Below are 53,748 nucleotides of genomic sequence, written 5' to 3' on the forward strand. Positions count from 1 at the left end.
CATTAGGGCGAAAGTCTCCCTCGACTGACTTGAAGGTAACACCGCAGTTCTCAAGCCTGACAACTGGGGCTGGACGGTGGGGATAGCCGACCGATTGTGTAACGTTTTATCACGACGCTACCCCCTACGTCGCTCTATGGTGACGTTCCTCTCCGGTGGCACGGGGACCCCCAAGCTACTCGCCGGCGCCGCCCCGGTCTTCCCGCCCGCCGAGACGACGGTCGTCGGCAACACCGGTGACGACGTCGAACTCGCGGGCCACCTCGTCTGTCCGGACCTCGACACCGTCCTCTTTCTCGACGGTGAGGTCATCGACCGGAACCGCTGGTGGGGCATCGCGGACGACACGGCTGCCACGCACGACGAACTCCACCGGCTGGCCGAAACAGCCGGCCTCGACGCCGGACCGCGATACCTCCCGGAGGACGCCCAGACCGCCGGACGCCCTCTCTCGCGATGGCGCCGATTCTCCGGCGTGGCGGAGTTCATGCACATCGGCGACCGCGACCGTGCGGTCCACCTCACCCGGACCGGACTCGTCGACGAAGGCCACTCGCTCACCGAAGCGACGGGGTCGCTCGCCGACGCGTTCGGCCTCGAACGGACGCTCCTGCCGATGGCCGACGACGCCGTCGCGACTATCGTCCACACGCCAGACGGCCCTCAGCACTTCCAGGAGTGGTGGGTCGCCCGCGGCGGCGACCCCGCCGTCGAGCGCGTCGAGTTCCGCGGCGCCGACGAGGCCCGGCCGACCGACGCCGTGCTGACCGCACTCGACGATCCAGTCGTCGTCGGTCCGTCGAACCCCGTCACGAGCATCGGGCCGATGCTCGCGCTGCCGGGGTTCGAGGAGCGTCTTCAGCAAACGCCCGTCGTCGCCGTCTCCCCGTTCGTCGAGGACGAGGTGTTCTCCGGCCCGGCCGCGGACCTGATGGCCGCGACGGGACGCGAACCCAGCACGGCCGGCGTCGCGGAGGCGTACCCCTTTGCGGACGCGTTCGTCCTCGACGACGATGACGGGACTGACCTCGACCGGCCCGTCGTCAGGTCCGACACGACGATGGACGACGCTGCCGACGCCGAGCGCGTCGCGCGAGCGGCCGCCGACGCGCTGGAGGTGGCTTCGTGAACTCCCGGCCCCTGTTCGAGCCCCGCGTCGCCGCGGCCAGTCTCAGCGGGGCCTCCGACGCCGAATGGGCCGAGGCAGCCGCCGACTACGTCGGCTGTGCGTTCCTCGGTGGCGTCGCCCTCGACGAGCCGACTCGTCGGGCGGCCAGGCAGCTGGTCGACCGCGACCGCGAGGAGTTCCTCCCGGCCGACCCGCACCACTTCGTCAACTCACAGCTCCGGGCCCTCGACGACGTCCCGATCCGGCCGGCGGTGAACGTGCGCAGTTCGACGCTGGTTCCGCTGGAGGACGCGGCCGACCTCTGTCGCGACCACGATGCGATCCTTGAGATAAACGCCCACTGTCGCCAGGAGGAGATGTGCGACGCACGCGCGGGCGAAGCGTTGCTCCACCAGCCGGGTCGGCTGTGCAAGCAGGTCGAGGCCGCCACGGCGACCGGCGCCACGGTCGGCGTCAAGGTACGCGCCGAGGTCGACGGTGTCGATCTGCCGGCGCTGGCTGCGGACCTCGACGCGGTTGGCGCCGACCTGATTCACGTCGACGCGATGGACTCCGAGCCAGTCGTGGCCGACGTCGCCGATGCCGTGGACGCCTTCGTCGTCGCAAACAACGAGGTCCGGGACGAGGCGTCGGTGCGGGAGTACCTGGAATACGGTGCCGACGCCGTCAGCGTCGGCCGACCGAGCGACGATCCACGGGTTCTCCGGCGCGTCCGCGAGGCGACCGACGCGTGGTTCCGAGAGGAGGCACCGCCGTGAGGTCCCTCGCCCAGAACGCCGAACTGGCCCTCCTGCTGGAGGTGACGAGCACGCCGAAACCCGGTAACGTCGACCGTCGCCACGAGTACGACGACCTGCGATTCGAGCACTTCGTCGCCGGCGCGGTCGGCGCGCAGTCGGGATTTCGGCTCGCCGCCGACGGTGGCCCAGTTGGCGAGGCCTTCGAACGATCCGTCGAGGGAATGGCCGACCAGGAGGGCGGCAACACCCAGTTCGGAGCGCTGTTGCTGGTGACGCCGCTCGTCGCGACCGGGGCGTCCGGTGAACTAACTCCCGAGCGGGCCAGCGACGTCGTCTCGGGAACGACCGTCGAAGACGCGGCGAACTTCTACCGGGCGTTCGAACACGTCGACGTCGCGGTCGACGAACCGCCAGACGACCTCGACGGGCTGGACGTCCGTCGCGGAACCGACGCTATCCCGGAACTCGAAGCCCGACGCCTCACGCTCGAAGACGTGATGGAACTCAGTTCGGACGTCGACGGTGTGGCGGCCGAGTGGGTCGACGGATTCACCCGGAGTTTCGAGGCGGCCGCTGCTATCGAGCGACGCGACGGACCGGTCCCGGACCGCGCGGCACACGTCTTCCTCGAATTGCTCGCCGAGGAGGTCGACACGTTCGTCGTGACCCGGAACGACCGCGAGACGGCCGAGGAAGTGATGCGTCGGGCACGGGCGGTCCTCGACGGCGAGGAAGCTGCTGCCGACCTGGCCGACGAGTTCGTTGAACGCGACGTCAACCCGGGGACGACGGCCGACATAATCGCCGCAGCGTTGTTCATCGCGCTCGAACGGGGGCTCCAGGTGTGACGGAGCTCGATGGCGACGCGGACTGGCCGGTCGAACTGCGTGGCGTCACCGAGTCCGTCGTGACGACGCTCGGGCCGAACGAACGGTGGAACGTCGCCGCGCTGGGTCTCCACGCCCCCGACGGCGGCGCCGGGTCTGTGACGGCGCGGACGTGGGGACGAACGCGGACCTGGCGGAACTTCCGCGAACGTGGTGGGGGGTACGTCCAGTTCGTCGCCGACCCCGTCGACTTCGTCGAGGCAGCGATGACCGTTCGGGAAGAAGACGACCCAGTGCTCGCGAGCGCGGACGCCTGGGCTCGCGTCGCCGTGTCACGTCGGGACGAGGGGACCGACGGAGAGACACAGTGGGTCGAGTGGGAACTCCGACCGATCGAATCCGCCATCGAGCGCGAGACCGTCCCGACGATCAACCGGGGGTTCAACGCCGTAATCGAGGCGACTGTGGCGGCTTCACGGCTGGACGTCCCTACCTACGACACCGCGGCGTTGCTCGAACGACTCGCCCATCTGGAGTCGGTCGTCGAGACCTGCGGCGGCGAGCGTGAGGTGGCAGCGTTCGCGGTGCTCACCGACCACGTCGACGCCGAGTGGTGACGTCAGCGGTGTGACTGTGTATGGGTTTGGGGCGAACAGGCGACGATGTTCGGTACTCCGCAGTGGTGTGTCGCGCTATCGCTGGCCACTGCGGAGCGATTCTCAGCTCACGTCGCGTGCTGGCCCCGTCTTCCGTGATAAACGTCCGCACTCGGCCAGTCCGATTCGAATCCTTTTAGGGGCCAACGAGGAAACTCTCCCGCATGGCAATCAAACCGGCATACGTCAAGAAGACGGCCAAGATCCTGATGGAGCGATACCCCGACGCGTTCGGCGACGACTTCGAGCACAACAAGGACGTCGTCACCGAACTGACCAACATCGAGTCCAAGGGCGTTCGCAACCGCATCGCGGGCTACGTCACCAGCAAGCAGGGCGCGACGGTCGAAGCGTAAGTTCTGTCTTCTCGCAGTTCGCTCGTTCGTGAGAATCTCGGCGAGTGGCGGCTCTCTCGGTCGATCTGACCGCGACTACTGTTCGACTTTAGCGCGGTCGGAGTGTCGCTTGCGATGGACGATTCCCTGGTTGTTCGCCGTCCGGTAGACGAACTGGCGGAAGGCCTCCCCCGTCTCACTGTCCTCGTCGAGGACCATCGGTTTCCCGTCGTCGCCGCCCTCCCTGACCGACGGGTCGAGGGGAATCTCGCCGAGGAACGGCATCTCCGTCTCTTCGGCGAAGTCGTGGCCGCCGCCGCTGCCGAAGATGTCGTGGTCGGAGCCGCAGTCCGGGCAGTGGAAGGTGGACATGTTCTCGACGACGCCGAGGACCGGCGTGTCGTGGCGGCCGAACATCTGGAGCCCCTTCCGGGCGTCGTCGAGCGCGACGTCCTGGGGCGTCGTGACGATGACCGCGCCGGAGACCGGGACGCTCTGGAGGAGCGTGAGTTGCGTGTCGCCGGTGCCCGGTGGGAGGTCGACGATCATGTAGTCGAGGCTGCCCCAGAGGACGTCCTCCCAGAGCTGGGTGAGGACGCTGTGGACCATCGGGCCGCGCCAGATGACCGGGTCGTCCTCGCCGACGAGGAAATCCATGCTCATCAGCTTCATCCCGTACTTCTCGGGCGGGACGATCTCGTCTTCCTCGGTGGCCTTCGGGTGTTCGTCCGCGTCGACCATCCGGGGGACGTTCGGACCGTAGATGTCGCCGTCGAAGAGGCCGACACGGGCGCCCATCTTGGAGAGGCCCGCCGCGAGGTTCACGGCGAGGGTACTCTTGCCGACCCCGCCCTTGCCGGAGGCGACAGCGATGATGTTCTTGACGCCCGGAAGGACCTGGTCTTCGGGGTCGACGCCCCGGTCGACCGTGGCGGTGAGGTTGATCCGCTTGTTGGTGTCGTCGAGCGCCTGCCGCACGTCGGCGGCGATGGCGCTCTCGGTGGGGGAGTAGGGTGCGCCCAGCGCGAGGTCGATGTCGATGCTGTCGTCCCCCATTTCGACCTCGTTGACCAGACCGAGAGAGACGATGTCGTCCCCGAGGTCCGGGTCGTCGACCACGCGCAGGCGCTCGCGTACGTCCGCTTCGTTCATGGAGTAGGGTAGGTAGTCGGCCGGCGAAAAGGATTGTGACGTGCGTACGACGACGTCGGTGGGGCGATGGTGTCGACAGGCCGATGCCCCTCAGGGTCGACGGAAGGTGTAGACGACGGTCTGCGAGTCGGCGTCGAACTCGACGTCGACGGATCCGCCGTCGTGGTCGAAGGCGAGCCTGTCGGCGGGTCCGTCGAAGTCGTGCAGCGGCATTCCGGCGTCGACGCTGCCGTCCGGTTCCACGGCGAAGTGCGCGGTGGCACCGAACTCGGCGACGAGCGTCCCGTCGCCTCGTTCCGTGACGAGGTCGGCGAACTGTTCGAGTGCTTCGGCGAGTGCCGCTCTGTCTGTGGGGTCGACCACGGTGGGTGCCATACCGGAGCATAGTCCCGCCGCGTGCAAGTGGTTCACGCCCGATCCGGCGTTTCGTTGCGTTTAAATATGGGGGGCGTGGAGTCACTGATACAACTCGTGTAGGGGCGTCGGGTCCCGAGTCCGTACGAGCGGGCGCGAGTACAACCGACTGTGTGTCCGTTGGACGCACGCCGAAGTGTCGTGGTAGCCAAGCCTGGCCCAAGGCGCAGGGTTGCTAACTCTGTGGCGTACAGCCTCCGGGGTTCGAATCCCCGCCACGACGCTCACAACACAACAACACATGAGTGCAGAAGAACCCGAGAACACGGAAGAGGAAGCGGATGAGGAGGAGGACATCCGCTACTTCGTCCGTATCGGACAGACGGACCTCGACGGCACGAAGAGTGTCGAGCGAGCCCTCACTGATATGAACGGCATCGGGCGACGCGCCGCGCGGATCATCTCCGACAAGTCGGGGATCGACCGCCAGGCAACGCTCGGCCGGCTCGAGGACGACGAGATCGACACGATCGTCGACCTCGTGCAGGGCTACGCTGACGAGGTCCCGGAATGGCTCGCTAACCACCAGAACGACTTCTACACCGGTGAAACGACCCACGAAGTGGGTAACGACCTGCAGATGCAGCGTCGGCAGGACATCAACCGGATGCAGATGATCGACTCCTACAAGGGCGTTCGCCACCAGCGCGGCCAGAAGGTCCGCGGGCAGCGCACCAAGTCCACCGGTCGTACCGAAGGCACCATCGGCGTCAACGTCGAGGCCATCAAAGAGGACATGGCCGAGGACGAGGCCGCCGGCGAGGAGGGTGACGAATAATGGCGCTCGGTAGCAACACCAAGTTCTACGAGACGCCGAACCACCCCTACCAGGGCGAGCGCATCGCCGACGAGTCCAACCTCGTCGGGCGCTACGGCCTGAAGAACAAGGAAGAGCTCTGGCGCGCCCAGTCCGAGCTTCGTGGCTACCGCCGCGAGGCCCGGAAGCTTCTGGGTCGTGCCGAGGGTGAGGGCGCAGCGGACGAGGCCGCGGAGTTCCTGGCCCGTCTCCAGCGCTACGGCGTCCTCGACGAGCAGGACGCGCTCGACGACGTCCTGTCGCTCGACGTGACCGACGTCCTGGAGCGCCGTCTCCAGACCGTCGCCTACCGCAAGGGGCTGGGCAACACGCCCGACCAGGCGCGACAGTTCATCACGCACGGCCACATCACGGTCGGCGACGCCCGCGTCACGCGACCGGGCAAGACGGTCGAGGTCGACGAAGAAGGCGAACTCGGCTTCGACGAGAACAGCTCGCTCGCGGACGAACTGCACCCCGCGCGAGCGGAGGACCAAGAATGAGCGAATCTGAAGACGACAAGTGGGGCATCGCCCACGTGTACGCATCGTTCAACAACACCATCATCACCATCACGGACCAGACGGGCGCCGAGACGCTGGCCAAGTCCAGCGGCGGGACGGTCGTCAAGCAGAACCGTGACGAGGCATCGCCGTACGCGGCGATGCAGATGGCCGAGGTCGTGGCCGAGGAGGCCAAGGCCCAGAACGTCGAGGGCGTGCACGTTCGCGTGCGCGGACCTGGTGGGAACCAGCAGAAGTCCCCCGGCCCCGGTGCACAGGCGACGATCCGGGCGCTGGCACGTGCCGGCCTCGAGATCGGTCGCATCGAGGACGTGACCCCGATTCCCCACGACGGGACCCGCGGTCCCAAGAACGCAGGATTCTGACCTATGGCTGGAGAATACGAAGTCGAGTTCGTCGAACGCACCGACCGCGAGGCCCGGTTCCTCGTGCGCGGCATCACGCCCGCGTTCGCCAACGGCATCCGCCGGGCGATGGTCGCGGACGTGCCGACGTTCAGCGTCGACCAGGTCCGCGTCATCGAGAACTCGAGCGTCATGTTCGACGAACAGATCGGCCTTCGGCTGGGGCTCGTCCCGCTGACGACCGATCTCGGCGACTTCGAGGTCGGCGACGAGGTCACGCTGTCCATCGACGTCGAGGGGCCGGAGACGGCCTACTCGGGTGACCTGGTCACCAGCGACGACTACGTCCAGCCGGCCGACGAAAACGTCCCGATCATCGACCTGAAAGACGGCCAGCGCCTCGAAGTCGAGGCCGACGCCGTCCTCGACCGCGGCCGTGAACACGCCAAGCATCAGGGCGGCGTCGCGGTCGGCTACCGGCACCTCCAGCAGGTGGAGGTCGTCGGCGACACGGGCGAGTTCGAGGACGAGGAACCCCACATCCTGCGAGGCGTTATCGAGGACGACGGTGAGTTGATCCTCACCGACGAGTTCGGCAACGACCTCACGAACCGCTATCCCGGGAAGGAACTGGAAGTCACCGACGTCGAGAACGCGTTCGTGTTCCACGTCGAGACTGACGGATCCTTCACCGTGGACGAACTGACCCTCCGCGCCGTCGAGTCGATTCGCGACCGCGCGGACGAACTGCGCGAAGCAGTCCAACTGTAAGCGAGAATGACCCCTGCCCCCACCGCACCGATGACCGCGACGCCCCACGGCTCTAGCGTGAGGACCGAAAGCGGTTTTAGGGGGCATCCAGAACGAACTACTACGCGCAGGGATAGCCAAGTCTGGCCAACGGCGCAGCGTTCAGGGCGCTGTCCCGTAGGGGTCCGCAGGTTCAAATCCTGCTCCCTGCACTTTTCCACAGGAGGAACGTCATGAGCAAGACCAATCCGAGACTCAGTAGTCTCATCGCCGACCTGAAGTCGGCCGCCCGCAGTCAGGGCGGCGACGTCTGGGGCGACATCGCACAGCGGCTCGAAAAGCCGCGGCGAACCCACGCGGAAGTCAACCTGGGGCGCATCGAGCGCTACGCCCGGGAGGACGAGACCGTGGTCGTGCCGGGCAAGGTGCTCGGCTCCGGCGTCCTGCAGAAGGACGTCACCGTCGCAGCCGTCGACTTCTCCGGTACCGCCGAGCAGAAGATCGACCAGGTCGGAGATGCCGTATCACTCGAACAGGCAATCGAAAACAACCCCGAAGGCTCACAGGTACGGGTGATCCGATGAGCGTCGCCGAATTCGACGCCGACCTCGTCGTCGACGCCCGCGACTGCATCTTCGGTCGCGTCGCCTCGAACGTCGCCCAGCGCGCCCTCGACGGAGACCGCGTCGCCGTGGTCAACGCCGAGCGGTCCGTCATCACGGGCAACGAGGACGACGTCGTCGCGAAGTTCCAGAAGCGACGGGAAATCGGCTCCGACCGCGGACCGTACTACCCGAAGCGACCGGACGGCATCTTCAAGCGGTCCATCCGCGGCATGGTGCCACACAAGAAACCCCGCGGCCGCGAGGCCTTCGAGAACGTCCGCGTCTACGTCGGCAACCCCTACGAGGGCGACGACGACCACGAGGCGGAGGTCCTCGAAGACACCTCGCTCGACCGACTGTCGAACATCAAGTTCGTCTCGCTGGGAGACGTCAGCGAATCTATCGGAGCGAACGTAACATGGTAACGAACACCTCTGGCAAGAAGAAGACGGCCATCGCCCGCGCGACGATCAGCGACGGCGAGGGCCGCGTACGCGTCGACTCCCGGCCGGTCGAACTGGTCGAGCCGGAGCTGGCACAGCTCAAGATGCTGGAACCGTTCCGCATCGCGGACGACGAGCTCCGCGAGACGGTCGACGTCGACGTCGACGTCGAGGGCGGCGGCGTGATGGGGCAGGCCGACGCGGCCCGCACCGCCATCGCACGTGCGCTCGTCGACCACACGAACGACGCCGAACTCCGCGACGCGTTCATGGAGTTCGACCGTTCGCTGCTGGTCAACGACGTTCGCCAGTCCGAATCCAAGAAGTGGGGCGGCCCCGGCGCGCGGGCCCGCTACCAGAAATCCTACCGCTAAGGTGATATGATATGATGGTACCGGTCCGGTGTTTCACGTGCGGCAACGTCGTCGGCGAGCACTGGGAAGAATTCAAGGCACGGACGCGCGAGGCCGAGGATCCGGAGGACCCCGAGATGGTCCTCGACGAACTCGGCGTCGAACGACACTGCTGTCGCCGGATGCTCGTCTCGCACAAGGATCTGGTCGACATCGTGGCACCGTATCAATGATGGCGCAGGAAAATCGCTACGAGAAGGCGCGGATCATCGGGGCGCGAGCGCTGCAGGTCGCCTACGGTGCGCCCGTCCTCATCGACTCCGATCAGACCCAGCCGATCCTCATCGCGGCCGAGGAGTACGACGCTGGCGTCCTGCCCTTCACCGTCCGACGAGGCGAGAACCAATGACGCTGATTACCGACGTCCGGCTCCGTCGCGTCCTCGACTCACGCGGCAACGCGACCGTCGAGGCCGACGTGCTGACGGAATCGGGCGGCTTCGGACGCGGCAAGGCCCCGAGCGGCGCGAGTACCGGGGAGTACGAAGCCATCGAACTGCCGGCCAGCGAGGCCATCGCCAACGCTCGCGAGGACGCCATCCCGCGACTCGTCGGCGAGGTTCACGCCGGTAACCAGCGCGACGTCGACGCGGCGCTTCACGCCGCCGACGGCACGGACGACTTCTCCGGCATCGGCGCCAACAGCGCCGTCGCCATCTCGATGGCCGCTGCGAAGGCGGGTGCCGACGTACTCGGCGCGCCGCTGTTCCAGCACCTCGGCGGGACCTTCCGGGGCAACGAACTTCCGACCCCGCTAGGCAACGTCGTCGGCGGCGGCGAACACGCCGCGGACGCGACGCACATCCAGGAGTTCCTCTCGGCGCCCATCGGGGCACCGAGCGTCTCCGAGGCCATCTTCGCCAACGCCGCGGTCCACCAGGAAGTCCACGACGTCCTGAACGAGCGCGGCATCGCCGCCGGCAAGGGCGACGAGGGCGCCTGGGCGCCGTCCATCGACGACGCCGAGGCGTTCGAGATCGTCGACGAGGCCGTCGAGACCGTCGCGGACGACGTCGGCTTCGCCATCCAGTTCGGCCTGGACGTCGCCGGCGCCGAACTGTACGACGAGGACGAGGACGGCTACGTCTACGGCGACGAGGTCCGTTCCACCGAGGAGCAGATCGATTACATCGCCGATCTCGTCGAGGAGTACGACCTCGTCTACGTCGAGGACCCGCTCGACGAGAACGACTACGAGGCGTTCGCCGACCTCACGGAACGAGTCGGCGACCAGACGCTGGTCTGCGGGGACGACCTGTTCGTCACGAACGTCGAACGGCTCTCCCAGGGCATCCAGCAGGGTGCGGCCAACAGCATCCTCATCAAGCCCAACCAGATCGGCACGCTGACCGACACGGTCGACGCCATCGAACTCGCCGTGGAGAGCGGGTACGAGCCCGTCGTCTCCCATCGGTCTGGCGAGACGGAGGACACGACCATCGCACACCTCGCCACCGCGACCGCGGCCCCGTTCATCAAGACGGGCGCGGTCGGGGGCGAGCGCACCGCCAAGCTGAACGAACTGATCCGAATCGAGGACAACGCTGTATGAGCGGCAACGAAAACGAGGGTCTCGACGCGTCAGAACCCGACGACGAGGACGAGGTCGTCGAGGAGACGCCGGACGCCGAGGAGACCCCAGACACCGAGGAAACGCCCGCCGACGCCGACGCCGACGAGGCCGACGCCGAGGCCGAACAAGAGATCGAGGAGCCCGAGTCAGGCCCCAGCCTGGACGAGGACGTCATGCCCGACGAAGAGGCGGACCTCCTCATCCCCGTCGAGGAGTACCTCGGCGCCGGGGTCCACATCGGGACCCAGCAGAAGACCAAGGACATGGAGCGGTTCATCCACCGCGTCCGGACCGACGGTCTCTACGTGCTGGACGTCTCGATGACGGACCAGCGAATCCGCACCGCCGCGGACTTCCTGGCCAACTACCAGCCCGAACAGATCCTGGTCGCCTCCTCGCGCCAGTACGGCCGGTTCCCGGCCGAGAAGTTCGCCGAGTCCGTGGGTGCCCGCGCCCGCACCGGCCGCTTCATCCCGGGCACGCTGACCAACCCCGACTACGACGGCTACATCGAACCGGACGTCGTGGTCGTCACCGACCCCATCGGTGACTCCCAGGCCGTCAAGGAGGCCATCACGGTCGGCATCCCGGTCATCGCGATGTGCGACTCCAACAACACGACGTCGAACGTCGACCTCGTGGTCCCGACGAACAACAAGGGTCGAAAGGCCCTCTCCGTCGTCTACTGGTTGCTCGCCAACGAGACCCTCGACCGCCGCGGTTCCGACACCGTCTACGGCCTCGAGGACTTCGAGAGCGACCTCTAGTTCGCGCGCAACTTCGTCACTTTTCCCGGTACGCGTCCGCCGACCAGCCGGTACGTTCGTCCCGACGGTTCGATGAGTCGTCGCTCCACGACCACTTTTAGCCCCGCCGCTCGCCGACGAGCGCCTGGTACGTCCCTCCCGAACGACTCGCCGGTGCATCGAACGCGAGTGAGGAGCCGCTGGTGAGGGAGGAACGCATTTCTGCCTGCCACGGCAACAGTACGCCATGGAAGAAGGCGCGACGCTCGTCAACGCCGTCGTCGGTGCCGTCGTCTCCGTAGTGGGCAGCACGGTGGTCCCGGTCGCGCCGTTCCTCGGCGGCGCCGTCGCGGGCTACCTCCAGGGCGGGACGCGCTCGGACGGGCTCCGAGTCGGACTCATCTCTGGCCTCATCGCCGTCGTTCCCGGGGCGCTCCTGGGCATGCTCGTCTTCGGAATCTTCGGATCGCTTCTGCTCGGGATGGGTCCCGGAATGGACGGTATCGGCCTGGGACTGTTCAGTTTCACCTTCGTCGCCGTCTTCGTACTCGCCGTCACCGTCGTCATGGTGGGTCTCAGCACGCTCGGCGGCTGGGTCGGTAACTACATCAAGTACGACACGGACGTCGACCTGTGAATGAACCGCGATAGCGCGCTCGTTGCCGTCGGCGTCGGCGCGGCGATCACCGTCGCATTCTCGTTCGTCCCGTTCTCGTCGGTGCTCGGCGGCATCGCGGCCGCTTCGCGTCGCAATGACGGCTATCTGTGGGGACTCGGGATCGGGACCGCCGCCGGCGTCGCCGCGGCGCTTCCGCTGGGGATTCTCTTCGCGGCCGCGTTCGCAGTCGTGGCGTTTCTGGGCTTCGGCGTCCCGCCGTCCTCGCCGGCGTACGACCTCTATCTGGCCATCGTCGCGGTACTGTTCCTCCTGTACACGGTCGGTCTGAGCGCGCTCGGCGGCGTCGTCGGCGTCTGGATACGCGCGAACACGACGTGGGACCTCGACCCGCTCGAACGGATCTGAGAACCGGATCAGTCCGGCCTGCCGTTCATACCTGTACAGCACGAAGGACGTCCGATGCGTCACACTCCGCCGGGACCGAACGGCGAACCGCTCTTCGGGAGCAGCCGGACCTACTCCCGCGATCCGTTTCGCTTCGTGGAGGCAGTGGAGTCGGCCTACGGCGACGTCGCGAGGTTCGACATGGGCCCCCTCGACACGTACATGCTCGCCGATCCAGTCGCCATCGAGCAGGTCCTCGTCTCCGAGGCCGACCGGTTCCGGAAGCCGGACTTCCAGAACGACGCGCTCGGCGACCTGCTCGGCTCTGGCCTGTTGCTCAGCGAGGGTGAGACGTGGGAACGCCAGCGAACGCTGGCGAATCCCGCGTTCAGCATGTCCAGATTGGCGGGCGTGGGCGACCGTATCACCGATCACGCCGAGGATCTCGTCGCGCACTGGGTGCCCGGCGACGAGATGGACGTCGAGCGAGCCATGACCACGGTCACGCTCGACGTCATCCTCGACCTCATGCTGGGGGTCGAACTCCCCGAGGAGCGTGTTCGAACCATCCAGGACCAGCTCGTCCCGCTGGGTCGGCGCTTCGAACCGAATCCGTTCCGCTTCGCGGCCCCGTCGTGGATGCCGCTACCCGGCGACGGTGAGTTTTCCACGGCGATAGCGAACCTCGAGGACGTGCTCGACGATATCATTGCACAGCGCGAGAGGGAGACGGGGACGGAGGACGACGGCCCGATGGACTTCCTGTCGGTCCTGCTCCGGGCTCGCGACCGGGGCGAGCAGTCCCCGGAGCAACTGCGCGACGAACTGATGACGATGCTGCTCGCCGGCCACGACACGACGGCGCTGACCCTGACGTACACGTGGTTCCTCCTCTCCGAGCACCCGGACGTCGAGCGGCGAGTCCACGAGGAAGTCGACGACGTCCTCGCAGGTGAGCGGCCGGCGATGGCGCACGTACGCGAGTTCGAGTACGTGGAGCGGGTGATCAACGAGGCGATGCGGCTCTACCCGCCGGTGTACACGCTCTTCCGGACGCCGACGGAGCCGGTGGAGCTGTCGGGCTATCAGATCCCGGAGGGGGCGTCGATCATGCTACCCCAGTGGGCCGTCCACCGTTCGGACCGCTTCTGGGACGATCCGGAGACGTTCGACCCCGACCGCTGGCGGCCGGAGCGGCAGGCGGATCGACACCGCTTCACCTACTTCCCGTTCGGCGGCGGCCCGCGCCACTGTATCGGGAAACACCTCGCGATGCTCGAAGCGCAACTCATTCTCGCGACCATCGCGAGCGACTACTCCCTGAAGTTTCTCGGGGAGACACCGCTGGAGCTCCAGCCGTCCCTGACTATCCATCCCCGGCAGACGATGCGGATGCGGGTCGAAGAACGCTACTCGTAGGGGTAGTTCGACGTGTTGCCGTTCAATCAAACGTCGCCCCCTCGCTGCGCTCGGCGCCGACCTGCTCGCGTGTCGCTCCCTTCGGTCGCTCTCACGGGTCGTTCCTCCCCGTTCGAGCAACGCGGACGCTTCGCGCACGCTCGGCTCCCGCTCGCACATTTGTCGGCCTCTCACTTCGTTCGCGCCGACCTGCTCACGGCTCTCTGCGTTCGCCGTTCGCTCAAACGTCGGGCCGCTCGCTTCGCTCGCGCCCCGACCTGCACCCGAAAACGCCTAACCCCCTCGCAACACAGCACCGCCCATGGTAACAGCGAGCGCTCCCGCCAAAGTGTATCTGTTCGGGGAGCACGCGGTCGTCTACGGGGAACCGGCGGTGCCCTGCGCGATCGAGCGTCGGGCGCAGGTGACCGTCGAGGAACGCGACGAAGGGGTCCGCGTCAACCTGCAGGACCTCACCATCGACGGCTTCACGGTCGAGTACGACAGTTCGGACGACGACAGACCGGACGTCGACGTCTCGGACTCGCTCGTGGACGCGGGCATGGGGTACGTCAACGAGGCCATCGAACAGGCCCGGGAAGCCGCGGGCGCGCCGGACGCGGGCTTCGACATCACCGTCGAGGGCGACATTCCGCTCGGGGCGGGGCTGGGCTCGTCCGCGGCCGTCGCCGTGGCCGCCATCAGGGCCGCGACGGCTGAACTCGGCATCGAACTGGATGGCCGGGAGGTCGCTGCACGGGCGTATCAGGTCGAACACGCCGTCCAGCAGGGCGAGGCCTCGCGAGCGGACACGTTCTGCTCGGCGATGGGTGGCGCCGTCCGCGTCGAGGGGGACGATTGCCGGACCATCGACGGCGTGGACAACCTCCCGCTCGTCGTGGGATACGACGGCGGTGCCGGCGACACGGGAGCGCTCGTGGCCGGGGTTCGAGACGTCAAAGACCGCTACGACTTCGCGGCGGACACCGTCACCGCCATCGGCGACCTCGTCCGGCAGGGCGAACGCGCACTCGTCGAAGGAGACGTCGAAGAAGTCGGCCGGTTGATGAACTTCAATCACGGGTTGCTCTCCGCGCTGGGGGTCTCCTCGCGCTCGCTCGACAGCATGGTCTGGGCTGCTCGCGACGCCGACGCGCTCGGGGCGAAACTGACGGGCGCGGGCGGCGGTGGCTGCATCGTCGCCCTCGACGAGAGCGAGGACGCCCTGACCGCGCTGAGCTACACGCCGGGCTGCGAGGACGCGTTCAGAGCCGAACTCGATACGGAAGGGGTCCGGATCGAATGACTGGGCCGAACGCCGGCCGGTCCACCGAGAACGAGACGCTCGTCGTCAAACTCGGCGGGAGCGTCGTCACGGAGAAGACGGAACGGGAGACCGTCGACGACGACGCGCTCGCGGACGCGGCGCGGGCGCTCGCCGCCTTCGACGGATCGCTGGTCGTCGTCCACGGCGGTGGGAGCTTCGGGCACCACCACGCGGCGGAACACGGAGTGAGTACGGACGAGGGAACCCGAGACGCGAGCAGTGCACTGGCTATCCACGGCGCGATGGTCGAACTGAACCGCGTCGTCGTGGACGCGCTCCAGGACGAAGGCGTTCCGGCGTTGCCCGTCCACCCGCTCTCGGCCGCGTCCAGGGACAACGACGGCCAACTCTCACTCCCGACGGCGCAGATCACGGGCATGCTCGACGAGGAGTTCGTCCCGGTCCTCCACGGCGACGGCGTCGTCCACGCCGGCGAGGGCGTCACCGTCCTGTCGGGGGACGAACTCGTCGTCGAACTCGCGCCTGCAGTGGGAGCGACCCGCGTCGGCGTCTGTTCGACCGTACCCGGCGTGCTGGACGGTGACGACGCCGTCGTCGACCGGATCGGGGCCTTCGACGAGGTGGCCGATCTCCTCGGTGCGAGTGAGGCGACGGACGTCACCGGCGGGATGGCGGGCAAGGTCCGCGCCCTACTCGACCTGGGGGTCCCGGCCCAGATTTTCGCTCCCGACGCCCTGGACGCCTTCGTCGCGGGCGAGTCGCCGGGAACGACCATCGAGACGCGGTAAGTCGGTCGAGCGGGCGTAACATATTTGACCGACGTTGATGATTGTCACAGACATGGTAGCTGTAGGGCTCCCCGGCGTGTTCAAGTACGGGGCCAAATTTCTGGGATATCTCGTCGCCGTCGTCGTGGTGGCCGGCGTTTTCGTCGTCGCCGGCGTCGCGGTCGCGGCGACCGGCGGCCTGAATCTGGCGGCTCCGTCACTCGCGTCTCTCGCGACGGGAAGCGCCATCGCGGGTGCGCTACTCGCATTGCTCGGTGTCGTCGTCGGCCTGTCGGGGCTGTTCGGCCTCGTGCACAAACTGCTCGCGGACGCGGCGGCCGTCGCCGTCGCGTCGACGACTGGAACGACGGTGACTGACACCTCGATCGAGGGCGAGGACGACGTCGACGCGGACGAAGCGGCGGCGGACGACGAGTCTCCCGACGCCGACCAGCCCGCGGCGGCCCCCGAGGCGGACGAAACGCCGCTCGACGGCGAAGACACCACGGGGACCGTAACCGGGGAACCGGCAACGGATCGCCCGGTAGACGACGCGGCCCACCGGGACCCACCGGAACCACCGACGAGCGAGCCGGCGCCGTCTGCCGGACAGCCCGACGGGGGACCGCCGTCCGGTGCCGAGGGACCGGACCAACAGGCGATGGACGGTGCCGGCCCGTCGCCGTCCCGGACTGACGTCGAGAGCCATCCCTACGCCGACGACTTCGTGGACGAATCCTCGGCCGACGACGACTGGACGGACTCGAAGTACGCCACCGGCACCCAGACCGGAGACGTCGAGGAACCGGCGGCGTCCACTGACTCTGGGAGCCCCGGCGACGATACCGGCGACGCCGTGTCGGAGACGGTGGATCAGGACCGCGCCGAGTGGACGCCGCCGGACCCGGCCGAGTTCGAACAGTCGTCCGAGCCGGCGGAGGACCCGGCTCCCGACAGGAGGGCCGAGACTGCTACGGACGAGCCAGTCGGTGCGGCGGACGCCGACTCTAGCTCCGACGACGCCGTCAGGACGTGGGACGACGTCCAGAGCGCCTCCGACGGAAACGGCATCGAGACGGAACGCGAGACGACGGACGTCGGCCAGACCGAACCCGCCGCCAGCGAGCCGACGGACGCTGTCGACCTGCCTGACGACGACGGCTCGGACGATCTGTTCGCGCAGGACGAACCGAACTTTACCGACCCGGAGCCGGACGAAACGGGCGACGACGACGGCGCCACTCCCGAAGACGACGAAGACGACGAAGACGACGACCTGACCCTCGCCGACGAAGGCGTGTCGTCGTTCGAAGTCGATGGCGACGACGACCCGCTCGGTGACCGCCTCTCATAGTGGTGGTTGTAACTTTTTACCGACGTTCGCCGGCACCGGCCACGTCGAACGCCGATAGACTCACTCCGTTCGTCTATCGAGCCCACGCTCACTCCGTTCCCGTGGACGCCGGGAGACTCGCTGCACTCGTCTCCCGGGCCCCGACTCGCCATGCTCGTCGGGACGCCATCGGATTCGCGCTGCTCATCCGATGAGCCCTGTCTCGCTACGCTCGACAGGACGCCCATAGACTCACTCCGTTCGTCTATCGAGCCCGGCCTCACGCAGTTCGGCTGGACGCCGTTGGACTCGTTCCTCTCGTCCAACGAGCCCACGCTCACTTCGTTCGCGTGGACGCCGGTACGGGCTTACAACCACCACGATCAGGCGGCGACTGAACCCCACGACGGTTCGCTGTTTTCCGAATCTGTCCCGTCGAATACGGCGGCTACTGGCCGGTGGAACTCCCCGTCGCCGGAACCACCAGCGTTTTTATCACCCGGCCACGTAGCCCCTCGTAACCGAGCGCACGGCCGTCCGTGGATGCGGGAGACGGCCGGCGGACGACGGACGCTTCCGTCACGGGGATCACCGGATCCCCGGCCCAAGCGAACGACTCGGGGGCTACGGGTCGACCCGGACGGCCTCCGAGTTCGGTGGACGCGTCGCGTGCAACGCGCACCGACCTGTCCACTGTCGTAGCGTCGGACTCCCCCGCAGGCGGACGGCTTCCCTCGGACCTACAACCATGGAAGTCGAAATCGCAACAATCGGCGGGTACGAAGAGGTCGGCCGACAGATGACGGCAGTCCGTGCCGGAGACGACGTGGTCGTCTTCGACATGGGCCTGAACCTCTCGAAGGTACTGATTCACGACAACGTCGAGACCGAGCGAATGCACTCGCTCGACCTCATCGACATGGGCGCCATCCCGGACGACCGCGTCATGTCCGAACTGGAGGGCGACGTCAAGGCCATCGTGCCGACCCACGGTCACCTGGACCACATCGGCGCCATCTCCAAGCTGGCACACCGCTACGACGCGCCCATCGTCGCGACGCCGTTCACCATCGAACTCGTCAAACAGCAGATCAAGGGCGAGGAGAAGTTCGGCGTCCAGAACGACCTCCAGAAGATGTCCGCCGGCGAGACGATGCAGATCGGCGAGCGGACCGAACTGGAGTTCGTCAACGTCACGCACTCGATCATCGACGCGATCAACCCGGTCCTCCACACGCCCGAAGGCGCCGTCGTCTACGGGCTGGACAAGCGCATGGACCACACGCCGGTCATCGGCGACCCCATCGACATGAAACGCTTCCGCGAGATCGGTCGCGAGGGCGAGGGCGTCCTCTGTTACATCGAGGACTGTACCAACGCCGGCCGGAAGGGCCGCACGCCCTCCGAGTCCGTCGCGCGTCGCCACCTCAAGGACGTCATGACGAGCGTCGAGGACTACGACGGCGGCATCGTCGCCACCACGTTCTCCTCCCACATCGCTCGTGTGAAGTCGCTCGTCGAGTTCGCCGACGACATCGGCCGCCAGCCCGTGCTCCTCGGTCGGTCGATGGAGAAGTACTCCGGTACCGCGGAGCGCCTCGACTTCGTCGACTTCCCGGAGGACCTGGGAATGTACGGTCACCGGAAGTCCGTCGACCGGACGTTCAAGCGGATCATGAACGACGGCAAGGAGAACTTCCTGCCCATCGTCACCGGCCACCAGGGGGAACCGCGCGCCATGCTCACCCGGATGGGACGGGGCGAGACGCCGTACGAACTCGAGAACGGTGACAAGGTCATCTTCTCCGCCCGGGTCATCCCGGAGCCGACGAACGAGGGCCAGCGCTACCAGTCCGAGAAACTGCTGGGCATGCAGGGCGCCCGCATCTACGACGACATCCACGTCTCGGGCCACCTCCGCGAGGAGGGTCACTACGAGATGATCGACGCGCTCCAGCCCCAGAACATCATCCCGGCCCACCAGGACATGAAAGGGTTCGCGCCCTACGTGGACCTCTGTTCCAGTCAGGGCTACGAACTCGGCCGGGACCTCCACGTGACCCAGAACGGGAACATGATCAAGCTCACCGAGTAGGATGACAGAACTTCAACAGCAGGTCGAAGACGCCATCGTCGCCCGTCGCGACCGGGTCAACGACGCCATCCCGGAGGAGCTCCCGGTCACGCGACCGGAGAAACTCTACGAAGCGGCGCGCTACCTGCTGGACGCGGGTGGGAAGCGGCTCCGACCGACGATGTTCCTGCTCGTCGCCGAGGCGCTGGCCGACGTGGAACCGCTCTCCGAGGACTACCGTTCGTTCCCGACACTGGACGGGGACGACGTGGACGTGATGGCCGCGGCCGTCGCCGTCGAGACTATCCAGTCGTTCACGCTGATCCACGACGACATCATGGACGACGACGATCTGCGCCGGGGCGTTCCGTCTGTCCACCGCGAATACGACCTCTCGACGGCCATCCTGGCCGGCGACACGCTGTACTCGAAGGCCTTCGAGAACATCCTGGAGACCGGGGCGGAGCCCGAGCGCTCGGTGGCGGCCGTTTCGGAACTCGCCTCTTCGTGTACCAAGATCTGCGAGGGCCAGTCGTTCGATATCGCGTTCGAACAGGCCGACGAGGTGACGACCGAGGAGTATCTGGAGATGGTCGAACTGAAGACCGCCGTTCTGTACGGTGCATCGGCGGCCATCCCGGCGATGCTGCTCGGCGCCGACGACGAGACGGTCGAGGCGGTCCACGGCTACGGCCTCGACGTCGGCCGCGCGTTCCAGATCCAGGACGACCTGCTCGATCTGACGACGCCCTCGGAGAAACTCGGCAAGCAGCGTGGCTCGGACCTCGTCGAGAACAAACAGACGATCATCACGCTCCACGCGCGCCAGCAGGGCGTCGACGTGGACTCGCTGGTCGACGCCGACTCCGTCGAGACGGTCTCGGAGGAAGCGGTCGAGGACGCCGTTGCCGAACTCGAAGACGCTGGCAGCATCGCGTTCGCCCGGGAGACGGCCCACGACCTCATCGACAACGGGAAGGGTCGGCTGGAAGTGCTCCCCGACAACGAATCGCGACGGCTGCTCGAAGGTATCGCGGACTATCTGGTCGAGCGCGAGTACTGAAGCACCCGGTCGTTCCGTTCTCTCTCGTTTTCTGCGGGTCCGTCGTGTCCGTCAGTGGTCACGCTGGCGTCGTCCGGCAGCGTCCGTACCCGTTGCGAGCGAGATCACTCACCCCTGCGTCGATGGAGGGTCGATGTCGTCAGCGGTGGTCGATCCGCTCTCACGTGCGTCCGGCAGGGTGGCCCAGGGTGGGAAGGCCACCGCCGGTCGCATTCCAATAGACACGTTGGGACGAGATAAACGGGGGACGTCGTTGCATCAGTTCACGGCGTTCGTTTCGTTCCTCCACTACAGTTTCGACTGTTTCACGTGCGGTTCGGCGACCGTTTCGATCGTTACGGGGATGCTAAGGCCGTTCACGAGCGTCGGTTTCCGGAGATTTGACGAACCGTTCGACCCGCGTCGGAACCCGAACCCGTTTTCACTCCGGCAGGCGACGGTACCGCTAATGGACGACGATCTCAAAGACCGCGTGCGCGAGGCCGCCGAGGCCGACGCGCTCCTCAACGCGGTCAAACACGACAGTGAGGCGCAGGTCGGGGCGATAATGGGGCCGCTGATGGGCCAGAACCCCGAGTTTCGCGAGCACGGCGACCAGATTCCCGGGATCATCGCGCCGGTCATCGAGCGCGTCAACGGGATGTCCGCCGATGAACGCCGCGACCGCCTCGCCGAACTCGCACCCGAGCGCCTCGAAGAACTCGAGAGCGAGGACGAGGGCGAGGACCACCCGCTGCCCGACCTCCCGGACGTCGAGGCGTACGACGAGATCAAGATGCGCGTCGCGCCGAACCCGAACGGCCCCTGGCACGTCGGCCACGCCCGGATGCCGGCGGTCATCGGCACCTACGCCGAGCGCTACGACGGTTCGTTCGTCTGCCGGTTCGACGACACCGACCCGGAGACCAAGCGGCCGGACCTGGACGCCTACGACCAGATCCTCGACGCCATCGACTACCTCGGCTTCGAACCGAGCGAGGTCCTGAAGGCGAGCGACCGCGTCGAGACCTACTACGAGCACGCCCGCGAACTGATCGACATGGGCGGGGCGTACACCTGCTCCTGTTCCGGGGAGACCTTCTCCGAGCTGAAGAACTCCGCTGAACCGTGTCCCCACCGCGACAAGGACCAGGAGACGATCCGCGAGGAGTTCGAGTCGATGGTCGATGGCGAGTACAGTTCCGGCGAGATGGTGCTCCGGGTGAAGACCGACATCGAGCACAAGAACCCGGCGCTGCGGGACTGGGTCGCCTTCCGGATGATCGACACGCCCCACCCGCGCGAAGAAGCCAGCGAGTTCCGCTGCTGGCCGATGCTGGACTTCCAGAGCGGCGTCGACGACCACCTCACCGGCGTCACCCACATCATCCGCGGCATCGACCTACAGGACTCCGCCAAACGCCAGGGATTCGTCTACGACTACTTCGGCTGGGAGTACCCCGAGGTCATGCACTGGGGCCACGTCCAGATAGACGCCTACGACGTGCCGATGTCGACCTCGTCCATCATCGAACTGATCGAGGCCGGCGAGCTGTCCGGCTGGGACGACCCGCGCGCCCCGACCATCGCCAGCCTCCGCCGCCGGGGTATCCGCGGCGAGGCCATCGTCGACGCGATGGTCGAACTCGGCACGTCGACGTCGAACGTCGATCTGGCGATGTCCGCCATCTACGCGAACAACAGGGAGCTCGTCGACGACGCCGCTCCGCGGGCGTTCTTCGTCCGTGACGACCCCGACACCGGGGGCCTCGTCGAGCGGCAGGTCGTCGGCGGTCCCGACGTCGCCGAACCACCGGTCCACCCGGACCACGAGGACCGCGGCACTCGCGAGATCCCGGTCGGGGGCGCCGTGGTGCTGGAAGGCGACGACCTGCCGGCCCACGACGAGCGCGTCTGGCTGAAAGGGTACGGCTGCGTCCGGCACACTCGCGACGCCCTGGAGTTCACCGGTGACGACATCGACGTCGTCCGCGACGGTGACGTCGACGTCGTCCACTGGGCACCGGCCGACGGCCCCCGACTTCGGCTCAGGACGATGGAGGGGGACGTCGACGGCGTGGCCGAACCCGGAATCGTCGACGCGGACGTCGACGACGTGGTCCAGTTCGTCCGGATCGGTTTCGCACGGCTCGACGACCTCGAGAGCGACCCCGCCGTCGCCTACTACGCACATCCCTGATCCCACAGATGAGTCCGCCACCGGACGAAATTACGGTTCATCGCGACCTCCCGTTTCACGAGACGCCAGAGCGGACGCTCCACATCGACCTGTTCGAGCCCGTCGAATCGGGACCGCGTCCGACGATTCTGTTCGTCCACGGCGGTGCGTTCGTGGAGGGCGACAAGGACCAGCTAGAGCGGTACGCACGCGAGTTCGCCGGGCGCGGGTACGTCACCGCCACGTGCCAGTATCGGCTGGCCGACGAGGCGACGTTCCCGGCGGCGCTCGTCGACGTGAAGGCGGCCATCGAGTGGCTCCGGTCGGAGGGCGAGGGCCACGGCGTGGACGGACGTCGAATCGGTGCCGTGGGCTGGTCGGCAGGCGCCAACCTGGCGTCGCTGGCCGCGGTGACGGCGGACGAACCGGGCTTCGAGCCCGAGGTGTACCCCGGCGCCTCCTCGGAGCTCCACGCCGTCGTCGGCTACGCCGGCGTCTACGACTTCGAGTGGTGGGACGACGACCCGGAACCCCATCGGAACTACCTCGGCGGGACTCGCGAGGATCGGCCGACGGCCTACGACCTCGCCTCGCCGGTCGGGCAGGCCACCTTCGAGACGCCCCCGACGCTCCTGGTTCACGGAACCGAGGACGACGTGCTCCCGATCGAACAGGCCGACCTGTTCTACCGGGACCTCGATTCGGTCACTGAGGCACGCTTCGAACCACTCGAGGACGCTGGCCACGGCTTTCCGACGGACGCATTCGACGAGACCGTCGAACTCACCGCCGAGTTCCTGGGGTCACATCTCTGACGGCGTCACGGGCTGTGACCGACGCCACGACGACGAACGATACCCCCTGTCAAAAGCTTAAGTAGGCTCCCGACGCTGAGTCTAGATATCAATGGCCATAGATCCGGAGTTCGAGGACAACTACGAGGAAGTCGAGCGTCACGAGGGGCATCGGGTGTGGACGCCCGACGGTGAGGACACGACCGAGGAGAAACAGGGGATCCACGGCACCCACGTGGCCGTCGACTTCGACATCTGCATCGCCGACGGCGCGTGCCTGGAGGACTGTCCGGTCGACGTCTTCGAGTGGGTCGACACGCCTGGCCACCCCGAGTCGGAGATCAAGGCCGACCCGACCCACGAGGACCAGTGCATCGACTGCATGCTCTGTGTCGACGTCTGTCCCGTCGACGCCATCGACGTCGACCCGAGCCGCGCTGGCCGGATCTGACGCGGATCTGTTTCTCGCCGTTCGCCGCTCAGTAGCTACTGCTACCCGTCCGCCGGGACGATTCGAGGGGCTCTCTTCGGAAAACGAGCACAAAAGACTATTACCGAGCCGTTAGTCACCACTCCCCACGAGGCATTTGATATCGATGCGCACGGTAGTACTGACGAAAGGCGTTCCCGACTTCCGCGAGGGGCAGGTCTCCTTCGACGAGGACGGCCACCTCGAGCGCGGGAAGACGCCGACAGTGATGAATCCGAACGACAAACAAGCGCTCCGCGCAGCACTCCAGACCAAGGTCCGCCACGGTGGGACCGTCTCGCTGATGAGTATGGGGCCGCCGGGGTACAAGGAGGTTCTCGAGGAGGGGATGCGCGACGTCTACGCGGACGACCTCTACCTGTTCTCGGACCGCGAGATGGGGGCGGCCGACACCTGGGCGACGGCGATGACTATCGCGACCGGCATCGAGCACCTCGGCGAGGAACCGGACCTGATCGTCGCCGGGTTCAAGACCGCTGACGGGGAGACCGGACACACCGGTCCACAGACCAACTGGTGTTTCGACATCAACGAGAACCTCACCGACCGACCGTTGATCACCCACGTCATCGCGATGGACGTCGACGAGGAAGCCGGCACCGTGCGGGCGAAGCGCCTCGTCGAAGGTGACGTCTCGGAAATCGAGACAGTCGAGGCCGACCTCCCGGCGTTCGTCGTGACCGACGGCGAGTTCGAGTCGAGTTATCGGACCGCCAGTCAACGCCTGACGTACAAGGATCTGCGCGAGGAGACCCAGGCGCGGGCAGACGACATCGACCTCGAGGAGGACGTCACGGTCTGGAACCACGAGGACCTGAACCTCGACCCGGACTTCATCGGCCTCGACGGGTCACCGACTATCGTCTCCGGCGTCGACCCGATACCGAAGGCGCCGTCCGAACGGGAAGCACAGGTGGTCGAACCCGGTGACGAGGAGGGGATGAACGACGTGCTCGAGGCGGTCACGCCGTACGCGGGGGGTGACTGACCGTGGTCGACATCGACCCGACCGAACACGAGATCGCGGACCTCGGACCGGAGGTCAACCAGATCGACGACGTCGACGAACTCGAGGCGATGCTCGCCCTGGAGGAAGACGGGGAGGACCGCCAGCCGGTCAAGACGCTCATCGAGAGCCGGATCGAGACGCTCGAGGCGGACGACGAGGCGGTGGACCCGGAGACCGTCGACCTCACCGACCTGACCATCGCCGACATCGCGAACCTCGTCCGCGACGTCGACGACGTCGACGTGCTCGAGGACATGCTCGAGCGCGAGGCGGGCGGCAACGACCGGAAAGGCGCGAAAGAGCAGATCGAGAACCGCATCGACTCCCTCGAGGGGAGCGGCGACGAGGAGCCGACCGAAGTCGAGTACGTCCCGCCGGAGGAGAAGTACCCGGACCTCGACCACCCGACCGCGGACAAGCAGTACGTCGAGGGCGTCTCCGGCGAGAGGTACCGCGACATGTGGGTCTACTGCGAGACCCAGCAGGGCGAACTGATAGACGTCGCGAAGGAGATGCTCGGGAAGGCCCGCGAGCTGATGGACGAGTACAACAGCGACTCGGACGCCGAGGGGGCCTACGGCGGCGACGAGGACGGCGAACCCGAGGACGTCGTCGCCGTCGTCATCGGCAGCGACGTCGAGGATCTGGCCGAGGAGGCCGTCGCCTACGGCGCCGACCGCGTCGTCTACCACGACGACGAACGCCTCGAACGCTTCCGGCACAAGCCCTACACCGAGATATACGCGCACATGTGCCGGGACTTCGAGGCCGACTGGCGCGACTACCACGAACCCCGGTACAACGTCTTCCCGGCGACGAACAACGGCCGGGACCTCTCGGCGCTCGTCCAGGGCGAACTCGATTCGGGGCTCGCTTCGGACTGCTCGGACCTGTACATCGAGAACGCGATGATCTCGAACCCGGCCAAGACCGGGACGCCTGGGGACTCCAGGGAGTTCGAGCGCGTCCTCCACATGCCCCGGCCCGACTTCTCCGGGTTCGAGTACTCGACGATCCTCTGTATCGACAAGCCACACCGGGACTTCCACCCGCAGGGTGCCAGCGTCATCCCCGGTGCGTTCGACCTGCCCGAGCCGGACCCGGACCGCGAGGGCGAACTCGTCGAACACGACCTCGACCTGCCTGAGGAGTGGTTCCAGATCGAGATTCTCGAGGCCGACCAGCTAGACGAGGGCGTCGACCTGACGGGCAACGACGTCGTCGTCGCGCTCGGCCGCGGTATCGGCGACGACCCGACGGCGGGCATCGAACTCGGGGTCGACCTCGTCGACCAGTTCGAGAACGCCGATCTGGGCTTCTCACGCGGCGTCCTCACGGCCTCGTACCAGTTCGCCGGCCACGTCGAACAGTACGTGAACATGGAGCGACAGATCGGCGAGTCCGGGCAGGTCGTCGAACCGGACGTGTACATCGCCGCCGGCATCTCCGGGGCGATCCAGCACAAGGTCGGGATGGACGAGTCGGAGACGATCATCGCCATCAACGACGACCCGGACGCCGACATCAGGGACTTCTCGGACTACTTCGTCCAGGGTGACCTGTTCGAAGTGTTGCCCCGCCTCACCGAGGCCGTCGAGGCGGGAGAACTGAGCGCGGTAGCGCAGGAGGCGAGTGATGACTGAGACAGACGACTACGAACACTACGAGGCCGTCGTCGTCGGGTGCGGACCCGGCGGCGCGGCGGCGGCAGCGGCACTGGCGAACAACGACGTCGAGACCCTGGTCCTGGAACGGGGGGTCGACGCCGGGTCGAAGAACGTGTCGGGGGGACTCGTCTACGCCGAGGAGTCCTCGCCGTACACCATCGACGACCTCTTCCCGGACTTCCGCGAGGAGGCGACGGAGCGACCCACCACGGAGAACTACATCCACAACGTCGCCGGCGACCAGGTGGCGTCGTTCGACATCTCCAGTCTTCACCACCACGACAGCGAGTGGTCCGACGCCGTCCTTCGCCGGAAGATGGACTCCTGGCTGGCCGAGCGAGTCCACGAGATGACCCGGGAGACCGGCGGCGGCCTGCTGACCGAGGTTCGCGTCAACGGGCTCCTGCGCGAGAACGGGGAGATCGTCGGCGTCACGACGTCGGAACTCGACCCGATCACGGCGGACCTCGTCGTCGCCGCCGACGGCGTCAACTCCGAACTCGCCCGGGACGCCGGGCTGATGGACTGGGAGGACCCCGACGAGTGGTTCCAGGGCGTCAAGGCCGTCGTCGAGATGGATCCCGAGGACATCAACGAGCGCTTCGGTATCGAAGAGGACGAGGGCCATGCACACCTCTTCTCTGGCGACCTGTTCGACGGCGTCCGCGGTGGCGGGTTCCTCTACACGAACGAGGACTCGCTGTCCATCGGGACCGTGTTCCACCTCGACTCCATCGCCGAGGAGGAGGCAGAGCCACACGAACTGCTCGACAATCTACTCACGCACCCGCTGCTGTCCCAGTGGCTCGGCGACGACTACGAGGAACTGGAGTACTCCGCGAAACTCGTTCCGGATTCGAAGAAGGCAGCCCATCCCTCGCCCCACCAGGACCGGCTCGTCCTGGTCGGCGACGCCGCCGGCCAGATGCAGGCCCAGGGACCGATCATCAAGGGGATGAACCACGCCGTCACGGCGGGCGCGCTGGCCGCGGAGGCGTTCGTCGACGCGAAGGCGCGCAACGACCCCCACGCCGCTGGCGACCTGTACGAACAGAAGCTCCGCGACGAAGGCGTGATGGAGAAGCTCCGACCGCGGAGCTACCGGACGCTCGGCAAACTCGCGGAGGCCGATCCGATATCGAAGGTGACCGACGCCGTGGCGGACTCGGCCATCGGCCGCGCCGGCGTCAACCTCCTCGGGCCTGGTATCCTCGAACGCCTGTTCTCCTCGCCGCGGATGATGGCGGTGATGCCGGACACCCGGACGCCGTACGTCACTATCCCCACCATCATCGCGGAGGAACTCGGCGAGCGCGTCGACGCCGACAACACGGTCGAACCGCCGGAACTCGACGACCGTATCGGCGACCTGACCTACGACGTCGGCGACCCGCACATCGAACTGGTGGACAACAGCTTCGAAGCGTCGGGTACCGCCGTCACCGCCTGCCCGGTCAGCGCGAAGGACTTCGGCGGCGGCTGTTACCGCGACGAGCACGTCAAGACCAACGGGAGCGAGGAACACCTCGTGAGCCTCGACACCCAGCCCTGCGTCGAGTGTGGCACCTGTGCCGTCGTCGCCGACACGCACTGGGAACACCCCGACGGCGGCAAGGGCGTCGAGTACAAACAGGGCTGATCGCGGCGAACGCGCCCCGGAGCACGCTTCATGGAAACCGACGATGCAGTCGAGGAACGTATCGACGATCTCGCGGCCGCCGCCAGCGACGCCCGCAAACGATTCGACTCGCCCCCCGACCCGCCGGACGAGGACGAGGCGATGCGTCTCGTCCGGGAAGGGTTCGGTCCGACGGCGTCGCTGTTCGTCGAGATCAGGACCGGTGGACGGTCGGTGCACCTGCCACCGGCACCGTACGACCGGCTGGAGGGCGCGATGAACGACTGGCTGGCGCTGTACGCACGCTGTTACGGCGTCGAGCTTGACGCGGACTACGAGTTACGTAACGCTGCGCAACTGCTGGTCGACACGCACAACGCCCGTGATGTCGCCCAGATTCTCACGGGCGTCCCGGAACGGGCGTGACGGCCGCGTTCGAGTCACTCCGAACCACACGGCAAGCGAGTCGATCGTGATAAACAGTTAAGTATAGTCGCGTGTTACCGAGTGTCATGGAACTCGCCGAGCCACCGCAGTTCGACCACAGGGACCGCAAGGACGTCTACGAGTACGTGGAGAGCCACGGGTCCGTCGACCCCGAGGAGATGCGGACGTCGTTGCACATGGAGCCACGACCGTTCGGTCACCACGTGGCGATCCTCAAACGCGACGGCGTGCTCGCGGAAGTCGAGGGCGAATTACGGATCGCCTACGAGGATACGGCCGAGGAGGAGTTCGACGAGGACGGCGTCGAGTTCGTCATCCGGCAGGCCCGCCAGGAGGACCTCACTGGGCTCGTGGGCGCCATCCGGGAGGCCATCGGCGGGAAGACCTACGTCGATGCCGAGACGGTCGCCGACGTCGTCGACAACGAGGGGGTGCTCCTCCGGCACAACGAACTGGAGTCGCGCATCTTCTTCGTCGCCTCCGTCGAGGACGAGGTCGTCGGCTGGGTCCACCTCAAACACCCCGAAATCGACAAACTCTCCCACACTGCGGAACTGACGGTGGGCGTCCTCGAACGGTACCGCGGCCACGGCATCGGGAGCCACCTGCTCGAACGCGGCCTGGAGTGGGCCGGGTCGCAGGGCTACGAGAAGATATACAACTCCGTTCCCTCGACGAACGAGGAGGGCATCGAGTTCCTGGAGACCCACGGCTGGGAGACGGAGGCCGTCCGGCCGGACCACTACAAGCTGGAGGGTGAGTACATCGACGAAGTGATGCTGGCCAAGCAGCTGTAGAATCGGCAGCACTGGCCAGTTCAGTCGGCGAGTCCTCCGTTTTCCGCAGGTGTCGCAGCTCGCGAGCGACCGCTACGGCCAGGCATCCTCGTGCCCCTCCATCGGCGCCGGGACGACGCCGTCCTTCTGGGCCCACGTCCGTGCGTGCCCGGGACAGACGCGCATGTTCGCGTCCCACGGGACGTGCAACTCGACTGCGGCCTCGGCATCGCAACCCTCCTCTTCGCACTCCATGCGTGGGCTTCGAACGCGCGACCCTTATCGCTTCTTAGAACGCCCACACGGCGACCATCGCCAGGAGGATGCTCCCGGTGAGGAGCGCCTGCACGACGGCCGAGCCGAGCATCGCAGCGGTCGTGACGGCCGCCGCCTTCGCGCTGGCGCGGGCGTCCTGCTGGCGGTAGAACTCCAGCGCGAACACGGTGCCGGCGACGCCGAGTACCAGCCCGATCGGTCCGAGGCCGGTCGCGAAGAACAGCACCAGTCCGACGAGACCGGCCGCGATGGCGGTCTTCGTCGACGCGCCACCGACCTTCGCACCGACGACGCCGCCCAGCCAGTCGACGGCCCACGTCAGGACGCCCGCCGCGAGCAGCAACGCGAGGACGAGTGGGCGCGGTTCGACGAAGCCGGTCCCCCACCAGTAGACGAGCACGCCGGCGATTGAGAAGGGCGCACCGGGGACCTGCGGGGCGAGACTCCCGGCGACGCCGGCTATCAGCAAGACGAACGCGGCGACGAGGGCGACGAGTTCCATCATCGGTCGTCGAGTTCCTCCATTGTCAGATCGTCGGCGTAGAGGCGTACTAACCTTTCGACGGTTCGCGCCACCGAGCGCATACACTCGGCCGTGGAGACGAACGCGAACTCCTCTCCCACGGTCTCCCACTCGTGGCCCTGGAGGACTTTCTGGACGAGGACGCGCTCCTCGTCGGACGACAGAGTGTCCGGGTCTGCCGGGTCGACGAGGTGACGGAGCGCCAGCTGACGGAAGGGCGCCGGGTTCGTGTCGAACGTCGTGGCGCCGCCGGGGACGCCCGCGACGACGCGCCACTCCCACGCCGAGAGGTCGATCGGCGGCGTCCCACCCGCGGACGTGAGCACGGCACGCGCGACGTCGGGGCCCAGGTCGTCGACCGGGTCCGAGAGGACGCTCGCGACGCGGTCCAGGAACCACCCGCCGTGGCGTTCGGCCAGGTCGGTCCCCGCGTCCGAACACGGGTCGAGCATGATGGCCGAGTACTCGCCGCTGGCGTCGTTGCGAGTCGTCGAGAGGTGAACCGTTCGAAAGCCGTTGGCGGCCCAGAACCGGACGAGTTCCGGAGTCGCACCGTAGCCGACGCCGAGCCAGTCGACCGAATCGGCGAACTCCTGGCGTATCTCCGTGAGCAGTCTCGACCCAATCCCCCGCGACTGGACGGCGGGATGAGTCGCGATGCGGAGGACGCGCTGGCCGACGGGGATGGCCGCCGCTTCGTCGCGCAACTGCGTGGTCAGCACGTCGGGGATCATGTTCCCCCGAACGCGCCTCCCTTCGTACATGTCCGCGCGCAGGTCGGCGGGCAGGTCTCCTTCGCGGGCGAGCAGCGCGACGGAGACGACGTGACCGTCGTGGGTGAGTGCCCGGGCGCTGACGTTCGGCGCGTCGAGGAGACGCGCCAGGTCGTCGGGCTCGGTGCGGTAGTGAGCGAGGACGAGCAGGCCGAACGCCTCCCGGAGCAGGTGTTCGTCGGCCAGGAACTCGGCGGCGGTGAGCCGACGATACGCCACTGACTCCGGCGTCGCGCCGTCGACGAGTGGCTCGACTGCCGGTCGCGCGTTGAGCATGAGTGCTCGAAACGCCCAGGATTCGACCGGGTCACCGGCGGCGTACCTGATCGGTGTGGTCATCGCTACGTCCGTAACCTCGTGGTCGCTATCGGCCAGTCGGTCACGGAAGCGAACGGAGAAGCCCCGGCCCGCGCCCTCGTACCCGTGGACCGTCGTCGTGAACGCCACATTCGGCGCGTCGAGGAACTGTTCGAGGACCCGGACGGGAAGGGCCGCCGCTTCGTCCACGATGACGACGTCGGGGTCCGCCGGCAGGGCCGTCGCTTCGTCCGGCAATTCGAACCTGACTCGTCCGGCCGGGGTCTGGAGGTGCTGTGGTGCGTCCTCGTGGTCGACGGCCTCGAGCGCGTCCAGTTCGTCCAGCAGGTCGACGGCCCTGGCGAACACCTCGCTGGCGCTCTTGTACTGTGGGGCCGTCACCAGCACGTCTTCACCGTCCAGAGCGAGGCTCGCGGCGGCGAGTCCGGCGGCGCTCGATTTGCCCCGGCCCCGGTCGGCCTCGACCACGAGGGCCTGCGCGTGGGTTGTCGGCTCTCCGTCGTCTCGAAACCGCTCGAACGCGCGGACGGCGTCGGTCTGATCTTCGGTGAGGCAGGCCTCGTAGGCCGCTGCGGGGAATTCGTGGTCCGCAGGCGGGGCAGAGGGACCGCGGGAAAGGCGCGGTGCCGGGTCGGTAAGCCCGTCCGTCTCGACCCGGTCCTCGTCGGCGTCGACGACGGCGACCCCCGGATGAGCGCGGAGCGTCTCGACGACTCGTCGCCGGAAGTTCCCGGTGACGTCGTCGACGTGGAAGGGCGGAACGGCCAGGGAGTCGTCGAAGTCGTCTCGGCGGTCCGGCCACCTGTCGAGCGGCGGCGTGAGGAGGATCAGGAGTCCACCGCCGTCCACCGCACCGACCGACGCGCCGAGCACGTTCGGCCGGAACGAGTCGTGGGCGTCGAGGACGACCGCGGTCCGCGTTCGTCCGAGCAGGGTGCCGGCGTGGACTGGTTCGAGGTGCTCGCAGGCCAGGAAACCTTCGGTGCCGACGACGGTCGTCTCGTCGATGGGAACATCGGCGGCCGAGAGGGCTCTCCGTGCAGCCTCGCGCGTCGCGTCCGGGGACCCGGCCAGGACGAGCACCCTGCGCTCGTCCGTCCGCCGTGCCTCGTCCCGTACCGCGCGTGCGAGGTCGTTCATGCTGGTGATTCCACCGTGGAGCGTCATGGGCGTGACGGTCCGATGGGCGACCGGTACTGATCAGATCGTTTCCGGGCGCTTCCCTGGCGTGTTCCGGCGTGACACGCCGTACGGCGTTTGAAAGCGCTTTTAAGGAGTGATGTGCAACCGTGGTATACAGCCTGCGCCGGGTTGATGAAGCTCCCAGCCTTCTCAAGGACTATGCCGTCCGTCGCGGACGGAGGCGGGAACGTGCCCCGGTCTCCGCACGCCTCACGTGGAGGTCCCGGACAACCGCGTTCTCGCACTGGCGGGGGAGCCCGAGCCCGTGTGCAGGAGGTGATCCACCAATGCCAGTATACGTAGATTTCGACGTTCCGGCCGACCTCGCAGAGGACGCCCTCGAGGCCCTCGAGGTCGCACGGGACACAGGGACGGTAAAGAAAGGTACGAACGAATCGACCAAGGCCATCGAGCGCGGCAACGCCGAACTCGTCGTCGTCGCCGAGGACGTCCAGCCCGAGGAGATCGTCATGCACATCCCCGAGCTGGCCGACGAGAAGGGCGTCCCCTTCCTCTTCGTCGAGTCCCAGGACGACGTCGGTCACGCCGCCGGCCTGGAAGTCGGCAGCGCCGCCGCGGCCGTCACCGACGCCGGTGAGGCCGAGGAGGACATCGAGGACATCGCCGGCAAGGTCGAGGAACTCCGGTAAGTGATCAACGATGAGTGCTGAGGAATCCGAAGACGGAGGGTCCACGCCCGCCGAGGTCATCGAGGTCGTGGGCCGCACCGGGATGCACGGCGAGGCCATGCAGGTCAAGTGCCGCATCCAGGAGGGCTCGAACCAGGGCCGTATCATCACGCGCAACGTCCTCGGGCCGGTTCGCGAGGGCGACGTGCTCCAGCTTCGCGAGACGGCTCGCGAGGCCGACACCATCGGAGGGCAGTAACGATGCCTCGATCCAGAGAATGTGACTACTGCGGCGCCGACATCGAGCCCGGTACCGGGACGATGTTCGTCCGCACGGACGGCACGACCGTCCACTTCTGCTCCTCGAAGTGCGAGAAGAACGCCGACCTCGGCCGCGAGGCGCGCAACCTCGAGTGGACCGAGGCCGGACAGGCCGAGGGCGGTGCCGCCGAGACCGTCACCGAGGAGGAGACCACCGAGTCCGCTGCCGACGCGGACCAGGCCGACGAGGAGGACGTCACCGAGGACGTCGACTCCGAGGAAGCCGAAGAGGCTGAAGCCGAGGAGGAGGCCACCGAGGCCGAATCTGACGACGAAGACTCCGAGGAGGATGCCCAGGAAGCTGACGAAGCCGAGTCCGAGGACGCCGAAGCTGACGAAGCCGAGTCCGAGGAGGAATCCGACGAGGAAGACGAAGAGGAGACCGAGGAGGCCGAAGCCTGATGGCCGACCGCGAGCGAACCTTCGTGATGGTCAAGCCCGACGGCGTCCAGCGCGGCCTCATCGGCGAGGTCGTCGGCCGCCTCGAGGACCGCGGCCTGAAGATGGTCGGCGGCAAGTTCATGCAGATCGACCGGGACCTGGCCGAGGACCACTACGGTGAACACGAGGGCAAACCCTTCTTCGAGGGCCTCGTGGACTTCATCACCTCCGGTCCGGTGTTCGCGATGGTCTGGGAAGGCCAGGACGCCATCCGTCAGGTCCGCCGCATGATGGGCGAGACCGACCCCGCCGAGTCCGCGCCCGGTACCATCCGCGGCGACTTCGGTCTCGACCTGGGTCGCAACGTCATCCACGGTTCGGACCACGAGGACGAGGGCTCCAACGAGCGAGAGATCGACCTCTTCTTCGACGAGGACGAACTCGTCGACTGGGAGCAGGCCGACGAGACCTGGCTCTACGAGTAACGCTCCGGTCTCGAATCCGGTTTTCGCGGTTTTCATCTTTCGGTGACGAACGGACTCCAGCAGTGGCGTCTGTATCTGGACGATGAGTCCTCCAGGTCGGCGCGTGCGGTCGTGCGTGTCCGAGCGATAGCGAGGACCGCACGGCGAACCCGCGAGGGTTTCGCGAGCGCAGCGAGTCTTTCGGTGGATGACCGAAGGAACGGAGTGACTGAGGGAATCGGCTGGGGAGGCTCGTGGTTGCGATAGTTCGTTTCCTGGCGGACCGAGGGCTTTCGAGACGGTACTCCCCACTACTGGGGACCTGACGGGAAAAGAAAGCCCTCGGCCCGCTCGCGCACGCTCGTCGACATCCCGCTCACTCCGTTCGCGGGAACCCTGCCGACGAGCGCATGCCCGATGGCGCGAGCGGACCTCGCCCTTTCAGTCCACCAGGAGAGCAAACTCTCCTGAGCCCTCGTTCGCTTCGCTCACGAGGACACCAGGACAGCACCGCACGACGGTCACGCACCTCCCCAGCCGATTGCGGTGCTCACTTCGTTCCGCTCCTCATCCCTCGCGCGGGTTCGCCGTGCGGCCTCCACTGGCGTTCCGGCACGCACGACCGCACGCGCCACGCCGGTCCTTGCTGAGTCGCCGAAAACCCCTTTCCACCCCCGTCCGATGGTATCACCATGAGCTTCACGCTCTACGAGCTAGACGGCTGTCCGTACTGCGAGAAGGTCCACGAACGGCTGCAGGAACTCGACCTCGACTACGAGAGCGAGTGGGTCGAGGGGCTCCACTCGAAGCGCGACGAGGTCAAGCGCGTCTCCGGCCAGCGCGGCGTGCCGGTCCTCGTCGACGAGGACGCGGGCGTCACGATGGCGGAGTCCGAGAAAATTCTGGAGTATCTGGAGCACAGCTACGCCTGAAACGGGTTCGAGCGTCTACGAGTTACTCTTCCGGGTCGAAGTCGAGCGCGGCGCCGTTGATGCAGTAGCGCTTGCCCGTCGGCTCTGGGCCGTCGTCGAAGACGTGGCCGAGGTGGCCACCGCAGTTGGCACAGACGACTTCGGTCCGGTCCATCCCGTGGCTGGTGTCCCGACGGGTCTCGACGTTGCCTTCGTCGTAGACGTCCGAGAAGCTGGGCCACCCGGTACCCGACTCGAACTTCACGTCGCTCTCGAAGAGGACAGTGTCACAAGCGGCACAGGTGAACGTGCCCTCCTCTTTCACGTCGATGAGGTCGCTGCTGAACTTCGGCTCCGTTCCGGCCTCCCGGAGGATGCGGTACTCCTCGTCGGTGAGTCGCTCGCGCCACTCCGCGTCGTCCGTCGGCAGGTCGTCCGCGTCTGTTTCGCTCATGGGCCACCGTACGTTCTGGAGGAGTATATACTGCGGGCTCTCCTGGTTACGGGTCCCCGTCGGCGTCGTCCCAGCGCTGGTCTACCAGTTCGCCGAACGGGTAGGCTCGGCCGCAGGCACGACAGTACGCCGTCTCGGTCGTGTCGGCGGCCGAGAGGCTCGTGTGCCCGCTGGGGCAGACGACGCGATACTCCGAGTCGAGTTTCTCCCGGATCCGATAGCCGTCATTCGACATCGAGTGCACCTCCGCACGGGAGCGTCGTCACCGGTTCGTGCCAGTAGACACAACAACGGTACCGCACTCGCGGCACCTTCCGACGAGCGTCACTCATCTGCCTCCTCCACGCGTCGGCAGTAATCCGCGGCGGCCAGGGCGGCCGTCTCTCCCCGGCCGACGACGTCCACGCCGTCCTGGGTCGCCCGCCAGCCGCCGTCTCTCGTCATTTCCAGCGCTATCGTCGTCCGGCCGCGGACCTGCCGTCGTTCGGCCGTGGTCGCAGCTGCGTCGATACTGGTTCCCATCCGCACGGAAGTGGACGGCGAGTAGCGACTAAGTAGCCAGCCTAGGGTGGAGCGGAAGTGAAACTAACAGACTGCGGAGGACTGCTCACTCGACCGAGACGTTTTTCCGGCCGTCGTCGTGTCCGCTCGCCCACGGCGACTGGTCCCGCCGCGAGCACTGTCGTTCAGCGACGTATCGAAAACTCCACGCGGCCAAGGAGGAGGCACGGCCGCGCAGGGTGTGGGGGTGGGGTGGTTTGTCGGGCGGATCGAATCCGCCAACGACACGTTGGGGCTCAGGACTGATACGAAGCAAGCCAAACTGTTTTGGGTTCTCCGGCGTACACGAGACCGGAACCGACAGACGACGCCTTGATTTGGACCGAATGAAACAATCCATAGGTCTAATTCGGGTCAATTGGTTCGTAGCTATCGGATGTATAGCATGGTTCGGGAAGCACCAGACAAGGCGGATCGCTCCATCAGAAACTCATAGTGGATGAACGGATGTTCGACGGCGAATGGGACTGTAAAAACTATCCCGAGTTCAGCGACACCATAGGGCTCCTCGGTGTGACAGATGTGTATCACCGGCACGTGACGTTATTGGGCCACTGCGTCCGAGTGACCAAACACGCTAGCGGAGACCTCTCCTCGAAGCTTATCGGTACCCAGGGCGGCGTGGCAAGTGAGCATGGCCGTTGGTCCATACGATCCCAAAGGTGCGGAAACTCCCAGCAGTGAGGCCGGCCGAGCCGGGCGACACCGAAGAGTCGAGTCGCTACTGAGTGCATACGAAAAGGCCAGCCGTGTGGTGGTGGAATCCAGTGATTCCGCGGCTGGTCCGAATAAGTTGTTGGTGCCGTTGGTGGACAACTTAATACCGATTGTGGTCAATCGGTGTACTATTGTTGTAGATACACGCCCTTATCGTTACCGAACCATTTCAAACCGAAGTTATTGTTAATGAATGGAAAACTTCTCTGGGGAAAAATTCCCGACCCCGATCTGAGAGACATCTGGCCGTCTATGAGAGTCGGAATTAGTTTAGCGAACTTCCGCGTCATTGCCGGGACCCCCTCCGCGCGCGAATCAATCGTAAAACGCCCGGCTGCAATATTCGGCGTGAACGACTCTTTAGCGAGCATAAATCGCATTATATTGATGCTCCAGGCCTAACGGGCGCAGATTTCCGTTAGATTGTTTGGAATTTGATGTAATCCAGGGGTGGAATGATGAACTACGCGAAGACGGTCCGGGCGTGCGCCTCACTTCGTTCGGTGTTCCGGGGCTGCGACTCCTCTCGTTCGAATCCCACTGATGGCTTTCAGCCTCGTATTACTCGGCGAGAGAAGCCAGGGGTGGGATTTGAACCCACGAACTCTCGATTACAAGTCGAGTGCTTGAACCACCCAAGCTCCCCTGGCGCACTCGACGATAGCGCACACTCCGTTTAGAGGGTATCGCTTTCGACCGGCTTCTCCAGTTCGACGCGGTGGGGTTCGTACCCGTGACGACGATAGAATCGACGGGCGTCCTCGTTGGCGGCCATCACGTTGAGCGCGACGCGGTCGACACCGTTGTCGGCGAGACGCTCTTCGGCCGCAGCGAGCAGTCGCGTCCCGATTCCCCGTCGCCGGTGAGTCGGGGCGACGTAGAGGTTCTGGACGACGCCACGCTGGACGTCCTGTTCGTACTGTCCGGACTCGACGGTGAACATGACGAAACCAGCCAGTTCCTCGTCCTCGCGGGCCACCAGCAGTTCGTCGGCGACGATCCGCCGGAGCGTCGCCTCCCTGATAGTGGCCCGGTTGCGCTCGGGGGTAATGTGGGAGTCGTACTCGCGCTGGCCACGCGCGAGCGAGACCCACTGGTCGACGACGGCGTCGACGTCGTCGACCGTACTCGTGGTTATCTCCATCGGCCCGTATCGCTCCGGGATTCGACCGGACCCGTCAAAGGCGTTGTCCCGCGGACGAGACGCGCCCGCGTTCGGGACGGCCCGTCCAGATACCGCGGTCGCTCAGATGTCGCGACAGTCGGCACAGAGAAGCTGGCCGTTGAACGCCGAGAGGTCGCGGCTGAGCGACCCGCACTTCTCACAGATCCCCTGGTCTTCGAACCCACCGGCTTCAGCGGAACCCGCGTCAGAGGCTGTCGTGCTGGTGCTGGCGTCGACGAGGTGGGAGTCCTCCTCGCTCGCCCCGTTGGCGGCGTCGATTTCGGTGCCGATGGTCGAACTGCTGAGGACGTCGTGCTCGGTGACGATACCGTCCGGCTTCCCCCCGCTGGAGACGACGAGCCACTTCGTCGACCGGGCGGCCATCCGGTCGCGCGCCTCGGCGAGCGTGTACTCGGGAGTGATGGTCGGCACCGACTCCGTCATCGCGTCGCCGACGCTGACCGTCGTCGGATTCGTGTCGTCGTCGACCACCACTTCGAGGACGTCGCGGTCGGAGAGGACGCCGACCGGTTCCGACCCACGGAGGACGACGGCCGGTTCGGCCTCCTCGCGGATCATCAGTTCGACTGTTTCGAGCGCGTTGTCCGACTCGCTGGCGGCGACGAACTCCCGGTCCATCACCTCCTGCACTGTCACGTCCCTGTTCATGTCGCGTGTTACCAGTGGAACAGTCTAAAAATTACCTGCACCACGCTTATGCCGGTACGCGGCGAAGATCAGGGGCTTCGCTCAGTCGCCGATTTCCACGTTCGCGCCCGTCGCGCGGCACCGTTCCAGCGCGTGTTTGGCGACCATCCCCGCGTCCGACGCGACCCGACCGTGTCCGACGCCGACTTTGAGGTCGACGTCGACTTCGTCGTGGACGTGGTCGATCGCATCTCGATAGTTGGGCTCATCGAGGTCTGGGCAGACCGCGATGACGTTGTCGCCGCCGACGAAGAAAGACAGCGAGTCGTGGGCCTGGCGCATGTACCGCATGAGCTCCGCGTACCCCTGTTCGATGTGGATGAACGTGTCGAACTCGTTGAGCTGGTCGGTGTACTCCTCGGTCGCGTCGTTGACGTCGAAGTGGGCGATCTGGAGGTCCTCGGGCGTTCTGAACTCCGCTTCGATGTGTCGACCGCGGAGTATCTCCCGGCGGTGTTCGTCCTGGGCGCTCCCCGCGTCCTGGAGTTGCTCTGTCGCCGTTCCGAGCGCGCTGACGGGGTCGGTTCCCGTGGCGACGCTGAGGCTCATCGTCACCGGATACCGGTTCCCGACGGACTCCTGGATGAGGGCGTGGTCGTCCATATCGAGCCCGTTCGAGACGGCGATCATGTTGTCGAACCTGGTGAAGAAGACGTAGCCGTCGCGGTTCCCGAACAGCTGCGAGAGGTCGGCGAAGAGCCGGGACTGCAGCGTCTGGAGGTCGACTTCCCGCCGCGGTTCCGGCGTGACGGTCCAGGGGCCGTAGTTGTCGATCTGTATGTGCGTCACCTGCGTGTTCGTCACTGTTGTCTCCGCGTTCGACATGGCCCGGTATTGTTCTGTCGAAACGTCCAACTGTGGGTCTCCCCTCGCCGAGTGCGTCGCCGTCGGTCTGAATCCCGCATGTCGACGACGACGTCCTCTGGGCGCAGTCTCGATTCGAACCTGCAGCCGCTTGTGAACGAACTCACGCTGAGCTCACGATCGGCTGCTAAAAGCAGCTGACGCGACTTCGTGGAACTGTTCAGGCGTGTTCGAGTTCGTACGGCCAGTAACCTGCCTCCCGGAGCGCGCGGCCGACCGCCTTGTGGAAGTCCGGGAAGTCCTCGAACTCCTCCTGGTCGACGTAGTCGAAGATCTCGGAGACGCTGACGACGCGCTCGAAGTCGATGCGAACGGGGTGGTCACCGAACTCGTCGACGTACCCTGCCGCCGAGAGCGGGAAGTCCTCGTCCTCGTCGATTTTCTTCGCCAGAACGGCGTGTCCGTACTTGCGGCGCCCTTCGCTGCCCTGCTCGCCGTCGGGGTCGTGGGGCCAGTCCATACTTCAGCGTTGCCCAGGTGACGCAAAAGGGTTTCTCTCCTGGTTACCGTCGGACGAACAGGAGCAGGCCGCCGCCGAGGAGGACGATTCCTGCGCCGATACCGACCTCCAGCGTTCCGACGTCGCCGATTGCCGGGAGGGATGGGAGGGACGGTTCGGCATCCAGCAATCCGTCGTCCGTCGAGTCCGCGTCGTCTTTCGACGTGTCCGAACCGTCCAACTGTTCCGTGCCGGATATCGCGTCGCTCGTGAGGATGACCGAACTCACTCTTTCGGCCCCGAGACCGACGTCGTACTCGCCCTTGCTCGTGACGACGTGGTCCAGTTCGACCGTCTTCGACTCGCCGGGCCGGAGCGTCACGTTCTGCCGGTCGACGGTCACCCCGTCGACGCGCATCTCGGCCTCGTAGTCACCGGCGACCTGTCCCTCGTTGGCGACGGTGGCCGTCAGCACGACCCGCTGGCCGTCGCTCGCGTCCTCGGTGTCGACGTCCGCGGACCGGACCGCGAACTCGGGGGTCAGCGCGCCGACGACGAACTGATTCCCGCCGTCGGTCGACGCCTCGTAGACGATGGCGTCCTCGGTCGTGGCGGCCTGCTCGGTCGTCAGCGGTGTGAAACTATCGCCGGTCTTCCGATAGACGATGACGCCGTCCGACTCCAGTCCGTTCTCGTTCAGCGCGTCCCGGTCGACCGCGAGTCGGAGCGAACTCGTGTTGACGCCCGAGATGGCGTCCATCTCGACCGCGCCGACGAGCGACGCACCCTGACCGCCGGGGACCGAGAACGACGCGCCGTCGGCCGGTGCGTAGGTCGCGACGCTGCGGTTGAACGACGACCCCGGCCCGGTCATGGTCACTCGCTGGAGGGCGAACGGCTGACCGTCCTGGGCGGGAAGGTTCGCGGTCATCGGCTCACCGGCCGCGACGCCACCGGCGCGGACGATGGCCGTCTGGCCGTCGTCGCGTTCGGTGACCGACGCGACCCGGAGCCGCGTCACGGTGAGCGTTCCCGCTGTTTTGTCGTTGGCCTTGATCTTGTACGTCCCCGGTTCGTCGAAGGAGACGTTGATCACGGCCTTCCTGTCAGTGTCCGACTCGACGTGGATACGTTCCGACGCCACGTCGGATCCGTTGGCCAACACGTCGATGCCGATGACGCCGCCGTCACCGCGGTTGTGTAACTGTACCTGCACGCCGACCGATTCGCCGACCAGCGTCGCGTCGCGTTCCAGACTCGCGCTCGACATCCAGATACGCGGTTCCGCGACGGCCGTGCCGGCGAAGGCGGCGTTGGCTAGCAGTATAGCCAGGAGTGGGAGGGCGATGAGCCGTTTCTTCGATGTTGTGTGGGACCACATTGTTGACCAGATGCCTACGTTTCGAATGTTAACACCGGAATATAAATGTGCGTGTTATCTCCGTGATCACTTCACTGAACCGACTCCAGTCTCGCGTTTTTCGATCGGATCTGTCGCGGCCGGTTACGACTCTCCGGGACTGAACTTTCGTCGCATCTTTGCTGCATATAGATTCGTGCCTCGAAGAAGCGGTGGGGCTGGGATTTGAACCACGCCGAGACATTCCTGCTCGGTCGCTTCACTCCCTGTGCGGGCTGTGACTCGTCTACTTCAAATCCCAGCGGATACCGTTTGCTCCTCGCGTAGTCGCTCGGAGCAAAACGGTGGGGCTGGGATTTGAACCGGAGGAAGACGTTCCGGGCTGTGGCCTCACTCTGTTCGGCCATTCCGGGGCTGCGACTTCCAGGGTTCAAATCCAGTTGCACCGCTCTTCACTCACGTCCGTTCGTTCAGAAGCGGTGGGGCTGGGATTTGAACCGGACCCAGATGGTCGCTCTCACTTCGTTCGAGCGCTGCAACTGGCAGGATTCAAATCCCAGCTTGTTGCATTTGCTGCTCACGAACTGTTCGCAGCAAAATGCGGTGGGGCTGGGATTTGAACCCAGGAGGCATAACGCCACCTGCTTTCAAGGCAGGCGCAATGGGCCGCTCTGCCACCCCACCAGTCAGCGTCGAAGTGTACTGTCGGGCCCCTCTAAGGCCTGTCGGTTGTCCGCAATCTGGGCGGCGGACTGACTGACCTATCGGTCACGGGATTCGTCGAACCCGAGATCGAACAGCACGCCAGCCGTCCGGAGCGGGACTCGTAGCCCGGCATCGGCGCGCGCACGGAGTAGCGGTAACGCGGTACCGAGGTCCGTGGCGGACTCGAGCACGGGGAGCATCGGCAAGAAGTCGCTGTCGAGATCGGCGTCGCCAGCGGATTCCACGAGCGACTCGACGGCCGGGGCGTCGTACGCGCCGTCGAAATCGACCGGTTCGGAGAAGCCGGCGTAGTAGACCCGGCCATCGGTCGTTGGCCCGAGGACCACTTCGCTCCGCCGGAGCTTCATTGCGGCGCTGTCGACGTGCTGACGGCCGAGAAACGCCGCTGTCGGCGTGACTGCCGCGGCGGTCTGGACTTCCTCGCGCTCCAGAAGGTGGGTGACGGTGTTTCCGACCCTGGCGGCGAACGTCGACCCGACCTGTACCTCGTAGCGAATCCCGTCGGTGTCGTCGAGTTCGTCTTCCAGGACGGAACGGAGCGTCTCTTCCGGGTCGTCGGCGTCGACTGAGAGCTGATCCGCCGGTCTGTAGTTCACCAGCAGTTCGGCCCCGCTCGACTGGATAGCCTCGCAGACGTCGGCGACCATCGCCCGGTAGAGCGTCGCTGCCTCGGTTTCGGTCACGACTCCGTCGTCGACCAGTCTCGGCAGGACGGCGCCTTCTTCGGGCGGGTTCGCAAACACGGCGACTGTGGTCATACCCGTCTGTGGGGCCAGTAGCGCCTTGTGAGTTGTCACTCCCGACTGCGCGTCGCTGGCAGATGATTTATTCCGGTCGATAGCGAGACGTTCCGTATGCTCGTCGCGGAACTGATGACCGACGACGTGGTCACGGTCGACCACGAGGCGATGCTCGACGACGCCGTCGAACGGCTCGTCGGCAACGGGGTGGGATCGGTCGTCGTCGTCAAGAGCGGCTATCCGTCGGGAATCGTCACCGAGACGGATGCACTGAAAGTGGCGCTCCGAATCGGTCGCCCGCTATCGGCAATCTCGGTCGACGAGGTCAGCCACAGCCCCATCGTCACGACCGCACCGGACGCGACCGTCCAGCGCGTCGCCCGGCAGATGGCCGACGAAGACGTGAAGAAGGTGCCCGTCGTCGACGACCTGGATCTGGTGGGTATCGTCACCCACTCCGACATCGTCTGGCACCTCTCGGACATCGAGGACGAGGCGACGCGGCTCGACCAGGTGAGGGACCGCTGGGAGTCACGAACGCGATTCTGACCTATCGCCCGCGGCGGCCCTTGGTCTGGCGGTAATCGCGACCGAGCGTCTCGCTAAAGTGCTCGAGGAATACCGTCCGCTGGTCGTCGGTCTGCTCGGCGGGATCGATCATCGGCATGATCTCGAACCCGCGACCGCGGATGGTCGTCGCGTGGCGCTCCTCGACGTCGAGTTCGTCCTCGGAGAAGGTCGTGTACTCGAAGGCAAGTTCGTTCAGCGGTCGCTGGCCGACGGGGACGAGTATCTCCGGGTTGATCATCCTGATCTCGCTGTTGAGGTACGGCTCGCAGTTCTGGACCTCCCGGTCGGTCGGCTCGCGTTCTGGGTGGCGACATCGAGCAGTGTATGTGAGAAAGACGTTCGAGAGCTCGGGCTCGGCCGCGTCGGGGTCCTCGCACATGTCGACCGCAGCGAGCACGTCAAGCACGCCCCGCTCTTCGTCGCCGAGGAACGGAATTCCGGCCTCGTCGGCGGCTTCGCTGGGTGAACCACCGAGGACGACGAACTCCGCGCCGACGTCGCCGTAGCCGTGTGCGATGGTCGTCCGCGCCTCGCAGAGCTCGGGACAGTTCTCGCACTCCTCGTCCATCCCGAAGGGGTTCGACGCCGATTCCTGTCTCGCGTCCATTGACTCCGGAGACGAGTTCGTCGCGTAAAACCGCGGCGACTGCCGGTCGATGTGCTGGCCGAGAACGCTCGATGCCGATTACTCCTCGTCGACGGACCGGGCGACGGTGTCGGCGTCGTCGGGGTCGTTCTGCGGACTCGACGGGTGGTAGTCCGTGTCGTATTCTCCGGGCTGTCCGTCGAGGCGGTCCGGATTGATCCGCCCGCCCAGGAGCATGAAGTCCAGGATCGTGCAGTACAGCATCGCCTCGACGACCGGAACACCGCGGGGCGGAAGCACGGGGTCGTGTCGGCCGACGACCTGTATCTCTTTCTTCTCGCCCGTCTCCCAGTCGACGGTCTGCTGTTTCGACGGGATAGACGTGGGCGCGTGGAGCGTCACTTCGCCGTAGATGGGGTCCCCTGTCGTGATGCCGCCCTGGAGGCCGCCGTGGTCGTTACCGACTGGCGTCGGGTCACCGTCCTCGTCGAACTCCCAGTCCTCGTTGCGGTCGAGTCCAGACACCTCGCGGGCCTCCTTCCCGAGGCCGAACTCGAAGGCCGTCACGGCCGGAATCGCGAACATCGCCTGGCCGAGGCGGGCGGGCACCTGGTCGAACCGCGGCGCGCCGAGGCCGCGGGGCACGCCCTGGCACTCGAAGTAGATGGACCCGCCGATGGAGTTGCCCTCCTGCTGGTACTCGTCGGCCAGGTCGCGCATCTCCTCGGCCGTCTCGGGGTGGCCACACCGGACGTCGTTCTCCTCGCTGTGTTCGAGCATCTCCTCGAAGCTGACCTCGGGCGCTTCGATGTCTCCGAGCTGGTTGACGTGGGCCTTGATCTGGATATCGAACTCGGACTGTTCGAGGACCTGTTTTGCCACCGCTCCGGCAGCGACCCAGTTGACTGTCTCCCGAGCAGAAGACCGCCCACCGCCGCCCCAGTTTCGGGTGCCGAACTTGGCGGAGTACGTGAAGTCGCCGTGTGAGGGCCGCGGCGCCGTGATGAACGGCTCGTACTTCCCCGAGCGGGCGTCCTTGTTCTCGATGACCATCCCGATTGGCATCCCGGAGGTGTAGCCGTCCTGGACGCCGGACTTGATGGAGACGGCGTCGGGTTCGCCCCGCGAGGTAGTTATCATCGACTGCCCGGGCTTCCGCCGGTCCAGGTCGCGCTGGATGTCCTCCTCGGAGAGTTCCACGCCGGCGGGCACGCCGGAGACGGTACAGCCCATCGCTTCCCCGTGGCTCTCGCCGAAGGTGGTAAAGCGGAAGAGACGACCGAACTCGTTTCCGTTCATTACGAACGTGTGCGACGCGGGGGCATTTCAAGCTTACAGTCCGGCCGAGGGTTCAAATAGCGGAACGGGGCCAGACTGCCCGTGATCTGACCGTCGCCCCGCGTCGGGCAGCGGTAGCACGGCACGTCGACGTGGGTCAGAAGAGTGCCGTCTGTTCGCTACTTCAGAGCCAGGCGACCGATGTTATCGGTCGACAGTCGCTCCCAGGTCGTACAGCACGTCGAAGAACTCCGGGAAGGAGACGTCGACGTGTTCGGCCCCCTCGACGGTCGTCTCGCCGTCGGCGACCAGCCCGGCGATGGCGAGCGACATGATGATCCGGTGGTCGGCGCGCCCGTCGACGGTTGCGCCCTGGAGGTCACTCGCGCTGCCGTGAATCGTCAGTGTGTCCTGCTCCTCGTCGACGCTGGCGCCCATCGCGGTGAGTTCCTCGGCCATCGCGCTCACGCGGTCCGTCTCCTTGTAGCGGACGTGCTCGCAGTCGACGATGCGCGTCGTCCCGTCGGCGACGGCCCCGAGCGTCGCGATAGTGGGGAGGAGGTCGGGCGTGTCGGCGACGCTCACCTCGACGCCAGTGAGATCCGACTTCCTCGCGGTGATGACGCCGTCGTCCTTGTTCCAGTCGACGTCGCCTCCCATCCGGTCGACGACGTCGACGATGGCCGTGTCGCCCTGCGCGCTCGGGTACGCGGAGGTGATGGTCAGTTCGTCCTCCGCGGCGAGGACCCCCGCCGCGAGCAGGTAGGAGATAGAAGAGAAGTCCCCGGGGACGTGGTACTCCCCGTCTTCGGGTTCGTAGTGCTGCCCGCCGGGGACGGTGAACCCGTCCGCCGTCTGCTCGGCATCGACCCCGAACGCGTCGAGCACTTCGAGCGTGATGTCGACGTAGGGCGCGCTCTTGAGTTCGGTCTCCAGCGAGATATCGATCCCGTCTTCGGAGACTGCGCCGGCCATCAGCAGCGCGGTGATGTACTGCGACGAGACGTCGCCCGGGATGGACACGTCGCCGCCGGTGACGTCGCCGCCGACCACGAGCGGTGCCTGGCCGTTGGCTCGCGTGCTTTCCGCGCGACCACCCAGGTCGTCTTCGATGGCGTCGAGCAGCGGCCCCTGCGGCCGTGACCGGAGCGAGTCGTCGCCGGTGAGGACGGTCAGCCCGTCCTGCAGGGCAGCGGTCGCGGTGACGAGTCGCATCGTCGTCCCGCTGTTGGCGCAGTTGATGACGTTCCCGGGCGTCTCCGGCTGGCCGCCGAAGCCCGCTACGTCGAGGACGGATCTGTCGTCGCGGAGGCCGACGCTGCCGCCGTAGGCGGTGACGGCGCGCATCGTGGCCTTCGTGTCGGCGCTCACGAGCGGGTCGTGGACGAGGGCGCCGTCGGCGTAGCCCGCGGCGAGGATCGCACGGTGCGTGTAGCTCTTCGACGGCGGGGCCTGGGACGTGCCCTGGACCGTCGACTGCGAGAGTCGGACGTTCATGCTGGGTCGGTCGTCGGGGCCCGACAAGAGGCTACCGGACCCGTCGGACCCGGAGCGACGGTCTACTGGACGGCCGACTTCGCGGCGCGGTTGAGCATCACGACGGCGGCGCCGACCATGACGACGTCGAGGGCGACCAGCACGGCGAGGGCGGGGACCAGTGTGTCCCAGACGCCGCCGAAGCGCGTCACCTCGATCACCGTCATGACGTCCTCGCCGAGCGTGAGTGCGCGGGCGGCGTCGACGCCGTAGGTGATCGGGTTGAACGCGGCGATGGTCTGGATCCAGCCGGGCATCACCGAGAGCGGGAGGAAGGCGCTGGAGACGAACAGCAGCGGGAACTGGAGGATGTTCGCGCCGATGATCGTCGACTCCTGGTCCCTGGTCACGAGCGCGACGATGTTCGAGAACGCCGTGAACCACAGCGAGAAGACGATGCCGACGATCAGGATGCCGACGATGCCCGGGATCCCGGTCGCATAGCGGGCACCCAGCAGCCAGCCGAGGCCGACGATGATGACGATCTGGGCAACGATCCGGCTGATCTCGGCGAGGCTCTTGCCGAGGAAGACGCCGGTTCGGCTCATCGGCGAGACCAGGATCTTGTCGAACATCCCCTCCTCGATGTCGTTCACGAGGCCGATTCCCGACGCCGCGGCGGCCGCGAGCGCCGTCTGGACGGCGATGGCCGGGACCAGGTAGGTCTCGTAGCTGATGGCCGCGCCGTTTCCGCCGATCGCGCTCGTCGCGACCTGGCCGAAGACCTGGGTGAACAGCACCAGGAAGATGACCGGCTGGAGGAGCGAGCCGGTGAGGATGAACGGGTTCCGGACTGACTTGATCATCCAGCGCTTGTAGTTGACCCAGACGTCACCGACGAACGAGTTGCCGGTCGCCTGCTGGGACCGCTGGGATGGGTTTTCGGTGCTCATCGGGACGCCTCCACCGGTTCGGATCCGTCGCCGTCGGCGTCGAGGTCCTCGACGTGTTCCCCGGTCACGGCGAGGAAGACGTCATCCAGCGTCGGCGACCGGACGTTGAACCCGAGCACCGGGATGTCGGCGTCCCTGAGCGCGAGCAGGACGTCGGTGCCGATCTCGCGGGCGCGGGGCGACGTGATACTCAGGCCGTCGTCGGTGACGTCGATAGCGCTTCTGTCGACGGCGTCGGCGCTGGCGACGGCGTCACGGGCGCGTTCGACGTCCGGGCCGTCCTCCGCCAGTTCGACGTCGAGCACTTCGCCGCCGACTTCGCGTTTGAGTTCCTCGGGAGAACCGGTGACGACGATCTCGCCGTCGTGGATGACCGAGATGCGGTCGCAGAGCTGGTCGGCCTCTTCGAGGTACTGGGTGGTGAGAACGATGGTCGTGCCCTCCTCGTTGATCCGTTCGAAGTACTCCCAGAGGCGGTTCCGCGCGGCAGGGTCGAGCCCGGTGGTGGGCTCGTCGAGGAAGACGAGCGGTGGCCGGTGGACGAGTGCGGTCGCGGCGTCGAGGCGCTTCTTCATCCCGCCGGAGAAGTCGTTGGCGCGCTTGTCGGCGACGTCGGCCAGGTCTGCCAGTTCGAGCAGTTCGTCGATGCGGTCGGCGCGCTTGCTCCGGGGGACGCCGTAGGCCTCGCAGGCGAACCGGATGTTCTCCCTCGCGGTGAGGTCGTTGTCGATGCTCGTCTCCTGGGCCATGTAGCCGATGGTGCGCCGGACGTCGCGGGGTCGGTCGACGACGTCGAACCCGTTGACGTGGACGGACCCGCCGGTGGGTTGCAACAGCGTGGATAGCACTTTGATCGTCGTCGTCTTCCCGGCACCGTTCGGTCCGAGGAAACCGAACAGTTCGCCTTCGGGAACCTGCAGGTCGACGTCGCGGACGGCCCGCGTGCCGTCGCTGTAGGTCAGTTCCAGCCCGTCGACGTCGATGGCGAACTCACCCACGATACCCCCTCCGTGGTCCGGTGCGATATCCGTTCACGGCTCCACTCTCGAACGCGACCGACAAATACTGTCGTGCTCTCTCAGCGAGTGATTCGGGACCGGGTCGTTTCGGTTCCCGCAACTATCTTCCCGGCCCACAGGCGTCCGCGCTGGCGCCGGAACCCCGGAATTCGTCCGAAGGAGCGGTCACGTTCGCCCGTACGCGAACCCCTATAAAGGAGAGAGCGATACGAACTGTCATGGACGATATTTACGTCGCACGACTCATGTCCACCTCGCTCGTAACGGTCACGCCCGAGACGCTCGTCGAAGAGGCTGCCACGCTCATGCTCAGCGAGGACATCAGTTCGCTCCTCGTCACGAACGACGACGGCGAACTGGAGGGGATCCTGACGACGACCGACTTCGTCGACATCGTCTCCAAGAGCCACCCGAAGGCCGAGACGGCCGTCTCGCGGTACATGACGACCGACCTGTACACGACGACGGCCCAGACCCCTGTCCAGGAAGTCGCCGAGGAGATGGTCGACCGGGGGATCCACCACGTGCCCGTCGTCGACCCCGAGGAGGGTGTCATCGGCATCGTCACGACGTCAGACCTGGCCGCGTACGTCTCCAGCCTCTAGGTGGCCTGCTGGACGTCCCGGTGACGCCAGAGCCAAGGCACTGGCGAGCGGACTCGTCGGTATGGACCCGGACTTTTCGCGACTCGACGCGTCCCTGGCTGAACGGGACGTCGACGGCTATCTGATCGACGCCGACTCGGAGAACGCCGACCAGTACTACCTCTCGGGGTTCGACGCCCCCGACCCGTTCGTGACGCTGTACGACGGCGAGGTCCACCTGTTGTTCGGCCGGAGCCTGGAGTACGGGCGAGCGAAGCGCGAGGCTCGCGCCGCCACCGTCGAGCGGAACGTCGACTTCGACTATCGCGAGAAGGTCGCCGAACACGGGGCCGACGAGGCGCCGTTCCACGTCCTCGCCGAGTTCCTGCGTTCCTATGGCGTGGAGTCGGTCGCGGTGCCACCCCGATTCCCCGTCTCGGTCGCGGACGCGCTCCGCGACCTGGGAATCACCGTCGAACCGGACCGTGACAGCGTCGTGACGGACGTCCGGGCGAGGAAGACCGACGCGGAGGTGGAACTGATCCGCGACGCCCAGGCCGCCAACGAGAAGGCCATGGCCGCGGCGGAGCGGCTGTTTCGGGAGGCCGGCGTCGACGACGACGGGAAACTCACTTACGACGGAGACGTGCTCACCAGCGAGCGCGTCAAGGAGGAGATAGAGGTGACGCTGTTGCGGGACGGCTGCGCCCTCGACCAGACCATCGTCGCCGGCGGGTCGGACGCGGCGGACCCCCACGACCGGGGAAGTGGGCCGTTCCGGGCCGACGAGCCCATCATCGTTGACATCTTCCCGCGGAACAAGGCGACGAAGTACAACGGCGACATGACGCGGACTTTCCTCGTCGGCGAGGCGAGCGAGACTGTCCGTGAGTGGTACGACCTCACCAGGCGCGCGTACGAGGCGGCCCTCGACGCGGTCGAACCCGGCGCGACCGGGGCGGACGTCCACGACGCCGCGTGCGAGGTGTACGAAGACGCCGGCGAACAGACGCTGCGTAGCGACGAGTCGGCCGAGACCGGGTTCATCCACAGCACGGGCCACGGCGTCGGCCTCGACGTCCACGAACAGCCCAGCGTCGGCCCAAACGGCGGCGAACTCGAGCCGGGCCACGTCATCACCATCGAACCCGGCCTCTACGACCCCGACGTCGGCGGCGTCCGCCTCGAAGACCTCGTCGTCGTCACCGAGGACGGCTACGAGAACCTGACGGACTACCCGATGGAACTGGTCGTCTAACTGGCCGCGCGCTCCGCGATCACCGGTCGTCCCACGCAGAACGAGGCTCTCGCCGTCGAGTTCTCGGGTTCGTTACAAAACGTCAGTTCAGCGAGTGCTTTAGTCGCTATTCTGTGAATACCCGTCCGATACCGATGAACGCGATACGCGCCCACGAGTTCGGCGATCCGGACGTGCTCGCCCTGGAGGACGTGTCACAGCCCGAGCCAGCGGCCGATGAGGCCCTGGTCCGCGTCCACGCAGCCAGCGTCAATCCGATCGACTGGATCGTTCGCAGAGGGGAGTTCGACGACCCGATCCGGGCGACCCGTCCGTGGATACCGGGGTGGGACCTGTCCGGCGTCGTCGAATCGATCGGGTCCGACGTCGAGACGCTATCCCCCCACGATGCCGTTCACGGGATGGTTCGGATGCCTCGGTCGGGCAGCGCGTACGCGGAGTACGCGACCGTCCCTGCGGACGAGGTTGTCCGGAAGCCCGCCTCCCTCGACCACGTCGGAGCGGCCGCGGTGCCCATGGTGGGACTCACGGCGTGGCGGGCACTCTTCGAGGAAGTCAGCGTCGGCCCTGGTGACCGCGTGCTGATTCACGCCGCAGCGGGAGGCGTCGGACACGTCGCCGTCCAGCTGGCGAAGGAGGCTGGGGCGACGGTCGTGGGCACGGCCTCTGGGAACAACGAGCGGTTTCTCCGCGACCTGGGCGTCGACGAGTTCGTCGACTATCGCATCGAGCGATTCGAAGCGGTCGTCGACGACGTCGACGTCGTGCTCGACGGTGTCGGTGGCGATACGCTGGAGCGGTCGGCCGAAGTTCTGGTCGAAGGGGGGGACCTCGTCACTCTCCCGGTGGAACCTGACGCCGAACAGCGGGACCGACTTCGCCGCGAACACGGCGTCGAAACCCACTGGTTCAGCGTCGAACCGGACGCCGCCGTCCTGGGTGAGATCGACGCTCTGGTCGACGAAGGACGGGTCGAACCCGTGGTCAGCGAAACGTACCCCCTGGCGGAGGCAGCGGCGGCTCACGACGAGAGCGAGACGGGCCACGTCAGAGGGAAACTGGTGCTCGATGTTCGAGCCGAATCCGACGCGTAGGCTCTGCCGAGGGAGCTCTGTTTCGGGACTTCGGGATGGCTGTCGGCGCTTCGGACCCCACAACGCCTATCCGGTCCGACGGCAAAGCCGGGGTATGGCCGACTACACCACGGTTTCCATCCCGAAAGATCTCGCGGAGCGAGTCGAGGAGACCATCGAGGGGACCAGTTTTTCGAGCACGAGCGACCTCGTCCGGTTCCTCCTGCGGAGCATCGTCATCCAGCACCAGCGGGAAGGTGAACTCACGGAGGCGCAGTTCCAGGACATCGCCGACCAGCTCAGGGACCTGGGGTACATCGAGGACTAGCGGAACGGGGGACTACTCCAGCACTTCTTCCGGCGGCTCCACGTCGAGCAGTTCCAGCTCCTGCTGGTCTCCCCGCCGGTCGAAGGCGGCCAGGGACGCCTCCTCCCACGGCGGGACGGCGACGAACACCACTTCGTGGAGGTCGTCCGCCTTCGTCAGCGAGAGGTTCCCGTCCGGGTGTGAGACGAATCTCCCCTGGGTCTGTCCGACGGGGGTCCCCAGGTCCACGCCGAAGACGGCGTTGACCGACCCACCGGCGCTGGGCATGTAGAAGTGCGTGAACACGGGCGTCTCGGGCGGCAGGTCGGTCTCCGGGAGCTCGATGGCTTGCGTGACGGCGATGGAGATCGTCACCGAGTCGGGATCGGCCTCCTCGGCCATCCGCAGGAGCGTCTCGACCAGGCCACGAGTCGCGTAGATCACGGCCGTAATTGCGTGTCTGTGGACATAATGTCGTCGCTACACGGGCAGGAACTCGCGGACGGTCTTCGCGTACAGCGATGGCGCGCGCGACCTGGACCCACCGAGCGCGTCCACGAGCGCGTCTGTCGCGTCGTCGAGGACGCCTTCGCCGTGCCCGACGAGGATCCGCTCGGGCGAGAGCCGACCGAGTTTCTTCGGCGGGAACAGCCGAAGCATGGGGTGGACGCCGAGGCGCTCGATTCCGCTCAGGAAGAAGTCGGCGGTGCCCAGTGCCTCGGGGACGACGAGCGTGCCAGTGTCCTCCCCGTAGAGTGCGGCCTCCTGCCAGAACGGCAGGTCGACGACCTGGTGGACGCCGTACTCGGTATCGCCCAGCTGGGCGTGGAGCGGTTCGACCGGCGCGTCGACCTTCTCCTCGACGCCGGACATCCACCGGGGGACGTGGACCGAGACGTCGTGGCGGTTCGCGACGACGTCGGCGTCGCGCGTGTGACGGTCCAGCAGGAGGACGACGCCGGCGACGTCGCCGAACTCCGCGAACAGGTCGTCGATTCCGTCGGCGTCGACAGGGTCCACGACCCAGACCTCGCCGTCGGCTTCCAGCGCGTGGCTGGCCCGTTGCATCTCCTCCTCTGGATGGGCCATCCAGCCCACCCCGTGGTCCCAGCGGTCGATTTCTCGCCACTCGGCAGCAGGTCCGGACGCTTTCATCGTCATGTGCGGACGTAGGCCCGTGCGCCGTATAAATACGGCGAGCGGAGCGACGGAGCTGCTGGTGTGGTAGCGGGCGGAACCCGCACACGGACGTTCGGGCGAACGACTTTCTGCTGACCGGACGAAGCGCGGGTATGCTTTCGACGCCGCGGTGGCTGGCGCTGGAGGTGACGTACCTCGACCGGGCCAGGTCGTTCTACGAGTCGGTCCTCGACCTGCCCGTCGTGCGCGAGGCCGAACGGGAGGTCGCCTTCGACGTCGGTAAGACCGAACTCCGGTTGCGCGCGCCCGGCGACATCCCGCGTGGCGGCCTCCACACCCACTACGCGCTGTCGGTCCCGAGCGTGGCGTACGACGACTGGTACGAACGGCTGGACGAGCGATTCGACCTCGTGGAGCACCAGTTCGGTGACACCCGGTCGCTGTACTTCGACGATCCAGACGGTCACTGTGTGGAACTCGCCGGGTCTAACGTCGACAGTCTCGCTGTGGACGGCCCCGTCGTCGTCGGCCTGTTCGAGGTCGTTCTGGAGGTCGAGGAACTGGAACCGGCCCGCGTCTTCTACCAGCGCCTCGGCTTCGAACCGGTCGACCACGGCGACGAGCGTCGGCGGGTGCGGATGACCGGCGGCGACGTCGACCT

64 protein-coding genes, 4 tRNA genes and 1 pseudogene (2 of these 69 only partly in view) are annotated in these 53,748 nt (G+C 66.5%); 45 read left to right on the forward strand and 24 right to left on the reverse strand.

Annotation, left to right across the window (positions count from 1 at the left end; genetic code table 11):
- Window positions 1–3, reverse strand: partial view of a protein-tyrosine phosphatase family protein gene (locus AC5FRV_RS03355; protein WP_493559698.1) — the 5' end (the start) only. It extends 549 nt beyond the left edge of the window; the window shows 3 of its 552 coding nt (coding positions 1–3); the start codon lies at window positions 1–3; the stop codon falls past the left edge of the window.
- Between the two features lie 133 nt (window positions 4–136).
- Between AC5FRV_RS03355 and cofD the strand changes: the two genes are divergently transcribed.
- The 5 genes from cofD to AC5FRV_RS03380 all read left to right on the forward strand — a co-directional run bounded on the left by cofD (window position 137) and on the right by AC5FRV_RS03380 (window position 3,708).
- On the forward strand, window positions 137–1,129 hold the full coding sequence (gene cofD / locus AC5FRV_RS03360; protein WP_493559699.1) for a 2-phospho-L-lactate transferase: 993 nt from the start codon (window positions 137–139) through the stop codon (window positions 1,127–1,129).
- Between the two features lie 11 nt (window positions 1,130–1,140).
- Window positions 1,141–1,887: a tRNA-dihydrouridine synthase gene (locus AC5FRV_RS03365; protein WP_493560148.1), complete on the forward strand. Its 747-nt coding sequence runs from the start codon at window positions 1,141–1,143 to the stop codon at window positions 1,885–1,887.
- A complete protein-coding gene (locus tag AC5FRV_RS03370) occupies window positions 1,884–2,717 on the forward strand; it encodes a triphosphoribosyl-dephospho-CoA synthase (protein WP_493559700.1) in 834 nt (277 codons plus the stop codon). Before AC5FRV_RS03365 ends, AC5FRV_RS03370 begins: the two co-directional genes overlap by 4 nt.
- Window positions 2,714–3,313, forward strand: a complete 600-nt coding sequence (locus AC5FRV_RS03375; RefSeq protein ID WP_493559701.1) for a DUF447 domain-containing protein — start codon at window positions 2,714–2,716, stop codon at window positions 3,311–3,313. The genes AC5FRV_RS03370 and AC5FRV_RS03375 overlap by 4 nt, the downstream gene beginning before the upstream one ends.
- 203 nt (window positions 3,314–3,516) lie before the next feature.
- Entirely contained in the window at window positions 3,517–3,708 is a 192-nt protein-coding gene (locus AC5FRV_RS03380; protein WP_089817251.1) for a 30S ribosomal protein S17e, read from the forward strand.
- A gap of 75 nt (window positions 3,709–3,783) precedes the next feature.
- Here the strand turns inward: AC5FRV_RS03380 and AC5FRV_RS03385 are convergent, their stop codons facing one another.
- Together AC5FRV_RS03385 and AC5FRV_RS03390 are read right to left on the reverse strand one after the other, a co-directional pair.
- Window positions 3,784–4,839, reverse strand: a complete 1,056-nt coding sequence (locus AC5FRV_RS03385; protein ID WP_493559702.1) for an Mrp/NBP35 family ATP-binding protein — start codon at window positions 4,837–4,839, stop codon at window positions 3,784–3,786.
- A 90-nt stretch (window positions 4,840–4,929) separates the two neighbouring features.
- Window positions 4,930–5,214 carry a hypothetical protein gene (locus tag AC5FRV_RS03390; protein ID WP_493559703.1) on the reverse strand — a complete coding sequence of 95 codons (285 nt, stop codon included), beginning with the start codon at window positions 5,212–5,214 and terminating at the stop codon, window positions 4,930–4,932.
- Window positions 5,215–5,391: 177 nt separating this feature from the next.
- On the opposite strand from AC5FRV_RS03390, the gene AC5FRV_RS03395 reads away from it, so the two are divergent.
- From AC5FRV_RS03395 to AC5FRV_RS03535, 29 genes and pseudogenes are all read left to right on the forward strand, one after another.
- Window positions 5,392–5,476 (forward strand) — tRNA-Ser (locus AC5FRV_RS03395).
- An 18-nt stretch (window positions 5,477–5,494) separates the two neighbouring features.
- The gene (locus tag AC5FRV_RS03400; RefSeq protein WP_493559704.1) at window positions 5,495–6,031 is read left to right on the forward strand and encodes a 30S ribosomal protein S13; all 537 of its coding nucleotides are present in this window, start codon (window positions 5,495–5,497) and stop codon (window positions 6,029–6,031) included.
- On the forward strand, window positions 6,031–6,552 hold the full coding sequence (locus tag AC5FRV_RS03405) for a 30S ribosomal protein S4 (protein ID WP_493559705.1): 522 nt from the start codon (window positions 6,031–6,033) through the stop codon (window positions 6,550–6,552). The genes AC5FRV_RS03400 and AC5FRV_RS03405 overlap by 1 nt, the downstream gene beginning before the upstream one ends.
- Window positions 6,549–6,938, forward strand: coding sequence for a 30S ribosomal protein S11 (locus AC5FRV_RS03410; RefSeq protein ID WP_493559706.1), 390 nt, complete (start codon window positions 6,549–6,551; stop codon window positions 6,936–6,938). Before AC5FRV_RS03405 ends, AC5FRV_RS03410 begins: the two co-directional genes overlap by 4 nt.
- 3 nt (window positions 6,939–6,941) lie before the next feature.
- Complete coding sequence (locus AC5FRV_RS03415) at window positions 6,942–7,688, forward strand: DNA-directed RNA polymerase subunit D (RefSeq protein ID WP_493559707.1); 747 nt, start codon at window positions 6,942–6,944, stop codon at window positions 7,686–7,688.
- Between the two features lie 106 nt (window positions 7,689–7,794).
- A tRNA-Leu gene (locus AC5FRV_RS03420) sits at window positions 7,795–7,879 on the forward strand.
- A gap of 21 nt (window positions 7,880–7,900) precedes the next feature.
- Entirely contained in the window at window positions 7,901–8,251 is a 351-nt protein-coding gene (locus tag AC5FRV_RS03425; protein WP_089817258.1) for a 50S ribosomal protein L18e, read from the forward strand.
- Entirely contained in the window at window positions 8,248–8,697 is a 450-nt protein-coding gene (locus AC5FRV_RS03430; protein ID WP_493559708.1) for a 50S ribosomal protein L13, read from the forward strand. Before AC5FRV_RS03425 ends, AC5FRV_RS03430 begins: the two co-directional genes overlap by 4 nt.
- Window positions 8,691–9,089 (forward strand): 30S ribosomal protein S9, encoded by a 399-nt coding sequence (locus AC5FRV_RS03435; protein WP_089817260.1) that lies wholly within the window; start codon window positions 8,691–8,693, stop codon window positions 9,087–9,089. Before AC5FRV_RS03430 ends, AC5FRV_RS03435 begins: the two co-directional genes overlap by 7 nt.
- A gap of 11 nt (window positions 9,090–9,100) precedes the next feature.
- Complete coding sequence (locus tag AC5FRV_RS03440; RefSeq protein WP_089817261.1) at window positions 9,101–9,301, forward strand: DNA-directed RNA polymerase subunit N; 201 nt, start codon at window positions 9,101–9,103, stop codon at window positions 9,299–9,301.
- Window positions 9,298–9,477, forward strand: a complete 180-nt coding sequence (locus AC5FRV_RS03445) for a DNA-directed RNA polymerase subunit K (RefSeq protein ID WP_089817262.1) — start codon at window positions 9,298–9,300, stop codon at window positions 9,475–9,477. Before AC5FRV_RS03440 ends, AC5FRV_RS03445 begins: the two co-directional genes overlap by 4 nt.
- Window positions 9,474–10,679 (forward strand): phosphopyruvate hydratase, encoded by a 1,206-nt coding sequence (eno, locus tag AC5FRV_RS03450; protein WP_493559709.1) that lies wholly within the window; start codon window positions 9,474–9,476, stop codon window positions 10,677–10,679. Before AC5FRV_RS03445 ends, eno begins: the two co-directional genes overlap by 4 nt.
- The gene (gene rpsB / locus AC5FRV_RS03455) at window positions 10,676–11,467 is read left to right on the forward strand and encodes a 30S ribosomal protein S2 (RefSeq protein ID WP_493559710.1); all 792 of its coding nucleotides are present in this window, start codon (window positions 10,676–10,678) and stop codon (window positions 11,465–11,467) included. The genes eno and rpsB overlap by 4 nt, the downstream gene beginning before the upstream one ends.
- A gap of 226 nt (window positions 11,468–11,693) precedes the next feature.
- Complete coding sequence (locus tag AC5FRV_RS03460; protein WP_493559711.1) at window positions 11,694–12,083, forward strand: DUF5518 domain-containing protein; 390 nt, start codon at window positions 11,694–11,696, stop codon at window positions 12,081–12,083.
- Window positions 12,084–12,470, forward strand: a complete 387-nt coding sequence (locus AC5FRV_RS03465) for a DUF5518 domain-containing protein (protein WP_493559712.1) — start codon at window positions 12,084–12,086, stop codon at window positions 12,468–12,470. It begins immediately after the preceding gene.
- Window positions 12,471–12,524: 54 nt separating this feature from the next.
- Window positions 12,525–13,868 carry a cytochrome P450 gene (locus AC5FRV_RS03470; RefSeq protein WP_493559713.1) on the forward strand — a complete coding sequence of 448 codons (1,344 nt, stop codon included), beginning with the start codon at window positions 12,525–12,527 and terminating at the stop codon, window positions 13,866–13,868.
- 301 nt (window positions 13,869–14,169) lie between these two features.
- Window positions 14,170–15,153: a mevalonate kinase gene (gene mvk / locus AC5FRV_RS03475; protein WP_493559714.1), complete on the forward strand. Its 984-nt coding sequence runs from the start codon at window positions 14,170–14,172 to the stop codon at window positions 15,151–15,153.
- Window positions 15,150–15,923 (forward strand): isopentenyl phosphate kinase, encoded by a 774-nt coding sequence (locus tag AC5FRV_RS03480; protein ID WP_493559715.1) that lies wholly within the window; start codon window positions 15,150–15,152, stop codon window positions 15,921–15,923. Before mvk ends, AC5FRV_RS03480 begins: the two co-directional genes overlap by 4 nt.
- A gap of 52 nt (window positions 15,924–15,975) precedes the next feature.
- Window positions 15,976–17,256: a hypothetical protein gene (locus AC5FRV_RS03485; RefSeq protein WP_493559716.1), complete on the forward strand. Its 1,281-nt coding sequence runs from the start codon at window positions 15,976–15,978 to the stop codon at window positions 17,254–17,256.
- 727 nt (window positions 17,257–17,983) lie between these two features.
- A complete protein-coding gene (locus tag AC5FRV_RS03490; RefSeq protein ID WP_493559717.1) occupies window positions 17,984–19,330 on the forward strand; it encodes an RNase J family beta-CASP ribonuclease in 1,347 nt (448 codons plus the stop codon).
- Window position 19,331: 1 nt separating this feature from the next.
- Complete coding sequence (idsA3, locus tag AC5FRV_RS03495; RefSeq protein WP_493559718.1) at window positions 19,332–20,372, forward strand: geranylfarnesyl diphosphate synthase; 1,041 nt, start codon at window positions 19,332–19,334, stop codon at window positions 20,370–20,372.
- Between the two features lie 448 nt (window positions 20,373–20,820).
- On the forward strand, window positions 20,821–22,551 hold the full coding sequence (locus AC5FRV_RS03500; RefSeq protein ID WP_493559719.1) for a glutamate--tRNA ligase: 1,731 nt from the start codon (window positions 20,821–20,823) through the stop codon (window positions 22,549–22,551).
- A pseudogene (locus AC5FRV_RS03505) lies at window positions 22,533–23,345 on the forward strand (alpha/beta fold hydrolase); the annotation flags it as partial. The gene AC5FRV_RS03500 and the pseudogene AC5FRV_RS03505, both read left to right, overlap by 19 nt.
- 91 nt (window positions 23,346–23,436) lie before the next feature.
- Window positions 23,437–23,775: a 4Fe-4S dicluster domain-containing protein gene (locus AC5FRV_RS03510; protein ID WP_493559720.1), complete on the forward strand. Its 339-nt coding sequence runs from the start codon at window positions 23,437–23,439 to the stop codon at window positions 23,773–23,775.
- Window positions 23,776–23,920: 145 nt separating this feature from the next.
- Window positions 23,921–24,802, forward strand: a complete 882-nt coding sequence (locus AC5FRV_RS03515) for an electron transfer flavoprotein subunit beta/FixA family protein (RefSeq protein WP_493559721.1) — start codon at window positions 23,921–23,923, stop codon at window positions 24,800–24,802.
- A gap of 2 nt (window positions 24,803–24,804) precedes the next feature.
- Window positions 24,805–26,466: an electron transfer flavoprotein subunit alpha/FixB family protein gene (locus AC5FRV_RS03520; protein ID WP_493559722.1), complete on the forward strand. Its 1,662-nt coding sequence runs from the start codon at window positions 24,805–24,807 to the stop codon at window positions 26,464–26,466.
- Window positions 26,459–28,129 (forward strand): FAD-dependent monooxygenase, encoded by a 1,671-nt coding sequence (locus tag AC5FRV_RS03525; protein ID WP_493559723.1) that lies wholly within the window; start codon window positions 26,459–26,461, stop codon window positions 28,127–28,129. Before AC5FRV_RS03520 ends, AC5FRV_RS03525 begins: the two co-directional genes overlap by 8 nt.
- Before the next feature lie 30 nt (window positions 28,130–28,159).
- Window positions 28,160–28,534 carry a DUF8055 family protein gene (locus AC5FRV_RS03530; protein ID WP_493559724.1) on the forward strand — a complete coding sequence of 125 codons (375 nt, stop codon included), beginning with the start codon at window positions 28,160–28,162 and terminating at the stop codon, window positions 28,532–28,534.
- Window positions 28,535–28,620: 86 nt separating this feature from the next.
- Window positions 28,621–29,352, forward strand: a complete 732-nt coding sequence (locus tag AC5FRV_RS03535; protein WP_493559725.1) for a GNAT family N-acetyltransferase — start codon at window positions 28,621–28,623, stop codon at window positions 29,350–29,352.
- 72 nt (window positions 29,353–29,424) lie between these two features.
- Here AC5FRV_RS03535 and AC5FRV_RS03540 read toward each other — a convergent pair whose 3' ends face one another.
- From AC5FRV_RS03540 to tmcA, 3 genes are read right to left on the reverse strand one after another with little or no spacing between them, the layout of a single operon-like run.
- Complete coding sequence (locus AC5FRV_RS03540) at window positions 29,425–29,586, reverse strand: DUF8014 family protein (RefSeq protein ID WP_493559726.1); 162 nt, start codon at window positions 29,584–29,586, stop codon at window positions 29,425–29,427.
- Between the two features lie 34 nt (window positions 29,587–29,620).
- A complete protein-coding gene (locus AC5FRV_RS03545; RefSeq protein ID WP_493559727.1) occupies window positions 29,621–30,112 on the reverse strand; it encodes a DUF456 family protein in 492 nt (163 codons plus the stop codon).
- Window positions 30,109–32,361: a tRNA(Met) cytidine acetyltransferase TmcA gene (tmcA, locus tag AC5FRV_RS03550; RefSeq protein WP_493559728.1), complete on the reverse strand. Its 2,253-nt coding sequence runs from the start codon at window positions 32,359–32,361 to the stop codon at window positions 30,109–30,111. Before tmcA ends, AC5FRV_RS03545 begins: the two co-directional genes overlap by 4 nt.
- A 329-nt stretch (window positions 32,362–32,690) precedes the next feature.
- Here tmcA and rpl7ae point away from each other — a divergent pair, with 329 nt between their 5' ends.
- From rpl7ae to AC5FRV_RS03575, 5 genes are all read left to right on the forward strand, one after another.
- Window positions 32,691–33,053, forward strand: coding sequence for a 50S ribosomal protein L7Ae (rpl7ae, locus tag AC5FRV_RS03555; RefSeq protein ID WP_089817281.1), 363 nt, complete (start codon window positions 32,691–32,693; stop codon window positions 33,051–33,053).
- Window positions 33,054–33,063: 10 nt separating this feature from the next.
- Window positions 33,064–33,291 (forward strand): 30S ribosomal protein S28e, encoded by a 228-nt coding sequence (locus tag AC5FRV_RS03560; RefSeq protein ID WP_089817282.1) that lies wholly within the window; start codon window positions 33,064–33,066, stop codon window positions 33,289–33,291.
- A gap of 2 nt (window positions 33,292–33,293) precedes the next feature.
- Window positions 33,294–33,755, forward strand: a complete 462-nt coding sequence (locus AC5FRV_RS03565) for a 50S ribosomal protein L24e (RefSeq protein WP_493559729.1) — start codon at window positions 33,294–33,296, stop codon at window positions 33,753–33,755.
- Complete coding sequence (gene ndk, locus AC5FRV_RS03570) at window positions 33,755–34,219, forward strand: nucleoside-diphosphate kinase (RefSeq protein WP_493559730.1); 465 nt, start codon at window positions 33,755–33,757, stop codon at window positions 34,217–34,219. Before AC5FRV_RS03565 ends, ndk begins: the two co-directional genes overlap by 1 nt.
- A 671-nt stretch (window positions 34,220–34,890) precedes the next feature.
- Complete coding sequence (locus AC5FRV_RS03575) at window positions 34,891–35,130, forward strand: glutathione S-transferase N-terminal domain-containing protein (protein WP_493559731.1); 240 nt, start codon at window positions 34,891–34,893, stop codon at window positions 35,128–35,130.
- A 22-nt stretch (window positions 35,131–35,152) separates the two neighbouring features.
- Here AC5FRV_RS03575 and msrB read toward each other — a convergent pair whose 3' ends face one another.
- The 11 genes from msrB to AC5FRV_RS03630 all read right to left on the reverse strand — a co-directional run bounded on the left by msrB (window position 35,153) and on the right by AC5FRV_RS03630 (window position 42,861).
- A complete protein-coding gene (gene msrB / locus AC5FRV_RS03580; protein WP_493559732.1) occupies window positions 35,153–35,563 on the reverse strand; it encodes a peptide-methionine (R)-S-oxide reductase MsrB in 411 nt (136 codons plus the stop codon).
- A gap of 46 nt (window positions 35,564–35,609) precedes the next feature.
- Window positions 35,610–35,798, reverse strand: a complete 189-nt coding sequence (locus AC5FRV_RS03585) for a hypothetical protein (protein WP_493559733.1) — start codon at window positions 35,796–35,798, stop codon at window positions 35,610–35,612.
- An 89-nt stretch (window positions 35,799–35,887) separates the two neighbouring features.
- Entirely contained in the window at window positions 35,888–36,085 is a 198-nt protein-coding gene (locus tag AC5FRV_RS03590; protein WP_493559734.1) for a hypothetical protein, read from the reverse strand.
- Between the two features lie 1,332 nt (window positions 36,086–37,417).
- Window positions 37,418–37,491 (reverse strand) — tRNA-Thr (locus AC5FRV_RS03595).
- A gap of 26 nt (window positions 37,492–37,517) precedes the next feature.
- Window positions 37,518–37,985: a GNAT family N-acetyltransferase gene (locus AC5FRV_RS03600; RefSeq protein ID WP_493559735.1), complete on the reverse strand. Its 468-nt coding sequence runs from the start codon at window positions 37,983–37,985 to the stop codon at window positions 37,518–37,520.
- A gap of 102 nt (window positions 37,986–38,087) precedes the next feature.
- Window positions 38,088–38,675: a CBS domain-containing protein gene (locus AC5FRV_RS03605; protein ID WP_493559736.1), complete on the reverse strand. Its 588-nt coding sequence runs from the start codon at window positions 38,673–38,675 to the stop codon at window positions 38,088–38,090.
- An 81-nt stretch (window positions 38,676–38,756) separates the two neighbouring features.
- Window positions 38,757–39,518: a GTP cyclohydrolase III gene (locus tag AC5FRV_RS03610; RefSeq protein ID WP_493560149.1), complete on the reverse strand. Its 762-nt coding sequence runs from the start codon at window positions 39,516–39,518 to the stop codon at window positions 38,757–38,759.
- Between the two features lie 220 nt (window positions 39,519–39,738).
- Window positions 39,739–40,038, reverse strand: a complete 300-nt coding sequence (locus AC5FRV_RS03615) for a DUF5785 family protein (RefSeq protein ID WP_493559737.1) — start codon at window positions 40,036–40,038, stop codon at window positions 39,739–39,741.
- Window positions 40,039–40,081: 43 nt separating this feature from the next.
- Entirely contained in the window at window positions 40,082–41,398 is a 1,317-nt protein-coding gene (locus AC5FRV_RS03620) for a CARDB domain-containing protein (RefSeq protein WP_493559738.1), read from the reverse strand.
- A gap of 580 nt (window positions 41,399–41,978) precedes the next feature.
- Window positions 41,979–42,061, reverse strand: a tRNA-Ser gene (locus tag AC5FRV_RS03625).
- Window positions 42,062–42,138: 77 nt separating this feature from the next.
- On the reverse strand, window positions 42,139–42,861 hold the full coding sequence (locus AC5FRV_RS03630; RefSeq protein WP_493559739.1) for a hypothetical protein: 723 nt from the start codon (window positions 42,859–42,861) through the stop codon (window positions 42,139–42,141).
- Between the two features lie 96 nt (window positions 42,862–42,957).
- On the opposite strand from AC5FRV_RS03630, the gene AC5FRV_RS03635 reads away from it, so the two are divergent.
- Window positions 42,958–43,392, forward strand: a complete 435-nt coding sequence (locus AC5FRV_RS03635; RefSeq protein ID WP_493559740.1) for a CBS domain-containing protein — start codon at window positions 42,958–42,960, stop codon at window positions 43,390–43,392.
- A gap of 1 nt (window position 43,393) precedes the next feature.
- Here AC5FRV_RS03635 and AC5FRV_RS03640 read toward each other — a convergent pair whose 3' ends face one another.
- From AC5FRV_RS03640 to AC5FRV_RS03660, 5 genes are all read right to left on the reverse strand, one after another.
- Window positions 43,394–44,020, reverse strand: coding sequence for a uracil-DNA glycosylase (locus tag AC5FRV_RS03640; protein WP_493559741.1), 627 nt, complete (start codon window positions 44,018–44,020; stop codon window positions 43,394–43,396).
- Window positions 44,021–44,098: 78 nt separating this feature from the next.
- Window positions 44,099–45,298: a chorismate synthase gene (gene aroC / locus AC5FRV_RS03645; RefSeq protein ID WP_493559742.1), complete on the reverse strand. Its 1,200-nt coding sequence runs from the start codon at window positions 45,296–45,298 to the stop codon at window positions 44,099–44,101.
- Between the two features lie 183 nt (window positions 45,299–45,481).
- Window positions 45,482–46,774 carry a 3-phosphoshikimate 1-carboxyvinyltransferase gene (gene aroA, locus AC5FRV_RS03650; protein WP_493559743.1) on the reverse strand — a complete coding sequence of 431 codons (1,293 nt, stop codon included), beginning with the start codon at window positions 46,772–46,774 and terminating at the stop codon, window positions 45,482–45,484.
- A gap of 62 nt (window positions 46,775–46,836) precedes the next feature.
- Window positions 46,837–47,706 (reverse strand): ABC transporter permease, encoded by an 870-nt coding sequence (locus tag AC5FRV_RS03655; protein WP_493559744.1) that lies wholly within the window; start codon window positions 47,704–47,706, stop codon window positions 46,837–46,839.
- Window positions 47,703–48,704, reverse strand: coding sequence for an ABC transporter ATP-binding protein (locus tag AC5FRV_RS03660; protein WP_493559745.1), 1,002 nt, complete (start codon window positions 48,702–48,704; stop codon window positions 47,703–47,705). The genes AC5FRV_RS03655 and AC5FRV_RS03660 overlap by 4 nt, the downstream gene beginning before the upstream one ends.
- Window positions 48,705–48,943: 239 nt before the next feature.
- On the opposite strand from AC5FRV_RS03660, the gene AC5FRV_RS03665 reads away from it, so the two are divergent.
- The 4 genes from AC5FRV_RS03665 (at window position 48,944) to AC5FRV_RS03680 (ending at window position 51,968) form a co-directional block, all read left to right on the forward strand.
- On the forward strand, window positions 48,944–49,330 hold the full coding sequence (locus AC5FRV_RS03665) for a CBS domain-containing protein (RefSeq protein ID WP_493559746.1): 387 nt from the start codon (window positions 48,944–48,946) through the stop codon (window positions 49,328–49,330).
- Between the two features lie 61 nt (window positions 49,331–49,391).
- Window positions 49,392–50,567 (forward strand): M24 family metallopeptidase, encoded by a 1,176-nt coding sequence (locus AC5FRV_RS03670; RefSeq protein ID WP_493559747.1) that lies wholly within the window; start codon window positions 49,392–49,394, stop codon window positions 50,565–50,567.
- A 134-nt stretch (window positions 50,568–50,701) separates the two neighbouring features.
- The gene (locus AC5FRV_RS03675; RefSeq protein ID WP_493559748.1) at window positions 50,702–51,661 is read left to right on the forward strand and encodes an NADP-dependent oxidoreductase; all 960 of its coding nucleotides are present in this window, start codon (window positions 50,702–50,704) and stop codon (window positions 51,659–51,661) included.
- A 94-nt stretch (window positions 51,662–51,755) separates the two neighbouring features.
- Window positions 51,756–51,968 (forward strand): ribbon-helix-helix domain-containing protein, encoded by a 213-nt coding sequence (locus AC5FRV_RS03680; RefSeq protein WP_493559749.1) that lies wholly within the window; start codon window positions 51,756–51,758, stop codon window positions 51,966–51,968.
- A 12-nt stretch (window positions 51,969–51,980) separates the two neighbouring features.
- Here AC5FRV_RS03680 and AC5FRV_RS03685 read toward each other — a convergent pair whose 3' ends face one another.
- A complete protein-coding gene (locus tag AC5FRV_RS03685; protein WP_493559750.1) occupies window positions 51,981–52,391 on the reverse strand; it encodes a JAB/MPN domain protein-containing protein in 411 nt (136 codons plus the stop codon).
- 36 nt (window positions 52,392–52,427) lie between these two features.
- Window positions 52,428–53,108, reverse strand: coding sequence for a hypothetical protein (locus tag AC5FRV_RS03690; RefSeq protein WP_493559751.1), 681 nt, complete (start codon window positions 53,106–53,108; stop codon window positions 52,428–52,430).
- Between the two features lie 131 nt (window positions 53,109–53,239).
- Between AC5FRV_RS03690 and AC5FRV_RS03695 the strand changes: the two genes are divergently transcribed.
- On the forward strand, window positions 53,240–53,748 hold the 5' portion of the coding sequence (locus tag AC5FRV_RS03695; RefSeq protein ID WP_493559752.1) for a VOC family protein. 193 nt of this gene lie beyond the right edge of the window; the window shows 509 of its 702 coding nt (coding positions 1–509); its start codon is at window positions 53,240–53,242; the stop codon falls past the right edge of the window.

Source organism: Halomicrobium sp. HArcel3 (assembly GCF_058933135.1).

Bases quoted from the DNA above. Each gene is read 5' to 3' on its own strand.
- cofD (WP_493559699.1), top strand. From the start codon at position 137: ATGGTGACGTTCCTCTCCGGTGGCACGGGGACCCCCAAGCTACTCGCC.
- AC5FRV_RS03380 (WP_089817251.1), top strand. From the start codon at position 3,517: ATGGCAATCAAACCGGCATACGTCAAGAAGACGGCCAAGATCCTGATG.
- AC5FRV_RS03385 (WP_493559702.1), bottom strand. From the start codon at position 4,839: ATGAACGAAGCGGACGTACGCGAGCGCCTGCGCGTGGTCGACGACCCG.
- AC5FRV_RS03390 (WP_493559703.1), bottom strand. From the start codon at position 5,214: ATGGCACCCACCGTGGTCGACCCCACAGACAGAGCGGCACTCGCCGAA.
- AC5FRV_RS03400 (WP_493559704.1), top strand. From the start codon at position 5,495: ATGAGTGCAGAAGAACCCGAGAACACGGAAGAGGAAGCGGATGAGGAG.
- AC5FRV_RS03405 (WP_493559705.1), top strand. From the start codon at position 6,031: ATGGCGCTCGGTAGCAACACCAAGTTCTACGAGACGCCGAACCACCCC.
- AC5FRV_RS03410 (WP_493559706.1), top strand. From the start codon at position 6,549: ATGAGCGAATCTGAAGACGACAAGTGGGGCATCGCCCACGTGTACGCA.
- AC5FRV_RS03415 (WP_493559707.1), top strand. From the start codon at position 6,942: ATGGCTGGAGAATACGAAGTCGAGTTCGTCGAACGCACCGACCGCGAG.
- AC5FRV_RS03425 (WP_089817258.1), top strand. From the start codon at position 7,901: ATGAGCAAGACCAATCCGAGACTCAGTAGTCTCATCGCCGACCTGAAG.
- AC5FRV_RS03430 (WP_493559708.1), top strand. From the start codon at position 8,248: ATGAGCGTCGCCGAATTCGACGCCGACCTCGTCGTCGACGCCCGCGAC.
- AC5FRV_RS03435 (WP_089817260.1), top strand. From the start codon at position 8,691: ATGGTAACGAACACCTCTGGCAAGAAGAAGACGGCCATCGCCCGCGCG.
- AC5FRV_RS03440 (WP_089817261.1), top strand. From the start codon at position 9,101: ATGATGGTACCGGTCCGGTGTTTCACGTGCGGCAACGTCGTCGGCGAG.
- AC5FRV_RS03445 (WP_089817262.1), top strand. From the start codon at position 9,298: ATGATGGCGCAGGAAAATCGCTACGAGAAGGCGCGGATCATCGGGGCG.
- eno (WP_493559709.1), top strand. From the start codon at position 9,474: ATGACGCTGATTACCGACGTCCGGCTCCGTCGCGTCCTCGACTCACGC.
- rpsB (WP_493559710.1), top strand. From the start codon at position 10,676: ATGAGCGGCAACGAAAACGAGGGTCTCGACGCGTCAGAACCCGACGAC.
- AC5FRV_RS03460 (WP_493559711.1), top strand. From the start codon at position 11,694: ATGGAAGAAGGCGCGACGCTCGTCAACGCCGTCGTCGGTGCCGTCGTC.
- AC5FRV_RS03465 (WP_493559712.1), top strand. From the start codon at position 12,084: ATGAACCGCGATAGCGCGCTCGTTGCCGTCGGCGTCGGCGCGGCGATC.
- AC5FRV_RS03470 (WP_493559713.1), top strand. From the start codon at position 12,525: ATGCGTCACACTCCGCCGGGACCGAACGGCGAACCGCTCTTCGGGAGC.
- mvk (WP_493559714.1), top strand. From the start codon at position 14,170: ATGGTAACAGCGAGCGCTCCCGCCAAAGTGTATCTGTTCGGGGAGCAC.
- AC5FRV_RS03480 (WP_493559715.1), top strand. From the start codon at position 15,150: ATGACTGGGCCGAACGCCGGCCGGTCCACCGAGAACGAGACGCTCGTC.
- AC5FRV_RS03485 (WP_493559716.1), top strand. From the start codon at position 15,976: ATGGTAGCTGTAGGGCTCCCCGGCGTGTTCAAGTACGGGGCCAAATTT.
- AC5FRV_RS03490 (WP_493559717.1), top strand. From the start codon at position 17,984: ATGGAAGTCGAAATCGCAACAATCGGCGGGTACGAAGAGGTCGGCCGA.
- idsA3 (WP_493559718.1), top strand. From the start codon at position 19,332: ATGACAGAACTTCAACAGCAGGTCGAAGACGCCATCGTCGCCCGTCGC.
- AC5FRV_RS03500 (WP_493559719.1), top strand. From the start codon at position 20,821: ATGGACGACGATCTCAAAGACCGCGTGCGCGAGGCCGCCGAGGCCGAC.
- AC5FRV_RS03510 (WP_493559720.1), top strand. From the start codon at position 23,437: ATGGCCATAGATCCGGAGTTCGAGGACAACTACGAGGAAGTCGAGCGT.
- AC5FRV_RS03515 (WP_493559721.1), top strand. From the start codon at position 23,921: ATGCGCACGGTAGTACTGACGAAAGGCGTTCCCGACTTCCGCGAGGGG.
- AC5FRV_RS03525 (WP_493559723.1), top strand. From the start codon at position 26,459: ATGACTGAGACAGACGACTACGAACACTACGAGGCCGTCGTCGTCGGG.
- AC5FRV_RS03530 (WP_493559724.1), top strand. From the start codon at position 28,160: ATGGAAACCGACGATGCAGTCGAGGAACGTATCGACGATCTCGCGGCC.
- AC5FRV_RS03535 (WP_493559725.1), top strand. From the start codon at position 28,621: ATGGAACTCGCCGAGCCACCGCAGTTCGACCACAGGGACCGCAAGGAC.
- AC5FRV_RS03540 (WP_493559726.1), bottom strand. From the start codon at position 29,586: ATGGAGTGCGAAGAGGAGGGTTGCGATGCCGAGGCCGCAGTCGAGTTG.
- AC5FRV_RS03545 (WP_493559727.1), bottom strand. From the start codon at position 30,112: ATGATGGAACTCGTCGCCCTCGTCGCCGCGTTCGTCTTGCTGATAGCC.
- tmcA (WP_493559728.1), bottom strand. From the start codon at position 32,361: ATGAACGACCTCGCACGCGCGGTACGGGACGAGGCACGGCGGACGGAC.
- rpl7ae (WP_089817281.1), top strand. From the start codon at position 32,691: ATGCCAGTATACGTAGATTTCGACGTTCCGGCCGACCTCGCAGAGGAC.
- AC5FRV_RS03560 (WP_089817282.1), top strand. From the start codon at position 33,064: ATGAGTGCTGAGGAATCCGAAGACGGAGGGTCCACGCCCGCCGAGGTC.
- AC5FRV_RS03565 (WP_493559729.1), top strand. From the start codon at position 33,294: ATGCCTCGATCCAGAGAATGTGACTACTGCGGCGCCGACATCGAGCCC.
- ndk (WP_493559730.1), top strand. From the start codon at position 33,755: ATGGCCGACCGCGAGCGAACCTTCGTGATGGTCAAGCCCGACGGCGTC.
- AC5FRV_RS03575 (WP_493559731.1), top strand. From the start codon at position 34,891: ATGAGCTTCACGCTCTACGAGCTAGACGGCTGTCCGTACTGCGAGAAG.
- msrB (WP_493559732.1), bottom strand. From the start codon at position 35,563: ATGAGCGAAACAGACGCGGACGACCTGCCGACGGACGACGCGGAGTGG.
- AC5FRV_RS03585 (WP_493559733.1), bottom strand. From the start codon at position 35,798: ATGTCGAATGACGGCTATCGGATCCGGGAGAAACTCGACTCGGAGTAT.
- AC5FRV_RS03590 (WP_493559734.1), bottom strand. From the start codon at position 36,085: ATGGGAACCAGTATCGACGCAGCTGCGACCACGGCCGAACGACGGCAG.
- AC5FRV_RS03600 (WP_493559735.1), bottom strand. From the start codon at position 37,985: ATGGAGATAACCACGAGTACGGTCGACGACGTCGACGCCGTCGTCGAC.
- AC5FRV_RS03605 (WP_493559736.1), bottom strand. From the start codon at position 38,675: ATGAACAGGGACGTGACAGTGCAGGAGGTGATGGACCGGGAGTTCGTC.
- AC5FRV_RS03615 (WP_493559737.1), bottom strand. From the start codon at position 40,038: ATGGACTGGCCCCACGACCCCGACGGCGAGCAGGGCAGCGAAGGGCGC.
- AC5FRV_RS03620 (WP_493559738.1), bottom strand. From the start codon at position 41,398: ATGTGGTCCCACACAACATCGAAGAAACGGCTCATCGCCCTCCCACTC.
- AC5FRV_RS03630 (WP_493559739.1), bottom strand. From the start codon at position 42,861: ATGACCACAGTCGCCGTGTTTGCGAACCCGCCCGAAGAAGGCGCCGTC.
- AC5FRV_RS03635 (WP_493559740.1), top strand. From the start codon at position 42,958: ATGCTCGTCGCGGAACTGATGACCGACGACGTGGTCACGGTCGACCAC.
- AC5FRV_RS03640 (WP_493559741.1), bottom strand. From the start codon at position 44,020: ATGGACGCGAGACAGGAATCGGCGTCGAACCCCTTCGGGATGGACGAG.
- aroC (WP_493559742.1), bottom strand. From the start codon at position 45,298: ATGAACGGAAACGAGTTCGGTCGTCTCTTCCGCTTTACCACCTTCGGC.
- aroA (WP_493559743.1), bottom strand. From the start codon at position 46,774: ATGAACGTCCGACTCTCGCAGTCGACGGTCCAGGGCACGTCCCAGGCC.
- AC5FRV_RS03655 (WP_493559744.1), bottom strand. From the start codon at position 47,706: ATGAGCACCGAAAACCCATCCCAGCGGTCCCAGCAGGCGACCGGCAAC.
- AC5FRV_RS03665 (WP_493559746.1), top strand. From the start codon at position 48,944: ATGGACGATATTTACGTCGCACGACTCATGTCCACCTCGCTCGTAACG.
- AC5FRV_RS03670 (WP_493559747.1), top strand. From the start codon at position 49,392: ATGGACCCGGACTTTTCGCGACTCGACGCGTCCCTGGCTGAACGGGAC.
- AC5FRV_RS03675 (WP_493559748.1), top strand. From the start codon at position 50,702: ATGAACGCGATACGCGCCCACGAGTTCGGCGATCCGGACGTGCTCGCC.
- AC5FRV_RS03680 (WP_493559749.1), top strand. From the start codon at position 51,756: ATGGCCGACTACACCACGGTTTCCATCCCGAAAGATCTCGCGGAGCGA.
- AC5FRV_RS03690 (WP_493559751.1), bottom strand. From the start codon at position 53,108: ATGACGATGAAAGCGTCCGGACCTGCTGCCGAGTGGCGAGAAATCGAC.